Origin of the sequence: Luteimonas aquatica, from assembly GCF_022662575.1 — a bacterium.
Lineage (GTDB): Bacteria > Pseudomonadota > Gammaproteobacteria > Xanthomonadales > Xanthomonadaceae > Luteimonas > Luteimonas aquatica.
In genome coordinates this window covers 111,209-168,879 of sequence record NZ_JALBFU010000004.1, presented here as the reverse complement: position 1 = coordinate 168,879, position 57,671 = coordinate 111,209, and the positions used below count along the sequence as shown (strand labels likewise).

Annotated in this window: 45 protein-coding genes, 1 pseudogene and 2 riboswitches (2 of these 48 running past the window's edge); of the genes and pseudogenes, 24 read left to right on the top strand and 22 right to left on the bottom strand. The window is 70.2% G+C overall.

The genetic code is table 11. From position 1 onward, the window contains the following. A protein-coding gene (locus MD221_RS11240) for a TIM-barrel domain-containing protein (RefSeq protein ID WP_242111900.1) crosses the window boundary here: on the bottom strand, nt 1-2,465 show its 5' portion. Its footprint begins 859 nt before the window's first position; the window shows 2,465 of its 3,324 coding nt (coding positions 1-2,465); its start codon is at nt 2,463-2,465; the stop codon falls past the left edge of the window. Between the two features lie 364 nt (nt 2,466-2,829). On the opposite strand from MD221_RS11240, the gene MD221_RS11235 reads away from it, so the two are divergent. From MD221_RS11235 to MD221_RS11215, 5 genes are all read left to right on the top strand, one after another. Beyond that, complete coding sequence (locus MD221_RS11235) at nt 2,830-4,029, top strand: SIS domain-containing protein (protein ID WP_339328425.1); 1,200 nt, start codon at nt 2,830-2,832, stop codon at nt 4,027-4,029. A 9-nt stretch (nt 4,030-4,038) separates the two neighbouring features. Then, entirely contained in the window at nt 4,039-4,998 is a 960-nt protein-coding gene (locus MD221_RS11230) for an ROK family protein (protein ID WP_242111821.1), read from the top strand. A gap of 56 nt (nt 4,999-5,054) precedes the next feature. Further along, nucleotides 5,055-6,374 carry a D-tagatose-bisphosphate aldolase, class II, non-catalytic subunit gene (locus tag MD221_RS11225; RefSeq protein WP_242111820.1) on the top strand — a complete coding sequence of 440 codons (1,320 nt, stop codon included), beginning with the start codon at nt 5,055-5,057 and terminating at the stop codon, nt 6,372-6,374. 51 nt (nt 6,375-6,425) lie between these two features. Next, a complete protein-coding gene (locus MD221_RS11220; RefSeq protein ID WP_242111819.1) occupies nt 6,426-7,202 on the top strand; it encodes a DeoR family transcriptional regulator in 777 nt (258 codons plus the stop codon). A 371-nt stretch (nt 7,203-7,573) separates the two neighbouring features. Beyond that, the gene (locus tag MD221_RS11215; protein ID WP_242111818.1) at nt 7,574-8,026 is read left to right on the top strand and encodes a hypothetical protein; all 453 of its coding nucleotides are present in this window, start codon (nt 7,574-7,576) and stop codon (nt 8,024-8,026) included. Nucleotides 8,027-8,113: 87 nt separating this feature from the next. Here the strand turns inward: MD221_RS11215 and MD221_RS11210 are convergent, their stop codons facing one another. From MD221_RS11210 to MD221_RS11170, 9 genes are all read right to left on the bottom strand, one after another. Continuing rightward, nucleotides 8,114-9,502: a substrate-binding domain-containing protein gene (locus MD221_RS11210; RefSeq protein WP_242111817.1), complete on the bottom strand. Its 1,389-nt coding sequence runs from the start codon at nt 9,500-9,502 to the stop codon at nt 8,114-8,116. Between the two features lie 326 nt (nt 9,503-9,828). After that, nucleotides 9,829-21,807 (bottom strand): filamentous haemagglutinin family protein, encoded by an 11,979-nt coding sequence (locus MD221_RS11205; RefSeq protein WP_242111816.1) that lies wholly within the window; start codon nt 21,805-21,807, stop codon nt 9,829-9,831. 102 nt (nt 21,808-21,909) lie between these two features. Further along, nucleotides 21,910-22,290, bottom strand: coding sequence for a hypothetical protein (locus MD221_RS11200; protein WP_242111815.1), 381 nt, complete (start codon nt 22,288-22,290; stop codon nt 21,910-21,912). Beyond that, nucleotides 22,287-22,928, bottom strand: a complete 642-nt coding sequence (locus MD221_RS11195) for a hypothetical protein (protein WP_242111814.1) — start codon at nt 22,926-22,928, stop codon at nt 22,287-22,289. Before MD221_RS11195 ends, MD221_RS11200 begins: the two co-directional genes overlap by 4 nt. 1 nt (nt 22,929) lies before the next feature. Further along, nucleotides 22,930-24,645, bottom strand: coding sequence for a putative porin (locus MD221_RS11190; protein WP_242111813.1), 1,716 nt, complete (start codon nt 24,643-24,645; stop codon nt 22,930-22,932). A gap of 208 nt (nt 24,646-24,853) precedes the next feature. Then, on the bottom strand, nt 24,854-25,513 hold the full coding sequence (locus MD221_RS11185) for a TonB family protein (protein WP_242111812.1): 660 nt from the start codon (nt 25,511-25,513) through the stop codon (nt 24,854-24,856). A gap of 13 nt (nt 25,514-25,526) precedes the next feature. Further along, nucleotides 25,527-25,937: an ExbD/TolR family protein gene (locus tag MD221_RS11180; protein WP_242111811.1), complete on the bottom strand. Its 411-nt coding sequence runs from the start codon at nt 25,935-25,937 to the stop codon at nt 25,527-25,529. A 2-nt stretch (nt 25,938-25,939) separates the two neighbouring features. Then, nucleotides 25,940-27,748: a DUF2341 domain-containing protein gene (locus MD221_RS11175; protein ID WP_242111810.1), complete on the bottom strand. Its 1,809-nt coding sequence runs from the start codon at nt 27,746-27,748 to the stop codon at nt 25,940-25,942. A gap of 23 nt (nt 27,749-27,771) precedes the next feature. Continuing rightward, nucleotides 27,772-29,406, bottom strand: coding sequence for a ShlB/FhaC/HecB family hemolysin secretion/activation protein (locus MD221_RS11170; RefSeq protein ID WP_242111809.1), 1,635 nt, complete (start codon nt 29,404-29,406; stop codon nt 27,772-27,774). 384 nt (nt 29,407-29,790) lie between these two features. Between MD221_RS11170 and MD221_RS11165 the strand changes: the two genes are divergently transcribed. The 8 genes from MD221_RS11165 (at nt 29,791) to MD221_RS11130 (ending at nt 36,990) form a co-directional block, all read left to right on the top strand. Beyond that, a complete protein-coding gene (locus tag MD221_RS11165; protein WP_242111808.1) occupies nt 29,791-30,291 on the top strand; it encodes a MarR family winged helix-turn-helix transcriptional regulator in 501 nt (166 codons plus the stop codon). A gap of 8 nt (nt 30,292-30,299) precedes the next feature. Then, nucleotides 30,300-32,477, top strand: coding sequence for an FUSC family protein (locus MD221_RS11160; RefSeq protein ID WP_242111806.1), 2,178 nt, complete (start codon nt 30,300-30,302; stop codon nt 32,475-32,477). After that, a complete protein-coding gene (locus tag MD221_RS11155) occupies nt 32,467-32,664 on the top strand; it encodes a DUF1656 domain-containing protein (RefSeq protein ID WP_242111804.1) in 198 nt (65 codons plus the stop codon). Before MD221_RS11160 ends, MD221_RS11155 begins: the two co-directional genes overlap by 11 nt. A gap of 5 nt (nt 32,665-32,669) precedes the next feature. Further along, complete coding sequence (locus tag MD221_RS11150) at nt 32,670-33,671, top strand: HlyD family secretion protein (RefSeq protein ID WP_242111802.1); 1,002 nt, start codon at nt 32,670-32,672, stop codon at nt 33,669-33,671. A gap of 185 nt (nt 33,672-33,856) precedes the next feature. After that, complete coding sequence (locus tag MD221_RS11145) at nt 33,857-34,375, top strand: c-type cytochrome (RefSeq protein ID WP_242111801.1); 519 nt, start codon at nt 33,857-33,859, stop codon at nt 34,373-34,375. Nucleotides 34,376-34,504: 129 nt separating this feature from the next. Beyond that, nucleotides 34,505-35,173 (top strand): alpha/beta hydrolase, encoded by a 669-nt coding sequence (locus MD221_RS11140; protein WP_242111799.1) that lies wholly within the window; start codon nt 34,505-34,507, stop codon nt 35,171-35,173. Then, nucleotides 35,166-36,296: a cell division protein ZapE gene (gene zapE, locus MD221_RS11135; protein ID WP_242111797.1), complete on the top strand. Its 1,131-nt coding sequence runs from the start codon at nt 35,166-35,168 to the stop codon at nt 36,294-36,296. Before MD221_RS11140 ends, zapE begins: the two co-directional genes overlap by 8 nt. Before the next feature lie 136 nt (nt 36,297-36,432). Beyond that, nucleotides 36,433-36,990, top strand: a complete 558-nt coding sequence (locus MD221_RS11130) for a hypothetical protein (RefSeq protein WP_242111796.1) — start codon at nt 36,433-36,435, stop codon at nt 36,988-36,990. A gap of 13 nt (nt 36,991-37,003) precedes the next feature. Here the strand turns inward: MD221_RS11130 and MD221_RS11125 are convergent, their stop codons facing one another. Both MD221_RS11125 and MD221_RS11120 read right to left on the bottom strand, forming a co-directional pair. Beyond that, complete coding sequence (locus MD221_RS11125; RefSeq protein WP_242111795.1) at nt 37,004-38,446, bottom strand: RNB domain-containing ribonuclease; 1,443 nt, start codon at nt 38,444-38,446, stop codon at nt 37,004-37,006. A 96-nt stretch (nt 38,447-38,542) separates the two neighbouring features. Continuing rightward, complete coding sequence (locus MD221_RS11120) at nt 38,543-39,232, bottom strand: FMN-dependent NADH-azoreductase (RefSeq protein WP_242111794.1); 690 nt, start codon at nt 39,230-39,232, stop codon at nt 38,543-38,545. A gap of 98 nt (nt 39,233-39,330) precedes the next feature. Between MD221_RS11120 and gcvA the strand changes: the two genes are divergently transcribed. The 5 genes from gcvA to MD221_RS11095 all read left to right on the top strand — a co-directional run bounded on the left by gcvA (nt 39,331) and on the right by MD221_RS11095 (nt 44,940). Beyond that, a complete protein-coding gene (gcvA, locus tag MD221_RS11115; RefSeq protein WP_242111793.1) occupies nt 39,331-40,245 on the top strand; it encodes a transcriptional regulator GcvA in 915 nt (304 codons plus the stop codon). 16 nt (nt 40,246-40,261) lie between these two features. Continuing rightward, nucleotides 40,262-40,538: riboswitch (cobalamin riboswitch) on the top strand. A 250-nt stretch (nt 40,539-40,788) separates the two neighbouring features. After that, nucleotides 40,789-43,218, top strand: coding sequence for a ribonucleoside-diphosphate reductase subunit alpha (locus tag MD221_RS11110; RefSeq protein ID WP_242111792.1), 2,430 nt, complete (start codon nt 40,789-40,791; stop codon nt 43,216-43,218). 25 nt (nt 43,219-43,243) lie between these two features. Then, a complete protein-coding gene (locus MD221_RS11105) occupies nt 43,244-43,465 on the top strand; it encodes a hypothetical protein (RefSeq protein WP_242111899.1) in 222 nt (73 codons plus the stop codon). A gap of 31 nt (nt 43,466-43,496) precedes the next feature. Next, nucleotides 43,497-44,516 carry a ribonucleotide-diphosphate reductase subunit beta gene (locus MD221_RS11100; protein WP_242111791.1) on the top strand — a complete coding sequence of 340 codons (1,020 nt, stop codon included), beginning with the start codon at nt 43,497-43,499 and terminating at the stop codon, nt 44,514-44,516. 4 nt (nt 44,517-44,520) lie between these two features. Then, nucleotides 44,521-44,940: an acyl-CoA thioesterase gene (locus tag MD221_RS11095; RefSeq protein ID WP_242111790.1), complete on the top strand. Its 420-nt coding sequence runs from the start codon at nt 44,521-44,523 to the stop codon at nt 44,938-44,940. Nucleotides 44,941-45,149: 209 nt separating this feature from the next. Here the strand turns inward: MD221_RS11095 and metE are convergent, their stop codons facing one another. Together metE and MD221_RS11085 are read right to left on the bottom strand one after the other, a co-directional pair. Beyond that, nucleotides 45,150-47,426, bottom strand: coding sequence for a 5-methyltetrahydropteroyltriglutamate--homocysteine S-methyltransferase (metE, locus tag MD221_RS11090; protein ID WP_242111788.1), 2,277 nt, complete (start codon nt 47,424-47,426; stop codon nt 45,150-45,152). 203 nt (nt 47,427-47,629) lie between these two features. Further along, nucleotides 47,630-47,872: riboswitch (cobalamin riboswitch) on the bottom strand. A gap of 51 nt (nt 47,873-47,923) precedes the next feature. Further along, entirely contained in the window at nt 47,924-49,186 is a 1,263-nt protein-coding gene (locus MD221_RS11085; protein ID WP_242111787.1) for a serine hydrolase domain-containing protein, read from the bottom strand. Between the two features lie 79 nt (nt 49,187-49,265). On the opposite strand from MD221_RS11085, the gene MD221_RS11080 reads away from it, so the two are divergent. The 4 genes from MD221_RS11080 (at nt 49,266) to MD221_RS11070 (ending at nt 51,376) form a co-directional block, all read left to right on the top strand. After that, nucleotides 49,266-50,192, top strand: coding sequence for a LysR family transcriptional regulator (locus MD221_RS11080; protein WP_242111786.1), 927 nt, complete (start codon nt 49,266-49,268; stop codon nt 50,190-50,192). A 42-nt stretch (nt 50,193-50,234) separates the two neighbouring features. Beyond that, a complete protein-coding gene (locus MD221_RS17650) occupies nt 50,235-50,510 on the top strand; it encodes a VOC family protein (protein WP_425602256.1) in 276 nt (91 codons plus the stop codon). Further along, a complete protein-coding gene (locus MD221_RS11075) occupies nt 50,441-50,629 on the top strand; it encodes a VOC family protein (protein WP_242111785.1) in 189 nt (62 codons plus the stop codon). The genes MD221_RS17650 and MD221_RS11075 overlap by 70 nt, the downstream gene beginning before the upstream one ends. Before the next feature lie 90 nt (nt 50,630-50,719). Then, the gene (locus tag MD221_RS11070; protein ID WP_242111784.1) at nt 50,720-51,376 is read left to right on the top strand and encodes a PadR family transcriptional regulator; all 657 of its coding nucleotides are present in this window, start codon (nt 50,720-50,722) and stop codon (nt 51,374-51,376) included. A 56-nt stretch (nt 51,377-51,432) separates the two neighbouring features. Here the strand turns inward: MD221_RS11070 and MD221_RS11065 are convergent, their stop codons facing one another. From MD221_RS11065 to MD221_RS11050, 5 genes are all read right to left on the bottom strand, one after another. Next, nucleotides 51,433-52,398 carry a hypothetical protein gene (locus MD221_RS11065; RefSeq protein ID WP_242111783.1) on the bottom strand — a complete coding sequence of 322 codons (966 nt, stop codon included), beginning with the start codon at nt 52,396-52,398 and terminating at the stop codon, nt 51,433-51,435. Nucleotides 52,399-52,500: 102 nt separating this feature from the next. After that, entirely contained in the window at nt 52,501-52,839 is a 339-nt protein-coding gene (locus MD221_RS11060) for a DUF488 domain-containing protein (protein ID WP_339328427.1), read from the bottom strand. A gap of 525 nt (nt 52,840-53,364) precedes the next feature. Continuing rightward, complete coding sequence (locus MD221_RS17645; protein WP_425602255.1) at nt 53,365-53,718, bottom strand: DUF6228 family protein; 354 nt, start codon at nt 53,716-53,718, stop codon at nt 53,365-53,367. A gap of 107 nt (nt 53,719-53,825) precedes the next feature. Further along, the gene (locus tag MD221_RS11055) at nt 53,826-54,167 is read right to left on the bottom strand and encodes a hypothetical protein (RefSeq protein WP_242111781.1); all 342 of its coding nucleotides are present in this window, start codon (nt 54,165-54,167) and stop codon (nt 53,826-53,828) included. Between the two features lie 59 nt (nt 54,168-54,226). Then, nucleotides 54,227-54,718: a hypothetical protein gene (locus tag MD221_RS11050; protein ID WP_242111780.1), complete on the bottom strand. Its 492-nt coding sequence runs from the start codon at nt 54,716-54,718 to the stop codon at nt 54,227-54,229. Between the two features lie 111 nt (nt 54,719-54,829). Here MD221_RS11050 and MD221_RS11045 point away from each other — a divergent pair. After that, a pseudogene (locus MD221_RS11045) lies at nt 54,830-55,189 on the top strand (phage integrase N-terminal SAM-like domain-containing protein); the annotation flags it as partial. A 112-nt stretch (nt 55,190-55,301) separates the two neighbouring features. Here the strand turns inward: MD221_RS11045 and MD221_RS11040 are convergent. From MD221_RS11040 to MD221_RS11030, 3 genes are all read right to left on the bottom strand, one after another. After that, entirely contained in the window at nt 55,302-55,829 is a 528-nt protein-coding gene (locus MD221_RS11040; RefSeq protein WP_242111778.1) for a YybH family protein, read from the bottom strand. Between the two features lie 81 nt (nt 55,830-55,910). Further along, nucleotides 55,911-56,390, bottom strand: coding sequence for a GNAT family N-acetyltransferase (locus MD221_RS11035; RefSeq protein WP_242111777.1), 480 nt, complete (start codon nt 56,388-56,390; stop codon nt 55,911-55,913). 174 nt (nt 56,391-56,564) lie between these two features. After that, nucleotides 56,565-57,461, bottom strand: a complete 897-nt coding sequence (locus MD221_RS11030; protein WP_242111776.1) for a LysR family transcriptional regulator — start codon at nt 57,459-57,461, stop codon at nt 56,565-56,567. 110 nt (nt 57,462-57,571) lie between these two features. Here MD221_RS11030 and MD221_RS11025 point away from each other — a divergent pair, with 110 nt between their 5' ends. Next, nucleotides 57,572-57,671, top strand: the start of a protein-coding gene (locus MD221_RS11025; protein ID WP_242111775.1) for a RidA family protein. It continues 374 nt past the right edge of the window; 100 of the gene's 474 nt are visible here — the first part of the coding sequence; the start codon lies at nt 57,572-57,574; the stop codon falls past the right edge of the window.

Here is a 57,671-nt window from a genome sequence, read left to right as displayed (position 1 = left end):
CGCACGGCCTGGTTGCGCACGGTGCGGAACCAGGTGGCCGGATCGTCGTCGAAGGCGTTCTCCAGCGGACTGCCCGGCTCCTCGGCTGGACGGTTGACCACCAGCAGGCTGTCGGCCGGCAAGGCGCGGCCGAGTTCGGGCGCGGCCGGATAGGCATCGTCGGCCGCGGCAGCGGCGGCCGGGATCGCCAGGCGGAACCGCAGCGCGCGGCGGATGTCGAGCGGCGCGCTGCGCACGTGCAGCGTGCCGCGCCGTTCGCCGGCGTCGTAGTACCAGCCTTCGGGCGCGGCCTCGAAGGCGGCGCGGTCGGCCAGCGCCGGCAGGGCGCGGCCGTCGAGTTCCACCGCCTGCGGCCTGGCGCGCGCGAGCACGCGCAGCGCGTAGCGGCGCCGCGGCAACTGCCCGGCGTACTCGCCCCGCACCGCGTCCAGCTCCACGCGCGTCTCGCCCGCGCCCTCGGCCGGGGCCTCGACGCGGATCGCCTGCTCGGAGAATGCGCCCTGCGCGTAGCGGCGCGTGTTGCCGTCGTCCTCGTACAGCGTGTACTGCGACCGTCCCTGCGGATACAGGTCGAGCGTGAGTTCGTCGAGCGGCTTCTCGCCGTCGTAGAGCATCGCCGGGTACATCGGGAGGATCGCGCCGGCGTGCACGAACACCGGCAGCGTGGCCAGATCGACCTGACGGTCGAGATCGCGCCCCTGCGCACCGGCCAGCACCTGGCGTCCGTCCCAGTAGTCGATCCAGCGGCCGGGCGGCAGGTGGATGCCGCGCCGCCAGCCGCGGCTGGCGGCCTGGCTGCGGTACACCGGCGCCACCAGCAGGTCGCGGCCGAGCAGGAACTGGTTCTTGTATGCCTCGCCGGCGGCCTGCGGGTCCTGCGCATAGTCCCACATCAGCCCGCGCACGATCGGCGCGCCGCTGCGCTCGGCCTCGCGCGCCAGCCCGTACATGTAGGGCGTGAGCCGCATCTTGAGCTTGAGGTAGTCGCGGTTGATGCCGCGATAGGGCTCATCGAACCACCACGGATGCTTGCGCGCGCTCGACGACCAGCCGGACATGCCCATCAGCACCGGCGTGAAGCTTTTCCACTGCAGGTCGCGGGTGAAGGTCTCGGCGCTGCCGCCGAAGATCGCGTCGACATCGCCGCTGGCATAGGCCATGCCCGACAGGCCGGAACCGATCAGCGTCGAGACGTGCCAGCGGATGTAGTCCCAGCTGCTGCTCTGGTCGCCCGTCCAGGCCACCGCGTAGCGCTGGATGCCGGCCCAACCCATCACCGTCCACAGGAACGGGCGCGAATCCGAGTTGTGCAGGATGCCCTCGTAGGCCGAGCGGTTGGCGTCCATCGCGAACTGGTAGCCCTTGCCGGTCCAGGCGACATCGAGCTTCTGCACGCGGCTGCCGGCCTTGCCGACCTCCCAGGCGATCTTGTCGACGCCGTTCTCGGTCCACAGCCCGGTGCGGAAGCCGTAGCGCGCCAGTCCCTGCACCACGGCGGGCAGGTCCTGGTAGCCGCAGCCGTAGCCGTCGTTGGGCAGGATCCAGCCGCCCGGCATGTCGTGTTCGCGGTACCGGCGCGCCACGCTCTCGATCACGTCCGGCGTGGTGCCGGTCGGACCGTCATGCCAGCCTTCGGGCACGGTGCCCGGCTTCTTCTTGTTGTCGCCGTCGTTGTAGCAGTCGGCGTCGCCGTAGGAGAACGCCCAGCGCGGCAGCAATCCGGCGCGCCCGGTCAACGCGGTGTAGCGGTCGAGCAGCGCGGGCAGGCCGTCGCCGACGAAGTAGTACGCGTCGAAGCGATCCTCGCGATGCAGCAGCGTGGCCGCCTCGGCCTCGCGCAGGTCATAGCTGCCGTCGCTCCAGGTGTTGCGCAGCATGCCCCAGCCGCGCGAGCTGAGCAGCATCGGCGCCGGGCTCGGACGGTCGCCCTCCTCCCAGCCGCCGGAATAGGAGATCTCCAGCTCGCGGCCCTTGAACTCGAAGCGCCCGTTCTGCTGCCCGCCGCCGTAGAAGCGTTCGCCCGCGTCGCTGGAGAGCGTCTGCACGCTCTGCGCCGGCGCGAGGTCCAGCGGCTGCAGTTCGTGCCACAGCGGCACCGGCTTGCCGGCGTCGATGCGCTCGAGCGAAAGCCGCAACGGTTGCCGCTGCACGTGCAGGACCAGCGCGTCGGTGCGGATGCGCACTTCCTGCGCGTCCTCCTCGACGCTGTGGCGCACCGGCGCGGCCGCCTGCGGGAGCACGATCGGCGCGGCCTTGTCGCCGGGCGGTTGCAGCTTGCCGGCGCGCCCGGCCTGCACGCGCAGCAGGTCGGCGCGCAGCAGCTCGATGCGGAGGCGCGCACCGCTGTCGGTGGTCAATTCCCAGGCCGGGGAGGCGGACGCCGACGCGGACGCGGCCGGCACCAGCGTGCGCAGGGCCCCCACCGACTCGGCCGACGCCGGCGCCGAGACGGCCAGCAGGGCCATCGTCGCCAGGAGCAGACCGCGGTTGCGTCGTTCGGGGGTTCCCACCGTGCCCTCATGTTCCGCCTTGCGCGGAATCCGAAACCAATGCGGCCGACTCTAGAGCAGAGATTCGAAATATGTCAACGAATTGAAAGAGAAAAGAAGGATTTTTATGCTTAACGAAAGATTGTGCAAAGCACAACTTTCCAAAGAAGGCGTTTCATCCGGCGTTGACGGCCTCCGGTGCGAAACTTGAAAGGCTCGGAATTTTGAAGGTTTGGGTCTCCTGACGCTTGCCGCGCCCCTGGAATCTTTCCATAGGCTTTCGATATTTGACATTTCGAAAGAAACCGCCGATCTTGCACACGCTCAACCGGATCCAAGAATGGACGCCATGCTGCTCCCCGACTTGACCACCTGGCAGCGCCTGGGCGGGCGCCATACCGCCGAGGAAATCGCCCAGCAGCCCGCGCTGTGGGCCGCCCTGGCCGATGCGCTGGACGGCGAGCGCGCCCGCATCGACGCCTTCCTCGGCGACTGGCTGCGCCGGCCCGGGCATCGGGTGATCCTCACCGGCGCCGGCAGCTCCGGCTTCATCGCCGAGATGGCGGCCGACCAGATCGGCGCGCAGTGGCCGGCCGAGGTGCGCGCGCTGCACACCACCAGCCTGCTGACCCATCCGGCGCTGTACCTGCAGCCCGAGCGCCCCACCCTGCTGGTCTCCTTCGCGCGCAGCGGCTCCAGCCCGGAAAGCGTGGCGGCGGTGGACCTGGTGCGCGAGCGCGTGCCGCAGGCGCGCTTCCTCGACATCACCTGCAACGCCGAGGGCGAACTGGCGCGCCGCGGCCAGGGCCGCGAAGACACCTTCACCCTGCTGATGCCGCCGGCCAGCTGCGACCGCGCCTTCGCCATGACCAGCAGCCTGAGCTGCATGCTGCTGGCGGCGCTGGCCGCCTTCGACGGCGCGCCGTGGCCGCAGCGCCTGCAGCGTCTGCGCACACTGGCCACGCTCGGCGAGCGCGCGCTGGCCGACTGGGACGCGCCGGTCGCCGCGCTGGCCGCCACGCCCAGCACGCGCGTGATCTACCTCGGCAGCGGTCCGCTGGAAGCCCTGGCGCGCGAGTGCGCGCTGAAGCTGCTCGAACTCAGCGCCGGGCGCATCCTGGCGCTGGCCAACACGCCGCTGGGCTTCCGCCACGGCCCGAAATCCGCGCTCGACGCCGACACGCTGGTGGCGGTGCTGCGCAGCGCCGACCCGGTGGCGCGCCGTTACGAACAGGATCTGCTCGACGAGCTGCGCCGCGACGGCATCGCCGGACGCGTGGTCTCGATCGGCCCGGCTTCGATGGATGCGGCCTCGACGCACGCGGCTTCGACGCACGCGGCTTCGATGCAGGCGGCCGAGGACTTCGTCCTCGACGCTCCCGCGTTGCCCGATGCCTGGCTGGCGCCGCTGTGGCTGACGCTGGCGCAGCGCTATGCCCTGCTGCGCTCGGCCGCGCTGGGGCTCACGCCCGACAATCCCTTCCCCGACGGCACCGTCAACCGCGTCGTCCAGGGCGTGACCATCCATCGCCACGGCTGAGGTCCCGTGATGGCCGAATCCCGACCGCTTGTAACCGACCCCGCCGCGGCGATCCGCTACGGCGTGGACATCGGCGGCACCAAGATCGAACTGGTCGCCTGCGACGCCACGATGGCGGTGCGCTACCGGCGCCGCATCGACACGCCGCAGCACAGCTACGAGGCCTTCCTCGACGGCGTCGTCGCCCTGGTGCAGACCGCCGACGCCGAGCTCGGCGCGGCCTGCGACGCGGTCGGTATGGGCCTGCCGGGCATTCGCGACCGCGCCAGCGGCCGCCAGGTCAGCTCCAACGTGCCGGCCCTGACCGGCCGCCGGGTCGGCGAGGATCTGCGCGCGCGGCTACGCCGGCCGCTGTACCTCGGCAACGACTGCCAGTGCTTCGCCTTGTCGGAAGCCTACGGCGGCGCGGCCGCCGGCTACCCCAGCATGTTCGGCGCCACTATCGGTACCGGCGCGGGCGGCGGCTTCTGCGTCGACGGCCGCCTGATCGCCGGCGGCAACGGCATCGCCGGCGAATGGGGCCATTGGACCGTATCCGCCGCGCTGCTTGCGCAGCACCAGCTGCCGCTGCTCGATTGCGCCTGCGGCCTGCGCGGCTGCGTGGAGCGCTATGTCTCCGGCGGCGGGCTGGCGCGCATCCATCGCCAGCTCGGCGGCGAGGAGCTCGACGCCATCGCGCTGGACGCGCGCGCCGCGCAGGGCGATGCGCGCGCGATGCGCGCGCTGGAGATCCACCACGACCTGCTCGGCCACAGCCTGGCCGCCCTGGTGCTGGCGCTGGACCCGCACGTGATCGTGCTCGGCGGCGGCCTGTCCAAGTCCGAGGCGCTGTTCCGCGCGATGCCGGCGGCGGTGGCCCGGCACCTGTTCGAGGGCGTGCACGTGCCGCCGATCCTGCCGCCGGCGTTCGGCGATGCCGGCGGCGCGCGCGGCGCGGCGCTGCTGGCGCGCCAGCACGGCCCATCCTGATCCTCCCTTTCGCCGTTCGTCCCGATCCTCCCGCTTCCCGTTCCGGAGACCGTTCCATGTCCGTCCTCCAGTCCCTGGTCGCCGCCCATCGCCGCGGCGCGCCGGTCGGCCTGTACAGCGTGTGCTGCAGTCACGAGCAGGTGCTGCTGGCGGCGATGCAGGTCGCGCGGCGCCACGACACCGTGCTGCTGATCGAGGCCACCTCCAACCAGGTCGACCAGTTCGGCGGCTATACCGGCATGACGCCGGCGCAGTTCCGCGCCTTCGTGCTGGAGCTGGCGCGCGCGCAGGATTTCCCGGCCGAGCGCCTGGTGCTCGGCGGCGACCACCTCGGTCCGAACGCCTGGCAGAAACAGCCGGCGGCCGAGGCGATGGCGCATGCGCGCGAGCTGATCGCCGCGTACGCGTCCGCCGGTTTCCACAAAATCCACTTGGACTGCAGCATGTCCTGCGCCGACGATCCGACGCCGCTGCCCGACGAGATCGTCGCCGCGCGCTCGGCCGAGCTGGCGCGCATCGCCGAGCGCAGCGCCGCCGAGGCCGGCTGGCCGCCGCCGGTGTACGTGATCGGCACCGAAGTGCCGGTGCCGGGCGGCGAATCCTCGCTGGGCGGCGGCGTGCAGGTCACGCGCCCGGAAGCCGCCGCGCGCACGCTGGAGATCCATCGCCAGGCCTTCGCCGCGCCCGACCTGGCGCCGGCCTGGGAGCGGGTGATCGCGATGGTGGTGCAGCCGGGCGTGGATTTCGACCACAGCGACGTGCAGCACTACGATCCGGCCGCCGCGCGCGCGCTGTCGGCCTTCATCCTGACGCAGCCGCGCCTGGTGTACGAGGCCCACTCCACCGACTACCAGACCGAGGCCGGGCTGCGCGCGCTGGTGCGCGACCACTTCGCCATCCTCAAGGTAGGACCGGCGGCGACCTTCGCCCTGCGCGAGGCGCTGTTCGCGCTGGCGGCGATCGAGGACGAACTGGTGCCGCAGGCCGAACGCTCGCGGCTGCCGGACGTCCTGGACCGCTGCATGGTCGAGCGCCCGGCGTCGTGGCGCCAGCACTACCACGGCGACGAGGCGCGGCTGCGCCTGCTGCGCCGCTACGCACTCAGCGACCGCTGCCGCTACTACTGGGGCGAGCCGGCCGTGCGCGACGCCGTCGACCGCCTGGTCGACAACCTGCGCCGCTACGGCCTGCCCTCGATCCTGCTGCGCCAGTTCCTGCCCGAGCAGCAGCGCGCGCTGGAGGCCGGCGACGTCGCGGCCGAGCCGCTGGCCCTGGTCCGCCACAAGGTCGCCGCGTGCCTGGGCGAATACGCCCGCGCCTGCGCCGGCACGTTCGAAAACGAAACGTCTTCCGATACGATACTTTCGAAAGGCTAAGCTTCCGCTTCCGTCTCCCGTCGCAAAGTCCAGCAGGTCCAGGTCCGCCCCATGCGCAATACCCGCCAACGCCGCCAACGCATCCTCGAACTGCTGGTCGAGCACGGCGGCGTGCAGGTGGGCGAGCTGGCCGAGCGCTTCGAGGTCTCCACGGTCACCATCCGCGCCGACCTGCGCCAGATCGAATCGCAGGGCCTGGCCAACCGCACCCACGGCGGTGCGGCGCTGGTGCGCACGCCGCCGCAGGAACGCGACATCCACGAGAAGGACGCGCTGAACCTGCCGCTGAAGGAATCCATCGGCGCGCGCGCGGCGCAGCTGGTGCAGCCGGGCGAGAACATCATCATCGACTCCGGTTCCACCACCATGACCCTGGCGCGCCACCTGCGCCAGCACCGCGACGTCACGGTGATGACCAACGGCCTCAACGTGGCCTGGGAGCTGGCCCACGCGCCGGGCGTGGAACTGCTGCTCACCGGCGGCCAGCTGCGCAAGCAGTCGCTGTCGCTGCACGGCAGCCAGGCCGAGGCCAGCCTCAACACCTACAGCTTCGACACCGTGTTCCTCGGCGCCGACGGGCTGGACCTGCAGTTCGGCCTGACCACCCACCACGAGGCCGAGGCTAGCCTCAACCACCGCATGGTCGAGCGAGCGCGCAAGGTGGTGGTGCTCACCGACGCCTCCAAGTTCGGCCGCGTCAGCCTGCACCGCATCGCGCGCCTGGAACAGGTGCACGTGATCATCACCGACGCCGGCATCAGCCACGATTACCGCGAAGGCCTGCAGCGGCTCGGCATCGAGCTGATCGTGGCCGACCCCGCGGGCTGACCGCGCCAGCACTCCCGCCAGACGCTCCCACGAGCCAATCCCGCGAGCCGCGCCGCGGGGCGCGGATTATCCGCGCCCGCAAACAATATCCCGCGGCCGCATCCGGTCATGCGGGCGGATTTTCTCCGCGATTATCCGCCGGCGTTTTCCATGTCACGAAACTGAAAATGCCCGGACACGGCCCCGGCCTATAAACGTCGCGGGGATCAACACACACGGCACCGCCCGGTCCGCGCCTGGCCATCGTCCCGGCCGACGCCGCGCCCGGGACAAGCCTTGCCCCGACGACCCGCGACGCGCGGGCGTCCCTACTTCATCCACGGAGATCGGCAATGAAATTCATGGCTTTCACTGCAAGGAAACCCCTGACTATGGCGGCGGTCGCGCTGGTGAGCGTCATCGGGCTCGCGCCCGACGCCTATGCGGGAAGCTGCAAGACCGTGAACTACTTCCCCGGCGTCGTGCAGGTGTTCGGCACGGCCAAGGGCACCGCCACCGCCGACGACTCGGCCTACTGCACCGCGGTCAACGCCTGCCCGAGCGGCGCGCGCAAGGTCGAGGTGATCGGCCTGGGCGTCGCCTCGGCCGCCGGTTCCACCGTCGCGGTGTCGAGCACCGGCAAGCTGGCCAGCGGCGACGAGGTCTCGGCGAGCTGCGAGGCGGCGCTGAAGGCGGGCAAGACCGGCAAGGCGCTGGCCGGCGCCTGCAGCCAGCAGGCTTCCGCCACCGAGACCGTGACCGAGGCCGACTGCGCGCTGCTGGTGGCCGCGCCCGCCAACGGCAGCGCGGCCGCGAACGCCACCTGCTTCTGCGGCGCCGACTGATTCCTCCATCCTTCGCTTCAGACGGAAAAAGCAAATCCCCCCGGATCGCTCCGGGGGGATTTTTTACGCGCTGACTTTCTACGAAGATCAGTTGATGCAGGTGTTGATCTTGCCGGTGGAGCCGGCGACGGTCGAGTTGAAGATCGCGTTGCCGTTGACGTAGGCGAAACCGGCGGGCAGCGTCGGACGCGGATTGACGTTGTAGAAGATGCCCAGCAGATCCTTGAGCGCCTGGATCTTGGCAGCCGTGCCGTTGCCGCCGTAATAGGCGTTGAGGTAGGTGATGGCGGCGATCGGATACGTGCCGGAGATCGGCGCGGCCGGATCGACCACGAGCAGGCAGTTCTTCACGGTGGCCGTCTGCGAACCCGGAGCGGCGTTCAGCGTCGCGCCGTCCAGCACCTGGCCCTGCTTGAGATAGGTCGGGTTGATGCTGATCGGACCGGTGCTGCCGAACGTGGCCGGGCTGTAGTACGTGGCGCTGGTGGTGCCGACATGGGCGAACTTGGTGCCCGTCTGCGCCGCGACTTCGCCGAAATCGGCGTAGCCCAGGCCGTTGCTCACCGTGGTGCGCACGGCCGTCACCACGCCGTTGTTGCCGCTGGCGGCGGTGGAGGCGGCATAGATGGCCACGCCGCCGGGGATCGCGGCGGCGAAGCTCTGGTTCGGCGCGAACACGAAGCCGGCCGGGACGTCCGGATGCGGCTGGCCGGCCGGGTTGCACTTGGCGCGCAGGAAGCTGGTGAAGGCGAACGTGGTGCCGCTGCCGTCGGTGCGGTAGACGATGTTGATGTTGCCCGTGCCCACAGCCACGCCGGTGGTGGTGTTGTAGGTGCCGTCGCTGCGCACGTTGTTCCAGGTCTTCACCTTGGCCGAGTAGATCGCGCAGATCTGCGGCACGGTCAGCTGCAGCTGGGTGACGCCGTTGACCGAAGCGTTGTGCGGCAGGGCGATGGCGCCGGCCAGCGTCGGCACCTGCACGATGCCGGTACGGGCACCGAGCAGGGCGGTGTTGCTGTTGAAGGCGTTGTAGTCATTGGTGCTGATCGGCGAATCCGTGCCGGTGAAGTCGGGCTGCGCGGCGCCGGCGCTGAGCGCGACCGGGCTGGCGCTGAAGTCGCGGCAGCTCTGGTTGGCGGCGACGGCGCCGGTCAGCGTCTGCTTGCCCAGGCCGCTGCCGGTCTGGCAGTAGCCGATCTTGTTGGTGGTGTTGGTGGTGTAGGCGGCGAACACCGAGCCGGTGCCGATGCCGGCGACGGTGAAGCCCGGACCCGGGTTGTGGCCGGTGATGTTCGTCGACAGGCGGGCGTCCGGGTTGGGGGTGAGATACGCGCTACCGACGTAGGGAACGGCCGGGAAGGTGGCGCCACCGCCATACAGATTCTCGGCGGCCAGAGCGGAGCCCGCGAACAGCAGGGCCGTCGTGGCAAGAGCGAGCGCGCTGAGGCCGCGCGAAGTGAAGGCTGCGTGAGACACTGATAATCTCCAGAGATGGGACGCGTGGTCCGGGGGGATAATTTCCATGTGTGCGCCCTCATTGGGCTGAGCGCGCGGAGATTCTCGGCCGCCCCGATTATCGGCCAGTGTCGGAGAGGTGAATCTTTAGTGACGTGCGCCTGCAAGCGGTCATAATCCGACGCACCCCATTCATGCCGGCTGCCGGCATCTGCCGGACGCGCGCGTTTTTCGAAGCGGCGCCGGGATAAATACCCTGCCGGATCCGCTCCGGCATTTATTCGATGGAGCGGACGGATTTTCCGCGGCGCGAGCCTCGGCCGGCATCGCGAGGCCGCGCCGCTTCGCTACTGCCGCGCCTTGCAGCGCGGATCCTCGGGCGCGCAGTTGCCGAAGCCGATCACCTGCACCGAGATCACCGCCGGCACGTCGCGCGCCTGCGCCGGCCGCTGCTCGGCGAGATTGCCCGCGGCATCGGACACGGCCGAGGCCGCCGAGGAGGCCGCGGTCAGCGCGCCGCTGTCGGTGCCGCGCGCGCCCTGCACGCCGACGGTCTCGCCCTGCACCTGGATGTTGTCGGCATTGGCGACGAACTGGGCGGCGACGATCAGGTTGCCGCTGACGCGGATGCCGGCATCGCCCGCATCGACGGTGCCGCGCGGCGCCACCAGCACCGCGTCTCCGGGCTCGCCGTCCGGATCGGTCTGCGAGGCGGCGATGCCGGCGCCGCTGATCTGGCCGCTGGCGTCGACCTGGCAGAAATGGTCGGTGTCGCACAGATAGGCGTTGCGCGACTTCTCGGAGCTGGTCTTGGCGCCCTTGCCGGCGTTGATGTCGCCGTTGGAACTCCACATCGTCAGGTCGCCGCCGCGCTGGGTGAAGACGCGGCTTTGCGCGAGCAGCACGCTGTCGTCGGTGAACAGGCCGATGTCTCCGGCCTGCATCGCCAGGATGCCGAGGTCCTTCGGGCCGACGATCACGTTGCCGGACGGGTCGAAGATGATCGGCGCCGCCGCCGCGCTGCCCACCAGCACGCCGCCGCCGGGCCCGATGATGCGCACGTCGCCGCCGCGCTGCGTCTGCAAGGTCGAGCCGCGCATGTCGAGGCTGCCGGTGCGCACCCGCTGCGCCGCGCCGTTCTCGCCGCCTTCCAGGTTGTTCGCGGTGTAGCCGTACTGCGCCGGGAACAGCGTGTTGATGGCCTCGTATCCGCGCCGGTACTGCCGGTAGTCGGGACTGGCGGGATTCTGGTAGTCGATGCCGACCTGCTTGAGGATGTCGAGGAAGACGCGGTCCACCAGCGGCTGGCGCTGTTCGGCCGAGAGCTTGCCGAACGCCGTCCAGGCCTCCTCGGGACTCATCGAGGCCAGCGGCGGCCGGCCCTCGCGCCGCAGGCGGTCGTTCTCCAGGCGCAGCACGAACTCCGACAGCCAGGCGCGATAGGCGTCGGTGGCGTCCGCCGCGGCGGGATCGAGATAGCGCGCGGCGAACGCGCCGGTGGCGATGCCCGGCCCGACGCCGAAGCGCACGGCGATGTCGGCGCCGTCGGCGGGCAGGCCGGCGTTGTCGCGATCGCCGATGGTGCGGAAGCCGCCGGTGTTCGCGGTCAGGCTGGTGTTGACGTCGTAGGGATTGAGCGGCCCGATGTTGCGGCCGGCCTGCACTTCCAGCAGGCCGGGACCGCCGACTTCGACCAGCAGCTGGCTGGTGGAACTCGCGCCCCTGGCTGGCGTGTAGTAGAGGTCGCGGCCGGCGGCGATCTGCGTGATGTCGGAGGCGGCGTAGTTCTGGGCGCGCAGGTCGAGGTTGACGATGTCGCGGCCGGCGCGGATGCGCGCCGGCTTGGGCAGGTCCAGCGTCAAGGGACCGACGCTCATGCCCTCGCTGTCCAGGCCGTTGACGATGTCGCCCTGGGCGCTGTAGATCCGTACCGGCTCGGCATCGTCGCGATGCAGGTTCAGTTTCTGGTCGCGCAGGTTCGTGGAAATGTCGCCGCCGGAGGCGAGCGGGACGTCCAGCATCGTCAACGTCTCCCCGGGCAGGCCGGTCACGTTGTGGAGCGCGATGTCGCCCTCGGCCAGCAGTTGCAGCTGGCCGAGCGCCGACGGGTAGAGCCGGCCGCCGCGCTCCACCGTCAGCCCGCCGCCGAGCGCCGCCATGCGCAGGCTCGCCGGCAGGAGGTTGTCGAACATCGGCGATTTGGCGCGGCTGGCGTCGTCGCCCGGGAAGGTGCCGCGCGCGCCGTAGCCGAACAGCGCACCCGGCATCAGCAGGGTGCTCATGCGCAGGTCGCCGTCGATGGCGGTGATGTCGATGGCCGATCCGGCGCCCAGGCCGGTCTCGGCCGCCGCCGCGATGAGATTGTCGAACACGAAGCTGAAGCTGTTGGCGTCCAGGTCCATGGGATTGACGATCGCGCCGATCTCGGCGCCGCGCCCGGCCTGGATCGACCACGCGCTGTCGCCCTGCACGGCGAACACCGGGGCCACCGCCGAGGACAGCGTCTGCCCGTTCGGGCCCTGCTCGTCGAGGGTGAAGGCCGAGCCGAGGCTGCCGCCGGCCTTGAGCGTGCCCGCGCCCTTGGCGACGTAGTAGTCGCCGCCGAGCACGTCGCGCCCGGCGGCAACCTCGAGGTTGCCGCCGCCGTAGGTGCGGCGCCCGCCCGACGCGTCGGCGTCGACCACGTAGTTGCTGGGCAGCGAGACCGACAGCTCGCGGATGTCGCGGTCGGCGCGCACCCGGACGTTGCCGCCGACGCTCATCACGCCCTGGGCGAAGCCGCCGAAGTTGATCCATCCCGCCGCCAGGCCGTCCTGGTTGGCGTTGAGCGGATTGCCGACCTGCAGCCACGGCCACCAGTACTGCGCGATGTAGTTGCCCGCCAGGCCGGTGATGCTGCCGTCCACGTCGTAGAGCTGGCGATTGCCGAGGATGTCGCGGCCCGCCTCGAGCAGGATGTCGCCGGCCGCCTCGGCGTTGGCGTTGGCGCCGACGACCACGTCGGCGATGCGGCTGCTGGCGGGGTCGTTCTGCCCCTCGCCGTATTTCACCTCGACATCGACCCCGGGCTGGGTGCCGGCCACCGGGCGCCCGGCGGTGTAGATGCTCGCCGGGGACAGCACGTCGGCAAAGCGCAGGTCGTTCGCGGCGACCATGTCGATCTCGCCGGTGCCGGTGCGCACCGTGGTCGGCGTGAGCACGTCGCTCCTGCCCGCCTCCTGGAAGCGGCGATGGCCGTCGAGCACGACATCGCCCTCGCCGCCCTCGCGCACCGCGTCGGGGCGCACGCTGGACAGGTCGGCGCCGGCGACGATGCGGTAGCGGCTGCTGTCGCCGCCGATCAGGGTGGCGGTCGCCAGCGGCAGCGGATTGTCGATGCGCGCCTGCAGCGACGGCGCGTTGTAGCGCTTGCCCGGCGGCACCGGGCCGAGCACGGGCAGGGCGGGCGGCTGGAACTCGGGCACCGTGAACGTCGAGTTTCCGGCGTTGTAGGCGGCCAGGAGATAGCTCCTGTAGGCGGCGAGATAGTTTTCGTAGTCGGCCGGGCCGGTCGGCGGCGGCGGCGCGCCGGGCAGGCCCGGGTCCACCGGAATCCCGTAGTCGGTGAAGTACGGGAAGATGGTCATCCACTCCAGCCCGCCGCCGAGTTCCGGCGGCTTCTCGAGCAGCATGTCCAGCAGCATCTTGTACTGGGCGTAGTACTGCGCGACCTGCGCCGGATCGCCCGCGATGCCGTCCGTGGGCCGCGCCACCAGCGCGGAGAAATCGTAGCCGCTGTAGCCGGCGAAGACGTTCAGCGCATTGCCCCACAGCGGGTCGACGACGCCGAACGAGGACTGCGGACCGCCGCCGCCGTACTTGTTGGCGAGCTGGAAGAAGCCGTCGCTGAGGCTGGCCTTGATGACGACGTCCTTTTGCGCGCGCAGCGTCAGCACCGGCGCGTTGCCGTTGTAGCGGTAGTCCAGCGCGTCGGGCGTCTCGCCCGAGCCGAGGTTCCAGCCGGTCAGCACGCTGACCGCGCCGCCGTTGACGTCGGCGTCGGGGTTGCGCAGCTCGATGCCGGCGCGCGCGCGGAAGTTGGCCACGTGCGCAAAACGCTGCTCGAAGGCGAAGCCCGGCCGCTGCACGAAGCCCATCAGGGTGCCCGGCGTGCGCGCGTCCTCGTCGAGATAGCCGTAGAACCGGCTGTGGTCGGCGTTGGCCGCGTCCGGGGTGAAGAAATAGCGGGCCATGTCCTCCGCGCTGGGGGGAGCGGACAGCGGATTGCCGGCGGCATCGCGCCAGACCCCGCCGGCCCGCGCGTAGACGAGGTTGCCGCCGCGGTCGCGCAGCGCGCCGTCCACCAGCTCGCCCTTGGCGTCGTACCAGCCGGCGGGATCGATGATGCCGTCGAAGTGCTTGCCCGGATCGGTACTGGCGTCGGTGGTGCTCCACACCGCGTAGGCCTCCATGCCGACCTCGCGCGCGCCGGCGATGCGCGCGTCGCCGTCGATCGTCACGTTGACCTCGCCGCCGCGCAGCAGCGGCGCGCGGAATTCCACGGTGCCGCCGGAGACGTCGATGCGCGCGTGCTCGCCGAGCGCGATGATGCCGGCCGCGCCGGCGTCGACGTTCTGGTAGCCGTGCTCGGCATCGAGCGTGCCGTCGCCGTGGCCGCTGGTGCCGATCCGCACCGTGCCGCCGCGCTGGTCGGCGGCCGAGCCCTTCGCCAGCAGGCTGCCGTTCACCGCCACGCCGTGGCGGCCCCACAGGTCGATGCTGCCGCCGGCCGTGCCGGAGGCGTCGATGCTGCCGTCGACGATGACGTTGCCGTTGGCGGCATCGCGCTGCACGGTGTCCTCGCCGCCGTCGGCGACCAGGCTGACGCGCCGCGCGTGCAAGGCGTGGCCCTCGGACAGTACGAGGTTGCCGGCGCGGGTCTTCACCGCGATCGCCTCGTCGATGCCGCTGGCGGCCAGCCGCGCCGACAGCGCGTCCAGGTCGACGGCGCCGCCCACGTCCAGGCCGAAGCTGCCGCCATCGCCCTGGCCGGCGCCGCCCTTGAGCGTGCCCAGCAGTTCCGCGTTGCGCGTCGGCGCGCTGACTTCCAGGCTGCCGGCGTCGCCGCCGCGCGCGTGCGCGGAGAAGTCGAGCGTGGCGCCTTCGGCCAGGAAAACGCCGCCCTTGTCGGCGCGCAGACCGATCGCGCCGCCAGGCGCGTAGGCGGCGGTGTCGAAGAAGGTCTTCTCGGCGCCGGACACGTCGATCAGGCCGCCGGCCTTCAGCCGCAGGTCGCCGGACGTCGCCTGCAGGTCGACCGATCCGGCATTGGCGCGGATCAGCGCATCGCTCTCCAGGCTGCCGCCGACGAAGGTCCAGGCGCCGCCCAGCGGCGCCTGCGCGGAGGCCTCGCCGGCGCTGCGCGACAGGCGCAGCGCACCGGTGGTCTTGAGCGTGCTGTCGGCGCCGGCGTCGGCGCGGATCACCGGCGCGCGCACGTCGACGTCGAGCGCGCCGAAATCGTAGACGCCCTTGCCGCGGCCGACGACGGCCTCCTTGGCGCTCACCGCGACGCCGCCGAAGCCGGCGAAGGCGGCGTCGCCCTGACCGAAGGCGACCTCGCGGCCACCCAGCGTCAGCGTCCCGGTCCCGGCGGCGCCGCTGCCCTTGGCGCCGAGCTCGTTGGCGATGGTCAGCCGGTCGGCGGACAGGTTCACCTTGCCGCCGTCGCTGGCGAAGGTGCCGGCGCTGAGCGTGAGCGCCTTGTCGACGCGCAGGTCGATGTCGCCGACGAAGTCCATGCTGCCGTAGCTGCGCAGGCTGACGCGGTCGGCGGCGGCGAACTGCTTCAGGCTGTTCTCGCCGATCACCAGGCCGCCGGCGTCCGCCGAGCCGCCGCTTTCAAGGCTGCCGTTGTCGAAACGAATGCGACCGGCATTGGCGGCGATCGACTTGCCCTGCAGCAGGGCGTCGGCGGAGACGCGCGTGTCGCCGGTGGAATCCAGCGTCAGTGACGCGCCACCGTGCAACTGCGCGTCCGCGCCGACTTCCAGGCGCCCCTGGGCCTGGTCGGCAACCGGCACGTTCGCGCGCACGATCGGCGCCTCGCCCGCGTTGGACAGGCGCAGCAGCGCGCCGTCGCCGCTGACGGCGGCGATGCCCTTGGCCGCATCGGCCTCGCGGCCGATCAGGATCGGGCGCAGGTTGCCGGCGGAAAGATCGCCGCGCGCCTCGATCGCGCTGCCGCCCTCGATGCGCAGGCCGGCGCCCTGCCCGTCCGACGGCGCGGCCGCGAGCAGGATTTCCGGTGCGTGCAGAGGATCGGCCGCGTCGTTGGACACCACCACGCTGTCGGCTTTCACGTCGATGCGGGTGCCTTCGGCGGTCTGCTCGCGGATGCCGCCGATCAGCAGGCTGCCCGCACCGAGGGCGTTGAGCGCGTTCACGTCGAGCTGCACGTAGCCCGCGAGCGCATCGTGGTCGGTATCGCGCACCTGCAGCGCGCGCGAGGCGATGTCGATCTGGGCGGCTGCGCCTCCCTTGTCGGCGCCGGTCTTGAGCGTCGCGCCCAGGTCCAGCGTGCGCGTGGCCGAGAGGATGAGCTGCCCAGCATCGCGCGCCAGCTGCGGCGCGGCCTTGCCGCCGCGCGCCGCCAGGTCGGCGAAGAAGCGGTTGGCACCGGTGACGGTATATTCGGAATATTGCCCCCACACCTGCCGCGACTGCACCTCGAACTGCGTGCTGCGCGCATCGCGCGCGCCGGTCAGGCCGTCGACGAAGTAGCCGGACACGCGCACGCTGCCGTCGGGGAGCACCAGGTTCTGCGTCGAGGTGGCGTCCTGCGTGCCCGGGCGCTGCACCACGCGCAGGGCGCCCGGCAGCGTGGCGTACTTGGCCGGCAGCAGGGTGTAGACCCCGTCGGGCAGCCCCGGCACGCCGCTCAGATACACCGCACGGCCGAGCGCCGCGGGCGAGGCGCCCTTGTCGAAGATGGGATCGGTCGCGGCGACCGGCGACTGCAGGCCGGGCACGATCGCGTAGACGCCGCGCGCGTCCGGATACAGTGGCACCTGATCGCTGCCGCCGTTGGCATAGCTGGTGTTGTAGGGCGAGAGCAGGTCGCGGCTGCCGCCGGTGCCGGGCACCCACTCGATCGCCTGCAGGTCGCCGCCGCCGGACAGATCGATGGTGGCGCCGGTGTCCAGCGCGATGTCCGCGCCGCCGAACTCGATGCGCTTTTGCGGTGGCGCGTTCAGGCCGAGGTTGCCGCCGTTGCCGCCGGTGTCGTAGCGCCACTGCAGGCCGTCGACGGTGGTGCCGTAGGGCAGGATCGCGCCTTCCAGCGAGACCGAGGTCAGGCTGCCGTCGGCCAGATGCACGCGCTGCGTGGCGGCCAGCTCGCGATTGCCGAACAGCGCGCGCGCGGCCGCGTCGGTCGGATCGGTGATGCCGAGCACGATGCGCCCGCTGGGCGCGCGGATGGTGCCTTGCTGCTCGATCGTGGTGGCGTCGAAGAACAGCGCGCCGTCGGCCGACAGCGGCACGCCGCGCTGGCCGTTGGGCAGCACGGTGATGCGGGTGTCCGCGCGCGTGCCGGTGAGCGGATCGGTCGCGCCGACCGCGCGCACCAGGAAGCCCTCGCCGCTGCCCGGATAGAGCTGCGCGGCCTTGAAGGTCAGGTCGCCGGCGCTGAGCAGCTCGCCCAGGCGCGCGCTGCCGTCCTGGTTGACGGCGTACGGCGAAGGCGTGTGGAAGCGGATGTCGCCGCGGCTCTCGAAGCTGGCCTGGCCGACATTGGACAGCGCGAACTGGCCGCCGAGGTCGATGTGGTCGGCCACGACGGTCAGCGACGTGGCGCCCGGCTGCGCCAGCGTCGGCAGTTCCGGCGTCGTGCCGCCGCGCGGACGGAAGCCGTTAAGGCCGACGTAGGCCGCGCGCAGGCGCACCTGGTTGCCGCTGCCGACCGCGGCGAGGTCGCTGCTGCCGGCCGGAAGCATCGTGTACAGCGGCGCGTTGAACTGGATGGCGCGCGCCACGGAGAGATCGACATTGCCGCTGAAGGCGATCGGCACCAGCGAGGCCTCCTCGGCCGCGCCGTCCGGCGTCTGGTTGCCGGCGACCAGGGTGTCGATGCCCGAACCCTGCAGGCGATCGGCCGCGAAATACAGCAGGCCCGAGGGCTTGTCCTGGCCCGGCTCGACGACATCGCCCGGACGCAGTTCGGCGGGCAGGCGGCTGCCGCTCTGCTCGAAGACGATGCCTTCGGCGCGCAGCGCATCCGGGTTGAGGCTGGCGTCCTGCGCCAGCGGCACGAGGTGCAGTTCGCCCCCGCGCGCGGCCGCGTCGCCGCCGGCCGCCGCGATGCGGCCGTCGAAGAACAGGCCGGCGCTGCTGGCCAGCGTCAATATGCCGCCGTCGCTCCACACCGCGCGTGGCTGCAGCGTGTCGGTGCCCGGCCTGGACGGATTGGGGCCGCCGGGCAGGTCGAAGACCGCGCGCGCGCCGGACAGGTCCAGCTGCGCACCGTCCTCGACGACCACGTAGCCGCCCTCGTTGCTGAGCGTGATGCTGCCGCCGTCGAGCACCTTGCCGGTGCGCGGGCGCAGCTGGCCGTCGCTGCCGGGCCGCGGCGGCGCCAGCGGATCGGTCAGGGCGAGGCCGGACACGTCCAGGCGGCTGTCGGCGCCCACCCAGACCGAATTCGTGCGGCTACCGCTGTTGAAGGCCGCCGCGGGCATGCTGCCCGACAGGGAGATGCTGCCGCCGTGCGCGGTGATGTCGCCAAGCACGCTGACCTGGCCGCGTCCGCCCAGCGCCACCTTGCCGCCCGGATCGAGCGTCAGCTGCGCGCCCCGATCGAGCAGCAGCGTGCCGGTGACCGGATTCGTTCCGGTCGGATCGCCCGCGACCAGGCCGAGGTAGTCGCCGGCGCGCATCGCGAAGTCCGTCGCCGGACGATAGAAGGGATCGAGTTGGCCGAGCGTGGCATAAGCGCTGCCGCCGTTGCCGGGCAGGGCGGCGCGGATGTCGGTGCCGGTCGCGGCGCGGCGCAGCGCGTTCACGTCGGGGACGAGATTGCGCTGACTCACCCGCACCTGCGTGCCGGCGACGATGGTCGCGTCGGTTTCCGCGGACAGGTCGTAGCCGCCGAAGGCCTTGCCGTCGAAGAAGCCGCCGTCCAGGTGCAGCACCCGCGCATCGGCCGGCGCATCGCCGCCGATGCGGATGCCGAACGCGCGCAGCGCGAGCGTGCCGCCGCGGGCGAAGCCGTCGGCGCGCAGGGTGGCGTCCTGGAACTGCAGCCGGCCGACGCTGTCGTCGAGCTTGGGATTGTCGATCAGGTAGGTCGGATCGCCGCCGTCGCCCGGCGGGCGCACGTAGGTCTGCAGCGCGATGTCGCCGCCGGCGCCCAGCGGACGGCCGTCCCGCATCGCCAGCTTGCCCGAGGCGTCGACGTAGCCGCCGCTGGAGGCGTCGAGCACGGCGCCTTTTTCCAGCAGGATCGAACCGCTGGCGTCGTGTTCGACGCCGTCCGCGGATGTGTAGCCTTTCTGCCGCGCGGTCAGCGTGATGCTGCCGCCGTCGATGAAGGCCTTACCGACCTGGCGATCGAGCTGCAGGCCGTTGTCGTTGACCCAGTTGCCGCTGACATCGAGCTTCGCGCCGGCGCCGACCACGACGTCGCCGCGCCCGAAATACTCGCCGGCGCTGCCGCCGACCGGATACACCTCGCCGCCGGCGCTGGTCAGGGCGATCTCGCCCGCATGCGCGGTCAGGCCGCCCTGCACCTCCACGCGCCCGGCGCTGAGCGCGATCCTGCCGCCGTCGGCCACCTGCAGCTCGGTCTTGGCCTCGACCGCGATCACGCCCCGGCTACCGATGCTCACGCTGCCCAGGCCCGCCTCGCGCACCATGTCGGCCGAGAGCACCGACCAGGACGCGGGATTGTCCGGGTCCTGCGGCGGCAGCGCGCCGCCGGGCAGCGAGGCCACCGGCGTGTCCATGCCGATGCCCTCGGACAGGCCGGTGCGGTCCTCGCGGATCTGCCAGCTGCGGGTATCGGCCGGTGGACCGAATGCGAAGGCCTTCTCCAGCAACGCGGAATTGCCGCCGATATTGAGCGCGCCATTCTTCGGCGCTTGTCCGAACTTGACTTGGTAACGTCCGGCGATTGCGCGTGCCGACAGATCGCCGTCCAGGATCAGCGCGCCCGGCTGGTCCGCCCGGGCGTTGTCGCGCGCCAGCTCGATGTTCAGCGTGCCGGCGTTGCCGCCCTGCACGTAATCCGATTCGTAGTAGCGCCGGCTGCCGACCAGCGGGCTGGTGTAGGTCTCGCTCACGCCCCAGCGGCTGTGGTCCAGGCGCTGCTCGCCGGCGAAGCCGACGTAGTTGAGCATCGGGTCGGCGGTGGACAGGTCGTAGACGCGGCCGTCGGCGCCGAGCAGGCGCTGGGTTTCGACCATGCCGCCGAGGAAATGCACGAAGCCGCCGTCCAGGTCGATCTTCGATCCCTTCTGCATGACGAAGTCGCGGCCGATCACGTTCACGGTGCCGCCGTGGATCAGCATCTCGTCGATCTTGCGCGGTACCTGGTCGGTGTAGCCCAGCGCGTTGAGCAGCGGGCTGCCGACCCATTTCACGCCGTCGCCGCGCGTGCCCTGCTCGCGCCGGTCGAACACCACCTGCTGGCGGTAGAAGGCGCCATTGCGCTGGTTCGGCGAGTCGGCCAGCTCGTTCTGGCCCACGCGCGGGATCTCGACCAGGTTCGAGGACATGTCGAGCTGGACGTCGGCCAGTCCCGCGACGTTGATGGTGGAACCGGTCTCCATCAGGATGCGGCTGTTGAGCGGCGGACGCCGCGCGCTGGCGTCGAGGTTGGAGCCCAGCCCGACCACGTCGACCTTGGCGCCGGGCGCCAGCACCAGCGAGTTCTCGCGGAAGCCGACCTGCGCGCCCGCCAGCGTCATCGACGGCGGCACGAAGGCCTTGTCGGCGCTGCCGCCGGAAGTGGTGGTCTCGCCGTCGAGCTCGGGCACGATGCTGGTGACCGAGTCCTTGCCCAGTTCGAGCACGCCGCCGTAGTTGTTGCCCAGGCCGCTGCCGTTGCGCGCGCCGATCTGGTCCAGCGCCAGCAGCGAGATGCTGCCCGGGCGGCTGATGCTGGTGCTCGCGCTCACCAGTCCGCGCTGCTCGACCCGGTAGCCGACCAGGGTGGCGTCGCCGCGCTTGGAGGAGACGATGCCGGTGTTGACCAGCCTGCCGGTGCCGCTCAGGTCGGTCTCGCTGCCGACGAAGAAACCCTCGAAGGTCAGCGGCAGGCGGTTGTCGCGCGTGTTCGCGCCGCTGGTGTCGCGGCGCACACCCAGCGCGGTGGCGACCAGCATGGCCTGCCCGTCCTGCGCGGACACGCTACCGGCGTTCTCGACGTTGGCGCCGACGATCAGCGAATAGCCGCCGGCGCCGGTGCCGATGCGCGCGCCGGCCTCGATGCGGATGTCGCCGGGCGTGTGTCCCTGCTGCAACTGCTCGATGCCGGTGAGCACGTCCGACAGGCCGGTGCCGCCGCGCAGCCCCTGGCCGAGGAACTTCTGGTTGCTCTGCGCGATGTCGGCGGAGAACAGGTCGAGCGAGGAGGCCAGCAGCGAGTGCGTGTTGACCTGGCTGGCGCCGCCGAACACGACGCCATTGCGGTTGAGCAGGTAGACCTGCCCCTCGGCCTCGATGCGGCCGAGGATGCGGCTGGGCGCGGCGTTGGGATCGTTGACGCGGTTGAGCGCGATCCACTGCGAGGCCTCCTTGCCGCCGGCGGACTGGTCGAACTTCACCGTGGTGCGGGTGCCGACGTTGAAGGTCTCCCAGTTCAGGATCGCCTTCTTCTGGGTCTGCTCGATGGTGACCTGGGTCTGGCCGTCGGCGACGGTCTGCTTCGGATCCTTGGCGCCGAACCAGATGTTGTTCCAGCTCAGGCGCGGATCGCCGGCCTGGATGGGGCCGGTGTCGACGATCACGTTGTCGACGACCTTCAGCCCGCCCTTGACCAGGCCGTCGGGAATGCCGCCGCCCGACTGCGCCGCGGCCGCGCGCGCGGCCGCCTGCACCGCGTCGAGCGAGGCGCGCAGCTGCGCGGCGCGCTGGAAGGCCTGCAGCGACTTCTGCGCCATCTGCTGCGCCTGCACTGATTGCAGTCCCTGGCGCTGCGCCGCGCGCGCCGCCTCCTCGCCGGGATTGCCGCCGCGTCGCAGGAACGGATTGGACTGGGCCTGCGCCTGGTCGAACAGCGCCGCGGAAATCGCCGCGCTGAGCAGCAGCACGCGCACGGGACGGGAGACGGAACGGTTGCGGGTCATGGCCAAATCCTTGGGGAGCCCTTGCCTGGAGGCAGCCTGTCGGGAAGCAGCCTGCGGCTGCAGTCGAGCATGGTTTCGTGACAGCGCGGCGAAGGGCGGATGTCAGCGCCCGGGCGCGATCGCGCCTGGCGGACGGAGCGTGTTCGACGGGAACATGCGTTGCGGGCGCTGCGGCGTCAGCGAGCGGCCGTAGGCATCGCCGTAGCGCTGCCTGAGCGCGGCCGGCGTCGGCTGTCCCAGCGCGATCGGCACGCGCTGCGCATCCGGGCCGTCGACGTTCGCCAGCGGCGCCGTCCGCTGCACCGCGTCCTGCAGCATCCGGTTCAGGCAGTCGAGCCGGCCGGCTTCCTCCTCGCCAATGCGCACCTGCACGCAAGGCGCCGACGGCGCGGCGGCACGCGCCTGCAGCCGCTGCGCCTGGGCCTGGCCGGCGGCCGCGAGGCCGCACAGCAACAGCGCGACGGCCGGCGCCCGCGCGTTCATGGCTGGCTGCCCTGTGCCACGGCCGCGCCGCGGCAAGCCTGCGCCTGGGCGTAGGTGGCGGCCAGGCGATCCTCCAGCGCGCGCACGCGATTCTCGTTTCTGACCCGGTCGCGTCCGATCAGCTCGCGGCCATGGCCGCGCACGAACTCGACGAACGCGGGATCGCGGTAGAGCGCGGCGATCTCGCGGCCGGTCTCGTACATCGCCTGCGTGTTCGCCGCGCACTGCGCCGATTGCGCGCGCGCCTTGGCGAGCTGGTCGTCGAGGACGGCGCGCTCGCTCTGTTGGCGCCGCGCGAGCTCGCTGGCGCGCTGCTCGGCCTCGCGCCATTTCTGCTCCTCGGCCCGCGCCTGCGCCAGCGCGCCGCCGAGCTGCGCCACCTGACCGCGCAATGCCGCTTCGCGGCCGTTCTCCGCGGCGGGCGCGGGGCGCGCCTTCAGCGCGTCGCGTTCGCGCTGCGCGGCGGCCGTGGCCAGCTGCTGCTCCGCCAGCGCGGCCTCGGCCGTGCGCAGCCGGGCGGCGGTCTCGCGCAGCGCATCGCGCAGCCGCGCCTCGTTGTTCGACTGCGCCTGCGCCGGCGCGAGGAAAGGCGCCGCGAGCAGGGCGACGACGACGGGCCAACCGAACAGGCTGCGCATCTCAGAACTCCGCGTTGAGGTCGATCTGCAGCACGTCGGTGGCGTACGGCGGGCCGGAGATCTCCTTGGCGCTCAGCCAGCGCAGGCCGAGCCAGGTATTGCGCGCCAGGCCATAGGCGCCGCCGAGGATGAAGCCCTGGGCATTGGTGCCGCCGAGGTGGAAATCCGAGTCGGTGAAGGCATCCGGGACCGCGTCCGATTCCAGGTAGCGATAGCCCACGCTGGCGTTCCAGTCGCCGGCCTTGGCGATCCTGCCCTGGCCGACGGTGAGGTTGAGGAAGTAGCCCATGTCGCCGCCGTCGTAGCGGTTGTCGGTGCCGAGGTTGTTCACCGCGCCCAATGCGCGGATGCGGTTGGCGTCGTAGCGCGTGTTCTTCACCACGTCGCCCTCGATGAGGATGCGCACCGGGTCGAAGGCGTCGATGGCCAGCGCGGCGTGCAGATTGGCGACGCCGAACTTGCTGGCGTAGCCGTAGTACTGCAGCTGCGGGCTGTTGGGCAGGTCCGGGTTGACGATGATGTTGCGGATCGGGAACAGGGTGTTGCCGAACTGCTGGAACTGCGGCCTGGAGAGGTCCGTGTCGCAGGTGTAGTTCGAGCTGAGCACCACGCAGGGCGTGGACAGCTTGCCCTCGAACTTGTCGTACTCGAAATAGCCCAGCGCCAGCTTCAGCGACAGGTCGTCGTTGAACTTCCAGCTGGCTCCGACCTGGCCGCCGTACAGCCACTTGTCGCGGCTGCTGGTCTTGTTGACGTCGGTGGAGCCGAAGTCGAAGTCGGTGTTGAACACCGGGAAGAAGCCGACAGTGGCCCAGGGCGAGAAATCCGCGCCGGGCATGTATTCGTACTTGGCGGCGATGCCGTCGAAGTTGAGGTCGTTGTCGAACTGCAGCTCGCTGGTCCAGAACGGGTTGCCGAAGCGGCCGGCGTCCACGCTCAGGTGCTCGATCGGGGTCAGGCGCAGGTAGGCCCGGTCCAGCCACAGCGCATACTTGGACAGGTTGCCGCCGCCGCCCAGCGTCTGGTTGGTCGACACCGGGCTGCGGTCGCTGCCGGTGGCCAGGCGCACGTCGGCCTGGATCCAGTCGGCGATCTGCGCCTTCACGCCCAGGCGCGCGCGCACGCGCATGCGGCCGCGGTTCTTGGTGGTGTTGATGAAGCCCGGATTGTTGAATCCGACCACGTCGAAGCCGGAGCCGGCGTTGATGCCGCCGAAATCCGGGAACTGGTTGAAATTGCCGTTGTCGTTGAACACGCTCTCGGCGCGCACGCGCACGTCGCCGTAGAGCTGCACGCGCTGGGTCCATTCCGGCAGCTGGTTGGGCGCGGCCCAGCCCTCCTCCTTGGCCTGCTGCGTCACTTCCGCGCGCAACTCGTCCTTGATCTGCTCGCGCACCACCTCCGGGATGTAGGGCACCACCACCGCGCCCGGCTGGGTCTGGTAGGCCGGCGCCGGCGCCGGCGCGGCCGCGACCGCGGGCGTCGCGGCGGCGGCCTCGCGGATCATGTCGTCGGCCTCGGCGCGGGTGAGCACGCCCTTCTTCACCAGCAGGTCGATCAGCTTCAGCGTCGCCTGCGGACTGATGCGCGAGGCGTCGACGCCGGCGGGGACGCTCTGGGCGTGGGCGAGGTGGGCGGCGAGGAGCAGGGCGAGTGCCAGGGGCGCCAGACGCGAGGATGTCGGCGTGCGGAGGGAGAAGTGCGGCATGGAAGGCATGGGTCCGAGTCCGGTGTGAGGCGGTGGTGCGATGGCAGGCTGCTGTTGTTGGTGCGGTTTGTTGTTCGCTGCTTTTACTTGCTTCGTGTTGCCATCCTTGGCGGCACATCGCTGGCTTCGGCCCGTCCGGCCCGGCCATCCTTGGCCGGGCGTTCGGAACCGCTGCGAACGCCTTGTGGGCGTTCGCAAAGCGCGCGGTTCCTCACCCTCACCCCGCCGCGCTTGCGCCGATGCGCAGGTTGATCGGTTGCGGCAGATCGGCCGGCGGCGCCTGCGGGATCGTCTGGTCCTGCAGCGCGCGCACGATCGCCGCGTCGAGCTCCGGCTTGCCGGCCGAGGTGACGATCTGCGAGCGCTCGATGCTGCCGTCCGCGCGCAGCCACACCGCCACCACGGCGCTGTAGCGCCCCTTGCGCGTGTCCTTGTCGCGCTGCAGGAACTGCTGCACCGCGCGCTGCACGGTGGCGGCGTAGCCGGCGAACGGACTGCCGCCACCGCCCTTGCCGCCGATGCGGGTGCCGCCGCCCTCCCCGCCCGGCAAACCGAAGGCGTCGTTGCCCGGGCCGGCGTCGGCGGTGAGCGGATCGCCGGGCGGCGCCGGTGTCTCGGGCGTGGGCGCGATCTCCTGCAAGGGCGTGGTGTCGACCAGCTCCGGTTCCTTCGGCTCCGGCGGCTCCTTGGGTGGCGGCGGCGGTGGGGGCGGCGGCGGCGGCAGGATCACCTGGGTAATGCGCGGCGGTTCGCGCTTCTGCACCGACGGACCGCCCTGCATCAGCTTCGCCACCCACCACACCAGCAGCGCGAACGCGCCCAGCACCACCAGGGCGACGAGCCAGGAAAGCCGGCGCGGGCGCGCGGGGACGTTCATGCGCGCGCCGTCGTCACGATCCGCCCGCCGGCGGGCGCTGCGAGGCCAGGCCGATCGAGGCGATGCCGAGCTTGCTGCACAGGTCCAGCACCGCCATCACCTTCTCGTACTGCACGGTGCGGTCGCCGCGCAGCACCACCGGCAGGTCGGCGTCGTTGGCCAGCGCGTTGCGCAACTGCTGCTCCAGCTCGCTCATGCTCACCGGGATCGCGTCGATGCTGACCTGGCCGTTGTTGTCGATGGCGATGACCTTGGTCTTGGGCTGCGACAGCGGCTGCGCCGCGCTGGCCTTGGGCAGCTCGACCTTGATGCCCTGCACCGCGGCCGTGGTCATGATGATGAAGATCACCAGCAGCACGTACGCCAGGTCCAGCATCGGCGTGATGTTGATGTCGTCGTAGGGTTTCTTGCCCTGCACTTTCATGCTCAGGCTCCCGCGGGCTCGCGCGCCAGGTGCGGCGCGAGCGCATCGCCGGCGTAGTCCTCGGCGATGCGCTTCTCCAGCTCGTCGACGAACACCTGCATGTCCGCCGAGATCGCCTCGGTGCGGCTGAGCAGGTAGTTGTAGCCGAACAGCGCCGGGATCGCGACGCCGAGGCCGGCGACCGTGGCCAGCAGCGCGGCGGCGATGCCGGGCGCGATGGCGTTGATGTTGACGTCGCCCGCCGCCGCCACCGCGGCGAAGGTGATCATCACGCCGACCACGGTGCCGAGCAGGCCGAGGAAGGGGCCGCCGGAAATGGCGATGGTCAGCAGCACCATCAGGCGGTTGAGCCGCTGCGCCTCGCGCACCGCGGCGGCGTCGAGCGCGGAGCGGATCGCGGCGATCGACTGCGGCCGCACCACCGAGCGTCCGCCGCCGGCGGCCACGCGGTCGCGCAGCTCCTCCAGTCCCACGGCCAGCAGCCGCGCCAGGTTGGAGCGCTCGCCGCTGAGCGGGCCGGCGCCCTCGGCATCGCGCACCCACACCGGGTCGTGCAGCGGATGCTGGCCGGCGCGCTTGCGGAACGCGGCCAGGAACCGTTCGTTGGCCTTGGCGGTGGCGCTGACGAACAGGCCCTTGCCGATCATCACCCACCAGCTGATCAGCGCCATCACGCCCAGGATCGCGATCACCACCCAGGCGTCCACGGTCAGCGCGCCGAACAGGATGCCGAAGTAGCTGTGGCCGCCGTCGCCGGAACGCTGTTCCACCGGATCGAAGGCGATCAGCCGCGCATCGGTGCCCTGGCTGCGCGCGGCGGCTTCGATCGCGGCCGGCGGACGCGCGGCCTTGGACAGTTCGACCTCGTCGATCTGGCCGATGAAATTGGCGCGCTGCGCGCCCGGCTCGCCGCCGATCAGCAGGCCGCCGTTGGCGGCGGGCAATGCCGCCGCGACCTCGCCGGCCGCCTGCCCGTTGACGTACACCGTCAGCGACTTGCCGTCGGCGCGCACGGCGATGTGCGTCCAGGCATCGGGTTTGATCGGGCTGCCGGCCGGCGTGCGCAGCGGCGCGCCGCCGGCCGCGGCCTCGGCGACGACCGCGCCGTTCTCCAGCAGCAGCGTCAGCGCGCCGGGCAGCGCGGCGATCACGCCGCTGGCATCGCTCGCCGCCGGCTTGGCCCACAACGACAGCGTCAACGGCTGCGCCGCCGCCAGATTCAAGGAGGAAGAAGCCGGCACCGCCACCGGCGCCTGTCCGTCCAGGCGCAGCCCGGCGCCGATCAGACCCGCCTCGGCCAGCGTCAGCGGCGCGCCGGCGTTGTTGCCGTAGGCGGTGGCGTCCTGCCCGGCCGCCGCCTGGCTGGCGAAATGCAGCACGGCCACGGTATCGGCGTCGTAGCTGCCCTTGGCGTCGCCGCCGCCGGCCGCCTCCGGGTTGCCGAAGTACACGTACAGCGGCGCCTGCGCATTGGCGTCCAGCGCCGGCACGTCCACCCAGGCCAGGGCCACCTGGTCGACCAGGCCGTCGTACTTCTCGAAGTGGTACTTCAGCGGCGTGCGGTCGTCGCCGGCGACGAAGCGCACGTCGCTGCCGTCCTCCTTGGCGTCGGCGAAATTGAAATTGCCCGAGTGCAGGCGCACCAGCACCGCCGTGCGCCCGGCCGGCTGCTGCAGCGCCGCGCCGGTCGAGGTCGTGTTGAGGTCGATCTTGGCGCGATAGGCCCATTTGCCGTCCCACCAGGAGGCCGCCTGCGCGGGCAGCGCCGACAACAGCAGCAGCAGGGACAGCAAGACTCGCAATCTGGACACGATCCTTCTCCGGAAACTGGTGGTTAGAACTCGCCCCACAAACGGAACAGCATGTTGAAATCGTCCTGCTTGGGCGCCTTGTCGCCGCCCGGCCGCGACAGCGGCGCGGCCAGGTCGAGCGAGCCGTTGAAGTGGTCGAAGACCTTCACGCTCGCGCCGATGCCGACGCTGACCAGCGTCTCGCTCGGCAGCTGCTCGGGCAGCGGCTTGTGGATGCGCACGTAGCCGCCGTCGACGAAAGCGCGCGCCCGCGCCTCCTGCATGAACGCGCCGAACCAGCCGGCGAACGAGGGACTGCGCAGCTCCAGCTGCGCGGTCGCGCCGTAGTCGCCCAGCGCCTCGCTTTCCTTGTAGCCGCGCACGGTGTCCAGGCCGCCGATGCTGGTCTGCTCGTTGCTGATCAGCGGCTCGGTGGACAGCTGGGTCTGCACGCGTCCGAACAGCTGGAAATCCTCGCCCAGCGTGCGCGTGTGCGATCCCTCCAGGCGCAGGTGGAAGAAATTCGGGCGGGCGTTGTAGCGCTTGTAGTCGAAGCTGCCCGGCTGCGGCGGATTGCACCCGGTCTTGCCGCAGCGGCCGTCGCCGATGCCGATCCCGCCCGGGTTGGCCGCCAGCGTGGCGCCGAAGCTGCTGCGCGAGCGCTCGCGCACCCAGTCGGCGTTGTAGGCCAGGTTGAGCGGGTAGTACTCGATCGGCGAGGAATCCGAACTCGCGCCGAAGTCCGACTCCTCCTCGAAGTGCTTGTAGTCCACGCCCAGGCTCAGCGAATGGAAGAAGCCCTCGCGCGCGGGAAGCGCGCGGATCGCGCGCACGCCGGCCAGGGTGCCATTGCCGATCACGCTGAAGTCGCTGATCACCGCGATGTCGCTGTCGCTGCGCACCGCATAGGCCAGCAGCGACCAGGGCGAATCGGTCAGCCGCGCCAGGTAGGAGGCCGAGAACACCTTCGCGTCGGAAGGCCGCTCCGGAGCGGTCTGCGCCGAGAGGCTGAGGCTATGGCCGCGCTGCCAGAGGTTGTCGTAGCGCAGCGTCGCGTTCAGGCGCAGGTCGGTGGTGTTGGCGCTGTTGCGGTTGTTGAGCTCCAGCGAGCCGTGCAGGGGCAGGCTGTCGTCCACGGTCAGGTCCACGTCCACCGTGTTCGGGCCGATGCCGGGCTTGATCTCCGGCGTCACCCGCCGGTCGGGCAGCTGGTTGAGCGCGACGATGTCGCGCTGCACGTCCTTGAAGTTGGGTACCCCGCCTTCCTTGAGCGACGGCGCGCCGCGCGCGACCGCGTCGGGCGAGAAGTAGTCGGCGCCGACCACGCGCAGGCGGCCGATCCGCTGCTCGCTCACCTGCAGCGTCACCAGGCCGCTGGCCGCGTCCTGTTCCGGCACCGAGACGCTGACGGTGGGAAAGCCCTTGTCGTCGTAAAGCTTCTGCAGCGCGGCGCGCGCGCCGTCGACGTCGGCCTCGGTGCGCTGCGGCCCCAGGTAGGGATAGACCGCGCGCTCGATCTCCACCGGCTGCAGCTGGGTGTTGCCCAGCACCTGGTAGGCCATGACGTCGAAACGCCTGGGCGCGGCCTGCCCGTCCGGCGCCGGCGTGCCGGCGTCCTGGGCACAGGCGGGAGCGGCAGCGAAGGTCAGCGCGAACATCGCCGCGATGCGGAAATCCATGTGCAACACCACCCCGAAAAGCGTGCCGCGCCATCGATCGCGCCGGCCAAAACGCAAGCCTAGAAAGCGGCGATGACCGTCATCGAACAAAAATGTGACATGCCCCGATCCGCTGTCACCGGGCAGTCACCGCGCGGACATGAGACGGCGCCGGTGGCGTGCTCCGGAGGTGAATGCGCCTTGTCGCGGCACGGGGCGGATCAGCGACCGTCCTGATACCGGGCACCAGGCGCTGCCCCGACCGGATTCGCGATGTCCGCTCGCGCCCTCCCCTCGAATCGGCGGCCGCTCCCTGGCGATGACGGCCCGGCGGGGCGAAGCCGTTCACCCTGCATATATTTCATAAATGTAATATATGCTTATGTTGATTCCCGATCCCCCGCGATGAACCCCTTCGCCGCCACCGAGCAGCGCATCGACGTCACCCGCCGCAAGCATCCGGCTTTCCCGCGCGCGCCGGCGGTGGTGGTGCGGCTGATCAAGCGCCTGCACAAGCACGTGCAGGACGACGCCAACGCGCTGCTCAAGCCCTTCGGCATCAACCATCCGGAATACAACCTGCTGATGATGCTCTACGGCAGCGCCGACAACGCGGTGACGCCCTCGGAGCTGGCCGAGGCCGCCGGCGAAAAATTCGCCAACATCACCCGCCTCACCGACCGCCTCTGCGACAAGGGGCTGCTGGCGCGCTCGGGCAACGCCGAGGACCGGCGCAAGGTGACGCTGTCGCTGACCGCCAGGGGCGACGCGCTGATCGGGCGCATGCTGCCGGGCATCTCGCGCCTGCTCGACCGCGAGACCGCGGCGCTGAGCGCGCGCGAGCTGGAGCACCTCGAGCGCCTGCTCAAGAAAATGCTCTCCGGCTTCTCCAGCTACGCCGGCTGAGCCACGCCATGTCCGCCGCGCCCGCCCCCGCCGCCCAGGACCGAGGCCTGCTCGCGCAGGCGGCTTTCAAAAGCGATTTCCTGCGCGAGGAGGGCGGCACCTGGCTGTTCGTGCTGCGCTCGTTGCTGATCTACTGCCTGACCGGCTGGCTGGCGATGCGCCTGGAGCTGGAGCAGCCGTCCACGGCGATGATGACCACGGTCATCGTCATGCACCGGCAGAGCGGCATGGTGCTGGCCAAGAGCTTCTACCGCACGCTGGGCACCTTCGCCGGCGCGGGCGCCGCGCTGCTGATCATGGGCCTGTTCCCGCAGCAGCGCGAACTGTTCCTGCCGGCGCTGGCGCTGTGGCTGGGCCTGTGCGCCGGCGGCGCCACGCTGTACCGCAACTTCAAGTCCTACGCCTTCGTGCTGGCCGGCTACACCGCGGCGATCGTGGCGCTGCCGGTGGTCTCGCATCCCACCGCGGTGTTCGATTCGGCGATGGCGCGCATCGCCGAGGTGCTGCTCGGCCTGCTGGTCAGCGGCGTGATCAGCGACGTGGTGTTCCCCAGCCGCATGCGCGATGCGCTGCGCGCGGCCGCGCGTACGCAGTTCTGGGGCTTCGTCGGCTTCGTGCGCGACAGCATCGGCGGAGCGGAGAATCGGTGGACGCCTACGCGCGAGGCGATGGAGAAGGCGCACCTGCGCTTCGTGCGCGAGGCCACCACGCTGGAGGACCTGCGCAGCTCGGTGATCTTCGAGGACCCGGACACGCGCGCGCGCAGCGGCCGCCTGCGCCTGTTCAACCAGCGCTTCATGGCGGTGTCCACCAGCTTCCAGTCGCTGCACCATCTGATCAACCGCCTGATCCGCGGCGGCAACGCGGACGTCGCCCAGGCCCTGATCGCGCTGTACCGGCCGCTGGCTGAGGCGCTGGCCGTGCCGGAAGGCGGCGAGCCGGATTCGCAGGCGCTGCTGCCCGGGCTCTCGGCCTGCGTGGCGGCGCTGCCGGCGCGCGGCCGCGCGCTGCGCGCGGCGTTCGCGCGGTCCGCGCACGCCGACGACTTCGACACCGGCGCCGAGCTGGTGCGGCGCTTCGCCGGCGAGCTGCACGCCTACGTCGAGGTCGCCGCCAGCCTGCGCCGTCCGCGCCCGCCGGCCGGCGCGGTGGAGACGGTGCGCTTCGCGCGCGGCAACGACCTGGCCGGCGCCGGACTGGCGACGCTGCGCACCGTGCTGGTGATGCTGGCGCTGAGCGCCTTCTGGATCGTGACCGGCTGGCCCTCCGGGGCCACCGCGATGCTGCTGGCCAGCATCCTGTGCGCGCTGTTCGCCACCGCGCCGGCGCCGGCCAGGCTCAGCCTGCACCTGCTGGGCGGATTCGTGCTCGGCACGGCGGTGGCCTACGCCGCGGTGTTCTGGCTGCTGCCGCGCGTGGACGGATTCGCGCTGCTGGCGGCCTGCATCGCCCCGCTGTTCCTGTTCGGCGCCTACATGACCACGCGCCCGGCGCTGGCGGCGGTCGGCCTGGGCTACCTGATGTGCCTGACCACGACGATGGGCCTGACCAACGCGATGCACTACGACCCGGCCGGCTTCCTCAACAACGCCATCGCCCAGATCGCCAGCGTCGGTGCCACGGTCCTGGCGTTCCAGCTGCTGCCGCCGGCCGCGGGCAGCGCCTGGATGCGCCGCCGCCAGCTCGCCAGCCTGCGCGGACAGGTGGCGCTGGCCGCGCAGGCGCCGCTGCCGGGACTGCGCCATCGCTTCGAGAGCGTGAACCGCGACCTGCTGCAGCAGGTGGTCGCGCACACCGCGCCGGGCAGCGAGGCCTCGCGGGCGCTGCTGGCCTGGGCGCTGGCCGTGCACGAGACCGGGCGCGCGCTGATCGAACTGCGCCGCGACGCGGCCGCGCTGGCCTTGCCGCCAGCCGCCGCGGACGCCGTCGCCGAAGCGCTGGCGGCGGTGGCGCGGCTGTACGAAGCGCCCGACGCGGCGCGCTACCTGGCCGCGCGCGAGCGCGTGCTGGCGGCCATCGCCGCCGCGCATCGCCTGCTGCCGGAACTGCCGCAGGCGCGCGGCCTGCTGCACCACCTGCACCTGATCCGCATCAGCCTGGTCGATGCCGAGTCGGTGCTCGCCGACTACATGCCCGCCGCGGTACCGCCTGCGCCGCCTGCCGAGGAGTCCCCCCGTGCCGTATGAATTTTCCCTGGGCGGCGCGCTGATGCCCGGCGTGCTGCTGTGGTTCGCGCTGATGCTCGGCGTGCTGTGGGGCCTGGACGCGGTGGCCGGCCGCTACGGCCTGTACCGCTTCGTCTGGCATCCGCCGCTGTTCCGCATCGCCCTCTTCGTCTGCCTCTTCTGCGGCTTCGGCCTGCTGCTCTTCTGACCGCCATGAACACTCGATCGATTGCCCGTTTCTCGCTCACCGCCGTTGTCGTCCTGATCGCCGCCCTGCTCGCGCACGCGATGTGGCGGCACTACATGTATTCGCCGTGGACGCGCGACGGCCGCGTGCGCGCCGAGGTGGTGCGCATCGCCCCGGACGTGTCCGGGCTGGTGACGCGCGTGGCGGTGCGCGACAACCAGGCGGTGAAGCAGGGCGACCTGCTGTTCGAGATCGACGCCATGCGCTACCGCAATGCGGTGGCCCAGGCCCAGGCCAACCTCGCCGCCGCCGAGGCCGCCGCGCGCGCGGCCGGCGCCGGCATCAACGCCGCCGCCGCCGGCGCCGCCGAGCGCAAGGCCAACTTCGAGATGTACCAGGCGCAGTCGGCGCGCCGGCAGAGGATCCAGGGCCAGATCATCTCCGCCGAGGAGCAGGCCAACGCCGCCGCGGCCGCCAACGCCGCCCTGGCCGGCTGGAACCAGGCCCGCGCCAGCGGCAAGGAGGCCGGCGCCAGCCGCGAGAAGGCGCTCGCCGCCGTGGAACAGGCGCGCGCGGCGCTGGAGGCGGCGCGGCTCGACCTGGCCCGCACCCAGGTGCGCGCGCCGGTGGACGGCTACGTCACCAACCTGGACGTGCGCCGCGGCGACTACGCCGGGGCCGGCGCGGCCCGACTGGCGCTGATCGACCGCCACGCGTTCTGGATCGCCGGCTATTTCGAGGAGACCAAGCTGGCGGCACTGCGGGTCGGCGATCCGGTCGAGATCCGCCTGATGAGCGGCGGCCCGGCGCTGCCGGGACGGGTGGAGAGCATCGCCCGCGGCATCAGCGACCGCGACAACCCCACCGGCGCCGACCTGCTGGCCGACGTCAACCCGACCTACAACTGGGTGCGCCTGGCGCAGCGCGTGCCGGTGCGCATCGGCATCGACGAGGCGCGGATGCCGGCCGGCACGCTGCTCGCCGCCGGCATGACCGCCACCGTGGTGGTGCACCCGCGCCGCGACTGAGCCGGGCCCGGCCACCGGACGGCGCGAGCCGCGCACCGGCGCGCCCGGACCGGCGCGCTGCCCGGCGGATCCGGCGGCCGAGGCCGGCCGGGCCGCCGCGCGAGGGCGGGGCTCGGGACTTTTCCGAGGCTTCCCTTATACTTGCGTGCTAGCTGCGGCCGGGGGCCGCGCGCCAAAGGTGACTCGTGCGCAATTACGACCTCGACTTCCTCAAGCATTTCTCGATGGTGATCGGCTTCCTGGTACTGGTCACGATCGGCTTGATCCTGTTCTCCCTGCACCTGCATGACACCATCCCGCCGGAGGTGTCCGCGACCACGACCAAGACCACCGAAGCGCGCATCGCCCCGGCCGGCGCCGTCTTCGCCGGCGCCACCGGTGCCGCCCAGCAGGCCGCCGCCGCCAAGGCGGCCGCCGCCAAGGCCGCCTCGCAGGTGGCCTACGGCGGCACCACCGACGGCTCGGTGATCTTCGGCAACCTCTGCACCGCCTGCCACACCTCCGGCGTCGGCAACGCCCCGACCCTGGACAAGTCGCATTGGACCGCGCGCATCGCCCAGGGCAAGGACACCCTCTACAAGCACGCCATCGAGGGCTACACCGGCCCGGACGGCGGCATCATGCCGCCCAAGGGCGGCAATCCGGCGCTGACCGAGGAGCAGATGAAGGCGACGGTCGACTGGATGCTGACGCAGATCAAATAAGCTGCGCCCCGCCTCGATTCCCGCAACGCCGCCGCCAGGCGGCGTTGTCGTTTCCGGCATGCGGCGGCGTGCGCCGGACGTCCAGCACGTATCGTCCAGCACGCATCGTCCAGCACGTATCATGGCGCCATGGCTTCCCCCGCCTTCCCCAGCGAATCCGCCACCTTGACCCTGCCCGGCCCTGCCGGCGTGCTCGAGGTCGCGGTCGACTGGCCGGAGGCCGACGCCACGCGCCAGCCCTTGGTGGCCATCGTCTGCCACCCGCTGCCCACCGAGGGCGGCACCATGCACAACAAGGTGGTGACCATGGTGGCGCGCGCCCTGCGCGAGCTCGGCCTGGTCACGGTGCGCTTCAACTTCCGCGGCACCGGCCACTCCGAGGGCGCCTTCGACCAGGGCGCCGGCGAGGCCGAGGACCTGCGCGCGGTCGCCGCCTGGGTGCGCGAACAGCGCCCGGACGACGCGCTGTGGCTGGCCGGGTTCAGCTTCGGCGCCTACGTCGCCCTGCGCATGGCCAACGCCCTGCAGCCGGGCGTGCTGATCACCGTCGCGCCGCCGGCCGGGCGCTGGGATTTCGCCGAGATCGTGCTGCCGACCATGCCCTGGCTGGTGGTGCAGGGCGAGGAGGACGAGATCGTCGACCCGCAGGCGGTCTACGACTGGCTGGAGCGCAGCAAGGCCGGCGCCGAACTGGTGCGCATGCCCGACACCGGCCATTTCTTCCACCGCAAGCTGATCGACCTGCGCGGCGTGATCAAGAACAGCCTGCGGCCGCACCTGCCGGCCGCGCATGGCTGAGGCGGTCGAAGGGGCGGACGCGGCACGGCCATCCGGGCGCTACCGCGCCGGGGTCGCGCGCGGCGACTGGAGCGACGATCCGGCGCAGCATCCTGCGCTGGCCGAGCTGGATCGCATCCACGACGCGCTGCTGCGCCCGGCCAAGGCGCCCGGCGTGCTGCAGCGCCTGTTCGGCGACGGCCCGCCGCCGGCCGAACCCGGCCTTTACCTGTGGGGCGGCGTCGGCCGCGGCAAGACCTTCCTGATCGACCTGTTCTACGACGGCCTGCCGATCGCCGAGAAGCGCCGCACGCATTTCCACCGCTTCATGCGCGAGGTGCATGCGCGCCTGCGCGACCACGCCGGCGAGCGCGACCCGCTGGCGCTGATCGCCCGCGAATGGCGCGCGCGCCTGCGCGTGCTGGTGCTGGACGAGTTCTTCGTCAACGACATCGGCGATGCGATGCTGCTCGGACGCCTGCTCGAGCGCCTGTTCGCCGAGGGCGTGGTGCTGGTCACCACCTCCAACAGCGCGCCGCGCGAGCTGTACAAGGACGGCCTGCAGCGCGCGCGCTTCGAGCCGGCCATCGCCCTGATCGAGCAGTCCTGCCACGTGCTGGAGCTGGTCAGCGATACCGACTACCGCCTGCGCGCGCTGACCCGCTCGCCGGTCTACCGCGCGCCGCTGGACGCGCAATCGGATGCATGGCTGGAAACGCGCTGGGACGAGCTGGGCGGCGACAGCGCGCTCAGCGGAGGCCGCCACCGCGATGCCGGCATCGAGGTCGAGGGCCGCAGGATCGCGGTGCGCGCGCGCTGCAAGGGCATGGCCTGGTTCGATTTCGCCGAACTGTGCGAAGGCCCGCGCGGCGCCGCCGACTACATCGAGATCGCGCGCGAATTCCATACCGTGCTGCTGGGGGGGGTGCCGCGCATGGACGCGCGCATGGACAATCCGGCGCGGCGCTTCATCACCCTGATCGACGAGCTCTACGACCGCCACGTCAACCTGGTGTGCACCGCCGACGCCGCGCCGATGCAGCTGTATGCCGGCGAACGGCTGGCCGGCGCGTTCGAGCGCACCGCCTCGCGCCTGATCGAGATGCAGTCGACCGAGTACCTGACCCGCGAACACCGGCAGTAGCGAGGCGGAACGCCACGCCGCTCACTCCCGCGTTCGTGCCGATGTGGTACTGATGGATGGCCGGCCATCGCCGGCCTGCCGATGGGGGGCGTGTCCGACGATGCGCGACAGCCCCTTCCCGCCAGGAGACCTCGACATGTCATCCGCTTCCGTGCTTCGCGTGGCCGGCAGGCTCGCCGCGCCGCTGCTGTTCGCCCTTGCGTTTTCCGCCGGCGCCCGCGAGCCGTTCGTCGTCCTCGACGCGAACGGCAGGACCGTCGGTCCGATCATGCATACGACCACCCTCCAATTGCCGAGCGCCTGGGTCGTGCCCGTGGTGCGCATTCCGTTTCGCGTCGGCGACCAGAGAATCCAGCTCTATGCGTACCGGCTCGGCTTTATTCCCTACGGCGAACTCTATTTCGAATCGTCCGATTGCACCGGCCAGGCGTATCTGCCCACCCGGAACGGAGACCTGCTCACGCCCTCGGTCGTCGCCGGACCGCGCCATACGCTTTACGTTCCCGACGGGCCGTTCCTGGCCGTGGCGACGCACTCCATCTCCGACGCCGCCCAGATGCAGTGCCGCCAGCAAAACCAGCACGCCTCCTTCCGCACCGCCCGCAGCGTCATCGATCTCGACGATCTATACCTGCCGCCGTTCCGGGTCTCGGCCTCGCCCGAGGTGATCGACCTGGGCGCGCCGGCGCCGTAGCACGGGCGGTCGATCAGGCGGACATGGCGAAGCGGATCGTGCGCGTGCGCGGATCCGCTTCGACCAGGCGCGCGCGGATGCGCTCGCCCAGCGGCAGCGGCGCATCGCCGGCCACGCGCGCCAGGATCGCCGGATCGCGCAGCATCAGGTCGCCCTGCCTCGGATCGTCGCGGTCGACCTCGATCACCGCCGCCTCGAACGTCTCGCCCACGCGCGGCGCCAGCGTCACCGCCTCGGCCAGGTCGAGCACCGCGCGCTCGTAGCGCCCGGCGCGCTGCGCCGAGGCGCGCATGGCCGCCGGCAGCGTCGGCAGCGCCGCGCGCGCCCACGGCGGCACCGGCGTGCCCGCGCACAGCGCCAGGCACACCTCGCCGGTGTAGCGGTCGGCCAGGCGCCGCAGCGGCGCGGTGACGTGCGCGTATTGCGCGGCGAGCGCGTAATGGTCGGCCTGCGCCGGCGCCGCGCCGTCGAAGGCGACGTAGGCGGCGCCGCGCAGCAGCGTGGTGCAGGCGGTCATCATGGCGACATGCAGCGGATCGGCGGGATCGAGCGAGCGCACGAATTCCGGATAGGCGCGCTGCTTCGGCCAATCGATGCCGAGCGCGCGCGCGGTGCGCTGCAGGCGCGCGATCACCTGCGGCTCGGGCGCCGGCAGCGTGCGCAGCAGGCCGACGCCGCCGCGCACCATCAGGTGCGCGGCGGCCATGCCGGTGAGCAGCGAGATCTGCTCGTTCCAGTCCTCCACCGGATGGCGGGCGCGGAATTCCAGGGTCCAGCGGCCGGCGTCGTCGATCCTGATCTCCTGTTCCGGCAACGGCAGGCTGACGCCGCCGCGGCGGCGCTCGCGCGCCTGGCGAAGTTCGCCGATCTCGCGCAGCACCGCCCACATCGGATCGGCGGCGCCGGCGTCGATCTCGCGCTGCACGCCGGCGTAGTCGTAGCGGGCGCGGCTCCTGACGCGCGCGCGGCGCACGTCCACCGCGGTGCCCTCGCCGTCGGCGTCCAGGACGATGGTCCACAGCAGCGCCGGACGCATCTGGCCGGGCAGCAGCGAAGCGGCATCCTCGGACAGCGCCCTGGGGTGCAGCGGGATCTTGCGATCGGCGCCATACAGGGTCTCGCCGCGCAGGTTCGCCTCGATATCGACCGCATCGCCCGGCGCCACGAACGCCGCGACGTCGGCGATGGCGTAATGCACGCGGTAGCCCTTGCCGTCGCGTTCCACGTGCAGGGCCTGGTCGAGGTCCATCGCCCCGGGCGGATCGATGGTGACCAGCGCCAGGTCGGTGCGGTCCTCCTCCGGCAGGCGCGGATGCGCGGCCGCCTCGGCCGCCGCGCGCTCCACTTCCGGCGCGAATGCCGCCGGCAACTTCAGCGAACGCTGGATGTCGGCGATGCCGCTCTCCAGCAGCGGCTGTTCCTGCGTCTCGAGCTTGAGGCGGCGCGTGGTCGGCACGGAGGCTCCGGCATCGGCGTGCGCGATTGCACGCCGGCGATTGTAGACACCGCCGCCCAACGCGCTCGAAACGTCGCGCCCACGGGCGCCTTGCGGCTAGGCGCAGGCGCGCGTCGGCGGCGACAGCGCCAGGCGGTCGACCAGCGCATCCACCTGCGCCTCGGCGGCGGCCAGCGAGGCCTGCAGGCGCGCGTCGGCGAATTCGTCGTACTCCACGGCGATGGCCGCCTCCAGCTCGATGCCGATGTAACGCAGCGGCGTCGCCACACCCGCCTCCACGTGGTTGCGCGCGGCCAGCCGCCCGCCGGCGTCGTAGCCGTAGTCGCCACGCGCACCCAGCAGCACCAGCCGCTTGCCCTGCCCGGCCAGCAGCGGCCAGTACGGCTCGCCCGGACGCGCGCGGTCGAAGCCGAAGGTGCGGCCGACGCGCACCACGTTGTCGATCCAGGCCTTGAGCTGCGCCGGCATGCCGAAGTTGTACATCGGCGCGCCGATCACGATCAGGTCGGCGGCGATCAGCTCGTCCACCAGCAGGTCGCTCAGCGCCAGCGCCTCGCCCATCCACGGCGCGCGCCGCGCCGGTGGGGTGAAGGCGGCATGGATCCAGCGCGCATCGACCGGGGGCGGCGGCTGCGCGCCGAGGTCGCGGTGCACGATCGCGTCCTGCGGCCGCGATGCGCGCCAGCGCCGTACGAAGCGCTGGCCGAGGCGGCGCGTGTGCGAGCCGTACGGGGCCTGGTCGGAGCCGCCGCTGCGGGCGCTGCTGTCGAGATGCAGAATTTTCATGCGCTTGGTCCGTTTCCGTCGAAGAAGTCCAGCATCCTCTGGCCTTGCAGCGCCGACAAACGGAGATTTCTCAGCGGATAGATGATTCAATCTCACCCATGCGCAAGCTCCCGCCCCTGACCGCCCTGCGCGCCTTCGAGGCCGCGGCCCGGCACGCCAGCTTCAAGCAGGCCGCCGAGGAGCTGGCGCTAAGTCCGACCGCGATCAGCCACCAGGTGCGCCAGCTCGAGGAGCGGCTCGGCCTGGCGCTGTTCGAGCGCCGCACCCGGCAGGTGGCGCTGACCGAGGCGGGGGAACGCCTGTATCCGGTGCTGCGCGAGGGCTTCGACGCCATCGCCACGACCTGGGCGGCGCTGCGCACGCCGGCGGCGCGCCCGGCGGTCACCCTCACCACCACCCGCGCCTTCGCCGCGCGCTGGCTGGTGCCCCGGCTCGGCGCCTTCGCCCAGGCGCTGCCGGAGATCGCGCTGCGCGTGCACGCGGCCGACGAGCCCGTCGACCTGCGCCGCGAAGGCGTGGACCTGGCGGTGCGCTACGGCGGCGGGCGCTACCCGGGCCTGCATGCGCAGCCGCTGCTGCCCGGCCGTTTCGCGCCGGTGTGCAGCCCGCTGCTGGCATTGCACGACACCGCGCAGCTGCACCGGCATCCGCTGCTGCGCTACGCCTGGCACCTGCGCGAGGCCGACACGCCGGACTGGCCGCGCTGGCTGCGCGAGGCCGGGCTCGACCCCACCGCCATGACCGAGGGGCCGCTGTTCTCCGACGAGACCCATGCCGTGCAGGCCGCGATCGCCGGCCAGGGCGTGGTCCTGGCCAGCCTGCCATTGGTCGCCGACGAGCTGGCGGCCGGGCGGCTGCGGGTGCCGTTCGGGCCGGTCCTGGCCGGGCACAGCTTCCATCTGGTCTGGACGCCGGAGGCCGACGCCGCGCCCGCCCTGGCCCGCGTGCGCGACTGGCTGCACGCTGCGGCGCAGGCCAGTCTTGACAACGGACTCACCGACATATCGTGTTGACGGTTTTATTAAACCCCTATATGTTGTGGCTGTCGGTTCCTCTGGCGCGAGCCAGCGGATGAAAAGGGAAGCCGGTCCAGGTCCGTCCCGCATCGCAGCGGACGCACCGATTCCGGCACTGCCCCGCAGCGGTAGGTGGAAACGAACGTCGTTCGGAACGCATCGCGCACCCGCGCGGACGGTCCGGAAAGGCACTGGGGCGGTGGCCCTGGGAAGCAGCGACCAGTAGGAGGCCCGGGAGATCCCGCGCCGCGTCCACGAGTCCGAAGACCTGCCGACAGCCGCGCGATCTGCACGCCGCGCGGTGCCGGCCGCGGAATCTCCGGGGGGAGATGGCTGGTGACGTGACCGGCCGACGCTTCCGTCGCGGCCGTTGCGACGCCGCTTTCCGACCCTGTCTGTTCCGCCCGCCGTCGCGATGCCTTGGCATCGCGACGGCACCGGCTGGCGGTCGCGTCGTGGGCATTCGTCCCGGTGCGCGCCGCCGCCTCCGCCGTCCCGCGTGGGAGCGACGGCCCGGTGCGCCACCACGGAGCCAGCGCCATGACACAACAAGACACCGACACCGCCCTCAAGAGTCCCACCGCGGAAACGGCTGCGACCCAAGAATCCTCCTTCCTGCTCACCGCCCCGCCCACGGCCACGGCCATGCAGGTGCGCAAGCGCAACGGCGGCAGCGAGCCGGTCGACCTGAACAAGATCGTGCGCGCCATCCAGCGCTGCTGCGAGGACCTGCACGCGGTCGACCCGATGCGCGTGGCCACCCGCACCATCTCCGGCCTCTACGACGGCGCCTCCACGCGCGAGCTCGACGAGCTGTCGATCCGCACCGCCGCCCTGCTCACCGCCGAGGAACCCGAATACAGCCGCCTGGCCGCGCGCCTGCTGGCGGGGGTGATCGCCAAGGAGGTCGCCGGCCAGGAGATCCACGCCTTCTCGCAGTCGATCGCGCGCGGCCACGAGCTCGGCCTGATCAACGACCGCCTGCTCGGCTTCGTGCAGCTGCACGCGCGCAAGCTCAACGACGCCATCGACGCCTCGCTGGACCTCGGCTTCGACTACTTCGGCCTGCGCACGCTCTACGACCGCTACCTGTTGCGCCATCCGCAAACGCGCAAGGTGGTCGAGACGCCGCAGCAGTTCTTCCTGCGCATCGCCTGCGCGCTGTCGGCCGACGTGCCCGAGGCGCTGGCGCTGTACCGGCGCATGGGCAGCCTGGACTACCTGCCCAGCTCGCCGACCCTGTTCAACAGCGGCACCACCCACGAGCAGTTGTCCTCCTGCTTCCTGCTCGACTCGCCGCAGGACTCGCTGGAGTCGATCTACGCCCGCTACGGCGACATCGCCCAGCTGTCCAAGTTCAGCGGCGGGATCGGCGTGAGCTACACCCGCGTGCGCGCGCGCGGCTCGCTAATCAAGTCCACCAACGGCCATTCCAACGGCATCGTGCCGTGGCTGAAGACGCTCGACTCCTCGGTGGCGGCGGTCAACCAGGGCGGCAAGCGCAAGGGCGCAGCCTGCGTGTACCTGGAGCCGTGGCACGCGGACGTGGAGGAATTCCTGGAACTGCGCGACAACACCGGCGACGAGGCGCGGCGCACCCACAACCTCAACCTGGCCAACTGGGTGCCGGACCTGTTCATGCGCCGCGTGGAGGGGGACGCCGACTGGTCGCTGTTCGATCCGCGCGTGGTGCCCGAGTTCACCGACCTGTACGGCGAGGCCTTCGAGCGCGCCTACGAGCAGGCCGAGGCGCAGGGCAAGGCGATGAAGACGATCAAGGCGCGCGAACTCTATGCGCGCATGATGCGCACCCTGGCACAGACCGGCAACGGCTGGATGACCTTCAAGGACAAGTGCAACCGCGCCAGCAACCAGACCGCCAAGGCCGGCAACGTCATCCACCTGTCGAACCTGTGCACCGAGATCCTGGAAGTGACTTCGGCCGAGGAGACCGCGGTCTGCAACCTCGGCTCGATCAACCTCGCGCACCATTTCGACGAGGACGGTCCGGCTGGGGCCTGCACGTTCGACTTCGACAAGCTCGGCGAGACCGTGCGCCTGGCCGTGCGCCAGCTCGACCGCGTGATCGACCTGAACTACTACCCGATCGAATCCGCGCGCCGCGGCAACCTGCGCTGGCGCCCGGTGGGCCTGGGCTGCATGGGCCTGCAGGACGTGTTCTTCCGCCTGCGCCTGCCCTTCGACGGCGACGCGGCGCGCGCGCTGTCGGCGAAGATCGCCGAGACCATCTACTACCACGCGCTGGAGACCTCCTGCGAGCTGGCCGAGGAATGCGGCCGCCACCCGTCCTTCGCCGAGACCCGCGCGGCTGCCGGAGAGCTGCAGTTCGACGCCTGGAGCATCGTGCCCGAGAACCGCGAACGCTGGGACGCGCTGCGCGAACGCATCCGGACCCATGGCCTGCGCAACTCGCTGCTGGTGGCGATCGCGCCCACCGCCACCATCGCCTCGATCGCCGGCTGCTACGAATGCGTGGAGCCGCAGGTGAGCAACCTGTTCAAGCGCGAGACGCTCTCGGGCGACTTCCTGCAGGTCAACCGCCATCTGGTCGAGGAACTGAAGAAGCTCGGCCTGTGGACGCCGGAGACGCGCGATGCGATCAAGCAGGCGGAAGGCTCGATCCAGGGCCTGGCGCAGATCCCCGAGACGCTGCGCGCGATCTACCGCACCGCCTGGGAGCTGCCGATGCGCGCGCTCATCGACATGGCCGCCGAGCGCGGCGCCTGGATCGACCAGTCGGCCTCGCTCAACCTGTTCATGGAGAGCCCGAACATCGGCGCGCTCTCGTCCATGTACATGTACGCCTGGAAGAGGGGCATCAAGACCACCTACTACCTGCGCTCGCGCCCGGCGACCAAGATCGCCAAGACCACGGTGGCCAGCGTTGCGCCGGTCGCCGCGGTGGCCTGTTCGCTGGAGAATCCGGAGGCGTGCGAAGCCTGCCAATAGGCACGAAAGGAGGTCGGAGATGAAGCTGCGGCGCTACGCGAACCTGAGCGGCAACTCCGGCGTGGCGGCCTACGCCTTCACCCCGACCTCCATCCTCGTGCATTTCCGCGACGCCGACCGCCTCTACGAGTACAGCCACGCCAGCGCCGGCCGCGCCAAGGTGGAGCGCATGAAGCGGCTGGCCGAAGCCGGCCGCGGCCTGTCCACCTACATCAGCCAACACGCCTCCGACGACTACGTGCGCTGACCGCGCACGCCCGCACCTCCAAGGAATCCCCATGTCCACGCACTCCCGTCAGCTCCTGCTCGATCCCGGCTTCGAGCTGACTCTGCGCCCGATGCGCTATCCGCAGTTCTACGAGATGTACCGCAACGCCATCCGCAACACCTGGACGGTGGAGGAGGTGGACTTCTCGCTGGACGTCAACGACCTCAAGCACAAGTTCGGCCCGGCCGAGCGGCACCTGATCGAGCGCCTGGTGGCCTTCTTCGCCACCGGCGACTCGATCGTCTCCAACAACCTGGTGCTGAACCTGTACCAGCACATCAACGCGCCCGAGGCGCGCATGTACCTGTCGCGGCAGCTGTACGAGGAAGCGCTGCACGTGCAGTTCTACCTCACCCTGCTCGACACCTACCTGCCCGACCCGAACGAGCGCGCCAAGGCCTTCGCGGCGGTGGAGAACATCCCCTCGATCCGCAAGAAGGCCGAGTTCTGCTTCAAGTGGATCGACTCGATCCAGGGCCTGCAGCGCATCGAGACGCGCGAGCAGCGGCGCCAGTTCCTGCTCAACATGGTCTGCTTCGCCGGCTGCATCGAGGGCCTGTTCTTCTTCGGCGCCTTCGCCTACGTCTACTACCTGCGCTCGCGCGGCCTGCTGCACGGCCTGGCGTCCGGCACCAACTGGGTGTTCCGCGACGAGAGCTGCCACATGGCCTTCGCCTTCGAGGTGATCCGCACCGCGCGCGAGGAGGAGCCCGACCTGATCGACGACGGCTTCCGCGCCCAGGTGGTGGAGATGATGCGCGAGGCGGTGGAGTGCGAGTTCGCCTTCGCCCAGGACACGCTGTCCGGCGGCGTCGCCGGCCTCTCGCCCAAGGACATGCGCGAGTACCTGGAATACTGCGCCGACCAGCGCATGGCCCAGCTCGGCATGCCGAAGCATTTCGGCTCGCGCAATCCCTTCCCCTTCATGGACCTGCAGGACGTGCAGGAGCTGACCAACTTCTTCGAGCGGCGCGTGTCGGCCTACCAGGTCGGCGTGCAGGGCGAAGTCGGCTTCGACCACGCCTTCTGACGCCATGACGCCGCTTCCCTCGACCCGGCCGTGCGAAGCGCGGCTGCTGGAGATGGTCTTCCCCGACCACACCAACCACCTCGGCACCCTGTTCGGCGGCCAGGCCCTGGCCTGGATGGACAAGGCCGCCTTCATCGCCGCCTCGCGCTACGCACGCCGCACCGTGGTCACGGCACGCTCGGAGCAGGTGGACTTCAAGCTGCCGATCCGCCAGGGCCAGCTGGTGGAAACGGTGGCGCGCGTGGTCGCCACCGGCAACAGCTCGATGCAGGTGGAAGTGGAGCTGGTCGCCGAGGACCTGCTCAGCGGCGAGCGCGAGCTGTGCACGCGCGGCCGCTTCGTGATGATCGCGCTGGACGCGCGCGGCCGGCCGGCGGCGGTGCCGGCGTTGCCTCCCGCGGCGGCGCAGGGCGGCGGCGCCTGATTCGATCCAGACGCAGTCGGTTGAATTCCACGATTGAATCCCACGACATCGTCATTCCTGCGAAAGCAGAAATCCGGTGCCTTTGTTTCTGAGGCCTAAAGTCGCTGGATTCCTGCTTTCGCAGGAATGACGGAAGACTTTTTCGAGGCACACAAAAGCACGATCATCGGCGCGAACATGGTCGCGCCGATGATCGCCGCCAGGCAGGACTAAGTCGCGCGCAGGGCCTGCGCCGCCGACACCATGGCGGTGAGCGCCCGTCGCGTCTCCGGCCAGCCGCGCGTCTTCAGCCCGCAGTCAGGATTCACCCACAGTTGCTCGGGCGCCAGCACCGCGCCGGCCTTCTCCAGCAGCGCGGACATCTCCGCCTGCTCGGGCACGCGCGGGGAATGGATGTCGTACACGCCCGGGCCGATGCCGTTGGGATAGCGGAAGCGCACGAAGGCCTCCAGCAGTTCCATGCGCGAGCGCGAGGTCTCGATCGAGATCACGTCCGCGTCCATCGCCGCCACCGCCTCGATGATGTCGTTGAACTCCGAGTAGCACATGTGCGTATGCACCTGGGTGTGGTCGGCGACGCCGGCGGCGGCGATGCGGAAGCATTCCACGGCCCACTCGAGGTAGGCGCGCCAGTGCGCGCGGCGCAGCGGCAGGCCCTCGCGCAGCGCCGGCTCGTCGATCTGGATCACGCCGATGCCGGCCGCCTCCAGGTCCAGCACCTCGTCGCGCAGCGCCAGCGCCACCTGCCGGCAGGTGGTCTCGCGCGGCTGGTCGTCGCGCACGAACGACCACTGCAGCACCGTCACCGGCCCGGTGAGCATGCCCTTCATCGGCCGCTCGGTGAGCGATTGCGCGTAGCGCGACCAGCGCACCGTCATCGGCGCGGGCCGCTGCACGTCGCCGTACAGGATCGGCGGCTTCACGCAGCGCGAGCCGTAGCTCTGCACCCAGCCGTTGCGAGTGAAGGCGAAGCCGTCGAGCTGCTCGCCGAAGTATTCGACCATGTCGTTGCGCTCGAACTCGCCGTGCACCAGCACGTCCAGGCCGATCTCCTCCTGGAAGCGCACGCAGCGCGCGGTCTCGGCTTCGAGGAAGGCCTCGTAGTCGGCGTCCGACAACTTGCCGGCGCGATGGCCCGCGCGCGCCTCGCGCACCTGCTGGGTCTGCGGGAACGAGCCGATGGTGGTGGTGGGAAAGGGCGGCAGGCCGAAGCGCCGCGCCTGCGCCAGGCGGCGCTGCGGATACGGCGAACCGCGCCGCGTGGGCACGTCGGCCAGCGCGGCCAGGCGCGCGGCCACCTCGGCGCGGTGCACCTTCGGCGAGGACGCGCGGGTGGCGTAGCGTTCGCGCGCCTGCTCCAGCGTGGAACGCGCCGAGCCCAGGCCGTTCAAGGCATCGGCCAGGGTGCGCAGTTCCTCGAGCTTCTGCCGGGCGAAGCCGAGCCAGCCGCGCAGGTCGGCCGGCAGCGCGGTTTCCAGCGTCGCGTCGATGGGCACGTGCAGCAGCGAGCACGAAGGGGCGAGCTGCAGGCGCTCGCCGCCGATGCGCGCGTGCGCGCGCTGTGCCAGGGCCAGCGCGCGATCGAGATCGGTGCGCCAGACGTTGCGGCCGTCGACCAAGCCGAGCGAGAGCACATGGCGCGGCGGCAGCGCGTCGAGCACGGCATCGAGCTGTGCGGGCGCGCGCACCAGGTCGACGTGCAGGCCGTCGGCCGGCAAGGCTGCGGCGAAGGCGAGATTGTCCTCGAGCGCGCCGAAATAGGTGGCCAGCAGCAGCTTCGGCCGCGCCGCCGCGGCGAGCGCGTCGTAGGCGGTGCGGTACGCGGCGCGATCGTCCTCGTCCAGGTCCTGCACCAGGCAGGGCTCGTCGATCTGCACCCAGTCCGCGCCCGCCTCGCGCAGCCGTCCGAGCCATTCGGCATAGACGGGCAGCAGGCGCGCGAGCAGGGCGAGGCGGTCGCTGCCGTCCACGGTCTTGGACAGCAGCAGGAAGCTCACCGGCCCCAGCAGCACCGGCCTGGCCTTCACGCCGAGCGCCTTGGCCTCCAGGAATTCGCCTACCGCCTTGTCGCCGCGCAGGCGGAAGGTCTGCTGCGCATGCAGCTCCGGCACCAGGTAGTGATAGTTGGTGTCGAACCACTTGGTCATCTCCAGCGCGTGCACGTCGATGCCCTCGCGCTGCAGTCCGCGCGCCAGCGCGAAGTAGCCCGCCAGCGGATCGGCGTCGGCCAGCGCGCGATAGCGTTCGGGGATGGCGTCGAGCGCGAAGGCGGTGTCGAGCACCTGGTCGTACAGGGAGAAGTCGTTGCACGGCACGAGGTCGGCGCCGGCCGCGTATTGCAGGCGCCAATGCCGCTCGCGCAGGGCGCGGGCGGTGTCGTGCAGTTGCTGCGGCGTGGTCTCGCCGCGCCAGTGGGCCTCCAGCGCGCGCTTGAGTTCGCGTTTGGCGCCGATGCGCGGAAAGCCCAGGTTGCTGACGGTGGTCATGTTGCGTGTCCTCGATTCGTGGCGAATGAGGAACGAAGGCGGCACGCGCCGGCGCGCGCGCCTTCGCGCACGTTCCGCCACGCCGTCGACCTTCGCCCCCTCGGGCGAACCGGAACCGGCGAAGCGGGCGCAGGGACGGACCCGGCCCGTAAGGCCGAGGCAAGTCCCGGCGCCTCCCCTCGGAGATTCCAGGTCGGGACAGGGATCGCTCCCTGGCCGAGGCAGGTCTTCGGGCTCGTGGACGTGGGGCGCGGGGCCCCGCCTACTGTTCGCCGCTTCCCGGGCCCGGGGCCCAGTGCATCTGGCGAAGCTCGTTTCCACACACCGCTGCGGGGCAGCGCCGGAATTGGCCGTGGCACGGATCGCGCCCAGGCCGCACCGGCTTCCCTCAATTCAATCGCTCAATCTTGATAGAGCGATGAAAACCTTCGGCGCCGGCAACGTACGCCGCCCGGCCCGGAGCGTCAAGCGCGGCCCGCCGCACATGAGAAATCGTTCTATGGCGCGCCGTAGACCGCATCGCGGATCTGCCCGGGAAACGCCCCGGACATGCCCTCGAAGGCGGTATTGGTCAGCGCCACCACGCTCAGGCCGCGGGCGCGGTCGACGAACCAGCTGTGCCCGTAGGCGCCGCCCCACTGCAGCGTGCCCGGGGCCTGCGGCGTGCCGGCCAGCGCCGGATCGACCAGCACCGCGGCGCCGTAGCCGAAGCCCCAGCCCGGGCCCTGCGTCTGCGCGGCGATGCCGACCTGATCGGTGCCCATGCGCGCGACGGTCTCGGCCCGCAGCAGCGGCGCGCCGCCGCCGCGCAGCATCTCCAGCAGCCGCAGCACGTCGCCAGCGGTGCCGACCATGCCGCCGCCGCCGGAGGGAAACGCGCCCGCGTCGAAGGCCCGGCTCGGCGCGAACCGCACGCGGTGGCCCAGCGCCGGCGGCAGCGGCACCTCGATGCCGTCGTACATCCGCCGGGGCCGCGCACGCCCGTCCGCGTAGGGCACCGCCACGCGCGCGGACGGCGCGACGGAGAAGGCGCTGTCGCGCATCTGCAGCGGCCCGGTGACCAGTTGCGCAACCGCCTCGGGCAGCGTGCTGCCGTTGGCGCGCGCGACCACCGCGCCGAGCACGTCGATGGCCAGCGAGTAGCGCCAGGCATGGCCGGGCGGATACGACAGGCCGGCGGCGGCGATGCGGCGCAGGTTTTCCTCCAGCGTGATGCCGGACGCGTCCAGGCCGTCGGAAACGCGCAACCGGTGATAGGGCGCACCGTCCGCCTCCTCGAAGCCGTAGCTCAGCCCGGCCGTGTGCGTGAGCAGCTGGTGCACGGTGATCGGCGGCGCATCGCCGTCGGGCAGCCGCGGCCGGAAGTCGGGCAGCCAGCGCGTCACCGGATCGTCCAGGCGCAGCTTGCCCTGCTCGACCAGGCGCATCGCCGCCACGCTGACGATCGGCTTGGTCACCGAGGCCAGGCGGAAGATCGCGTCCTCGCGCATCGGCACGCCGGCCTCGCGGTCGGCCTGGCCGGCGGCGCGGCGGTAGACCACGCGGCCGTCCCGCGCCACCAGCACCACGGTGCCGACCAGGCGCCGCTCGCGCAGGGCGCGGTCGATCACCGCGTCCAGGCGACGGCCCATCGCGGCATCCGGGGCGGCGTCCATCGACGCGACATCCGGCGCGACGCCCGGCACCGCCGGCGCGGGCGATGCGGACGGCGTCGGCTGCGCGGCGACGGCCAGGGCAAGCAGCGGGGCGAACAGGGACATGGCGGCGTCTCGGAGGCGGGAATGCCTTCACTGTGGCGGCCCGATCCCCCGGGAAGAAGGGTGCTAGCCTGCATCCATCATGAAGAAAAACTTGACGATCCAGCCCGACGGACTCGCCGGCCTGACCGTGTTCCGCACCGTGGCGCAGGCCGGCAGCTTCACCCGCGCCGCCGACCGGCTGGGCGTCAGCGCCTCGGCGGTCTCGCAGAGCGTGCGCGGCCTGGAGGCGCGGCTGGGCGTGCGGCTGTTCAACCGCACCAGCCGCCGCGTGGCCCTGAGCGAGGCCGGGCGCGACCTGCTCGCGCAGATCGATCCCTCGCTGGACCGCATCGACATCGCCCTGCAGCGCCTGCGCGCCGGGCGCGACCAGCCTTCCGGCCTGCTGCGCATCAACCTCTCGCGCCTGGTGGCGGGCCTGTACGTGGTGCCGCGGCTGCCGGAATTCCTCGCGCGCCATCCGCGCCTGCAGGTCGAGCTGTTCACCGACGACACCCTGGCCGACGTCGTCGCCGGCGGCTTCGACGCCGGCATCCGACTGGGACACCACCTGGCCAGGGACATGGTGGCGCGCCCGATCGACGGCGGCCGCCAGCGCCGCGCCATCGTCGCCACCCCCGACTACCTGCGCCGCCACGGCACGCCGCGCACCCCGGCCGACCTGGTCGGCTTCGACTGCCTGCGTTTCCGCATGCCCGGCAGCGGTCGCCTCGAGCCCTGGCATTTCGTCGACGCCGGCCGCGAGCTGCAGGTCGAGGTGCAGGGCCGGCTGATCTACACCGACGACCGCATGGTGCGCGAGGCCGCGCGCGACGGGCTGGGCATGGCGCAGCTGTTCGAGAAGACGGTCGAGGCCGACATCGCCACCGGCCGCCTCGTGCAGGTGCTGGCCGACTACGCACCCTCGCATCCCGGTTTCTACATCTATTACCCGGCGCGCGAGCACATGCCGCCGAAGCTGCGCGCCTTCGTCGACTTCCTGTGCGAGCCTGCGCGCACGCACGCCTGACGCGTCCCGGCTCCGAAGCAATCCGGCCGCTCGCCCACCAAGATGGTTTCCCGGGAGATCCCCATGCGCATCCGCGCCCTGATCCCGCAACTGCGCACCACCGACCTGGAGGCCTCGATCGCGTTCTACACGCAGGTGCTCGGGCTCGAACTCGCGTTCCGTTACGAGGACTTCTATGCCGGCATTCGCGCCGGCGCGCAGGTCTTCCATCTCAAGCGCGTCGATGCGCCGACCCATCCATCGGCGACGTGCGCGAGGGCGAACACTTCCACCTCTACCTGGAAACCGACGACCTGCCCGCGGCCGCGGCCACGCTGAAGGCGCGCGGCGTGGTGCCGGTGCGGGACGCCCACCGGACTGCCTGGGGCACCCGGGAGCTGGTGCTGCGCGACGACCAGGGGCACACCCTCTATCTGGGCGCCCCGGCCGGCGACTGACCGCCGGGCGGCAGCCGGGACGGCCGCCTCTTGATTTCGATATATCTAAGATATATCTTATCGGCTCCCATTCCGATATATCGAATTCCTATGCGCTTCCATTCCTGGTTCCACCACCGCCACGCCTGCCACCCCGGCCATGGCCGCCACGACCACGATGTCGCCGGCGACCCCGGCTTCCACGCCGCCCGCCGCGGCGTCTTCGACCGCTTCGGCGACGACGAGGGCTTCTCCCCCGAACACGGCCGCGGCGGCCGCCATGGCCACGGCCGCGGCGGCGCCCGCATGCTCGGCCACGGCGACCTGAAACTGCTCCTGCTCAGCCTGATCGAACAGCAGCCGCGCCACGGCTACGAACTGATCCGCATCATCGAGGAGATGTTCCAGGGCCGTTATTCCCCCAGCCCCGGCGCCGTCTATCCCACCCTGACCATGCTCGAGGAGATGGGCCACGCCCAGGCCCAGGCCGAAGGCGGCGGCCGCAAGCTCTACGCCATCACCGACGAGGGCCGTGCCTACCTCGAGGAGAACCGCGCCGTCGTCGACGCCGTGGTCGCCCGCGCCGAGCACAGCGCCCGCGAAGCCGCGCGCGAGGCCGCCCCGATGGCCGTGCGCCAGGCCATGCACGCCCTGCGCCACGCCATGCTCTCGCGCCGCAGCGACTGGGACGAGCACGAGGCGCGCCGCATCGTCGCCATCCTCGAACGCGCGGCCGCAGAGATCCTCGCCGGCGCGCGCCGGGATTGAGGCTGAAGGTTCACTGCAGCGGTTGCGAGCTCACGCCTGAGGTGTCTCGAAATGGGTCATGCCTCCCTGCGGCGAACATACAAATGCTCGAATTGAGAAGGAATCGGACCCAGCTCCGATTCCAAGATGGGAACTCGAGCGATCGACTCAATCCATGCCTGAAAGACATCGTCGCTGAAATAAGCGTGCGTCGCTTCGAGCACGCATTCCCGCGAAATCCTTGGCAGGAAAGAAACGACGGCAGGCAGACCCGAATCCGTCGAGGCGGTCAACTCGGGCCGTAAGCAGTGGGACCACTCCCAGCCGACGGATGGGCGGGCTTCGATCAAAAATTCAGACGGCCACTTTGTAGCGCCCGTCAACATGTCGTAAGACCCCACGAGCCACACCAAAACCTGAGAACGCCAATGGGGCGATTTGATCGCAAGAACCGAGGAGAACCAATCTCGAACAAGCGAAGAGGGAAGATACTTCAGGCAGAAAAACAACGAAGCGCTAAAGTCACCGCTCGCGTCCCACCAACACCAGACCTTGTTAGGATTGCTGTCGGATCTATGCAAGAACTGTCCGACCGCGATTTCGTCCGCATCCCAGCAGTGCGGCTCCATCATGCAACGCCCCAATGTCAGGAGCGCGTCATCTCGAAACGCGAGATAGGGGGTTTTGCCAACGCCATTGGGATACAGGGCCATGAATGCCGTGAGCAAGGATTCCAGCAATGAGCTGACAAAATTCTCGTGACTTCTCGGGAGCAATTGCCCCAAAAGATAGTGATACCAATCGCACCACTCGGCACGAGGCCCGAATGCGCTGGTTCCGGATGCAATTTCCTGAAGCGGCTCCTGCAGCTGCCATGCTGTAAGACCACTCAAGTCACCCATGAGCTCGGGAAACAACCTTCTTTCCTCGCTCATAAACCAGGCTTCGCCCATGGCTTCCTGCGGCCGCGCCAAATTGGAACGGAGTCGCGTTAATGCACCAACATCAATCCCCGCGCCTGGGACCCACAAGAACTTTTTCATCGAGACATCTGCCTGTATCCATTCAAGCCGTGAGTTGAGCTCAAACGGGATGAACTCATATCCATTTAGGCGTTACGAAACAGCTTCGACTTCAAAGACCATTTAAGTTTTTGGATCGAGCATCTGCTTGAGCGCCACCGCTTGGTTGTGTTCCTCGTCCCTAGACGCATACAGCAGCGTGATATCGCCTCGGCGCGAAAGCGCTCTGAGCTCCGATAGCGCAGCACTGCCCTTCAATTCCGCGCGATACCGCTTCTTGAATCCCGCCCACTTCTCCGGATCGTGTCCGAACCATCGGCGCAGCTCGGTGGAGGGCGCGACGTCCTTGAGCCACAGGTCGATCTTCGCCTCGGCCTTGGCCAGGCCGCGCGGCCAGAGCCTGTCGACCAGGATGCGTTCGCCGTCGGTCCCGGCCGCCGGCTCGTAGACCCGTTTCAGCATCACGTTCACGGCGCACCTCATTCTCGCCTGTCTGGGGTTGGACTCGCATGGCGCCCAGCCTCCAAGGCTACGCGCCTTTCAGGCGATTGGTGCAGAACTTCGCGATTTGCCAAAAGAGCGGGGGATTTCCCATTGCTCGAGCGGAAAGAAAGTTAGTTTGGCGCTACGCCTGTGCAGGAGTTTCTGACGCGGGACTGGCCCGCTATCTGCCAGAAACGGACCCTGAGCCTAGCACATGAAAACTCGACTCTGACCCGTGTTTTCCCGGCTAATCCTCTGGAACGAGGTATGGTTAGCATAGACATAGCCTTGTACAAGCACCGCGAGGCCGACTAGTAGGCTTCCGAATCGCGGGGGCCAACAGTAGTCACCGACGTATCGAGTGAGAAGAGCTGCAAGGGAGAATGTCCCGAGCACCATGACGGTCGAGATCACCAGACTTTGAACAACTCGCTGAGTTCTAGTCATGCGGCCTAACGCCTGAATTAAGCCGGCCCGCGAAGCGGGTTCGGCTTGAATGAATTGTTAGGCGCCACCGAAGAACCGTTTGGCACCTGCTGCGATACTTGGCAATTGACCAAGCTCGGTTGTGATTGAGGCAGAAACATGCCACTCCTCAGGGGCTCCGGGTGATCCATAGATTGCGGCCAAGAAGGTAACGATGCCAAGTGGAGAGCAACTGGCGGAAAGTAAAAACTCTCCCTCTAACGACTCCCAGCTCTCTTCGGCGGTCCAGGGGCGCTCGTACTCAGCTAGCCTGGCGAAGAGACGGTTAAGCCCAGCCGCATCTGTGTATGCATATACCCTTCGAGTAGCTTGGAGATCCTCGCCCCGAAGCTCTACTGTGAAATAGTCCTCCTCGGGCGAAAGAAAAACCAACTCCCGGCCTGAAGAGTTTGAGTGGATCGAAAACAGAGAAAACCTCCAGTGGCACCTAACACCAGAATTATGCCGACCCGCGAAGCGGATTCGGCTTGAATGAATTGTTAGACGGCACCCGGAGCTCGCAAGTGGACGAACTCCGGCGCAGCCTTGCCACTGAGCGCATCTGCAACTGCCTCCATGCCCGCACCCTCAAGGCGGAGGCCGACACCCCAGCCGCGAGGCACCACCGCAACGGATTTGCGGTAGATGATTGCCTCTGCTAGACGAAGGTTAATAGGGATGGACCACAGCTCAGTAGCTGTAGTGGCTCCAGGATTGCCCTCAAGGCGGATCTTTACGAGCTGGGTAAAGAGCGTGCCGACCGGAACGTCGTCGGCATTGTTGATGCCAACAACGATCCCGTTAGCCTCAATTCTGTCAAGGAGGATGTCCGGAAACGTCATGTGCCGCCTAACGCCTGAGTTAAGCCGATCCGCAAAGCGGCTTCGGCTTGAATGAATTGTTAGGGCGCGTGCCCGGATGCTTTTATACCGACGTCAGCAAGCGTTTGAATATCCGCATCTGAAACACTCATTAGGTTTTGCAGCTTTTTGGTCTCGTCCGCCAATCGTCCAGTATGACCAGCCAAATCTTGTGCTGTAAAGGTGAAGTGTTTGGCAGAGTATCCGTCTACGGCGCTCGATTTTACGAATGTAAGTTGCCCAGGGACACCGACAACTATATGGCCATGCACAATGGCATTTCGTTTGGCGATCTTCTCAATCTTGCGAAGTAATCGAAGCGCTTCGCTCGGCTGAGGATCTCGCAGCTTAAGCAAGCTCGATAGGACAGATACTCTCTGACGAAACTGCATAGAACTTGTAACGATGAGCGATCGTTCAGGGCCTATCAAAAGCTCTTTCATAATTGCTGCCTCAACTACAGTTTCGAGGACTGACCACGCAACCATGAAAAGCCCGTAGGCTTGCAGTACAAAACTACGATCTTCTGCCATACGCGCCCTAACTACGATTAGACCCCAAAATGGGGCGTAGCAAGGATTCTTCTGCCTGCGGTACAGGCTCGTCAATCGGAATTTTCCCACAGGGGACAACGGTTTGCGGCAATGGGCCCGTGGTCGGGGGCACGAAACATTATTGATGGCGTTATCTGGCAAGGGGGCGTCCATATGCAATATGACCGCGGGCCTGCGGCCCTAGCCGAGAGTCCAGGCCCTGCGCGGGCCCCCAGGCTACTGGACGAAGTTCGCCGTCGTTTGCGCCTCAAACGCTACAGCTTGCGTACCGAGCAGGCCTATCTGTACTGGATTCGCTGCTATATCCGGACTAACGGCTTGCGCCATCCGCGGGAAATAGGCGGTGCCGAAGTGGAGCTCTTCCTAAGCAACCTCGTCCGGCACGATCGGGTTGCGCCCACCACCCGGAACCAAGCGCTATCGGCCCTGCTGTTCCTCTATCGCGAGGTCTTGGCGATCGATTTCGCCAGACTACACCACGCAAACCACCCGCTCGCCGTTCGGCACGGCCATCGCCACACGGGGGGTAAGGAGATCCGGATGGACGTGCAGGGATGCGACTTCAGTGTTCTGCCGCCGGACGCTCGGCCGGCGAGGGTGTGCCCGGCACGGAGGGCTGGCGCGGGCGCGCGTTCGAATTGTCCATGTCCGAAAAGATCAGCCACGGCCCACCGGGCGCACGACGCAACGTGAGGGTGAACTTGCCCATGTCGTCGAGCGTATCGCCGTAACGGTAGCCGCCGACGATGTAGCCGGCTGTCTCTTCCGTGGCGAACGCCAGGGCACGCAGCCGCAACGGGCCGCCTTCTCCCTGACTCTCATAAGCCGCCTGGATCGCCGGGCGTCCGCGGATCGGCGGACGATTGCTTTGCAGGACGAACCCGTCTTCGGCGAACAGCGAGGCGAGCGCCGCCGCGTCGCCCGCGCGCCATGCGCGCTCATAGTCGCGAAGCACCCGGTCCAGCTGCGGCGGCAGCGCGACGTCCGGAAGCTTCGAGCTCGCGACTGGCTTTGCGGCGTCCTGCGCAAGAAGCGGTCCCGCCACCGTCATGAGGCCGATGGCGACGCAAGCGAGGATGGATTGGCGCATGCTTCAGCTCCATTGAAATTTGTAGATGGCCATACGCCAGGTTGATCCAATCCGCGAAGCGGCTTCGGTTTGAATGCATCATCAGGTTGAGACCGGGTACGTCCAATGCACGACCCGCTCACCGTCCGGGTCGACGACTATGCCCATGCGCGTAAAGCCGAGCCGGGAGACCACGGCGCTCGAGGCGATGTTGTCGGGAAGAATATGCGCGTCCAGATGCCGCACCATGCCGCTGGATGCCGCGAGCCTGAGCAATTGCGTCACCGCCGCGGTGGCGATGCCGCGGCGCCTGGCGGCCTTGGCCACGCCATAGCCGATCTCGACGCGGCCATCGACCGGTGTTCCCTTGAATCTGCAACCGCCCAGGATTTGCCCGGACTCGTTGGCGACGACGAGGAAAGGCACGCACCACTCGGCCGGAACGCCGGCCTCGAGTTGCGACAAGGCACGGGCGGCGACATGCGCGGGCGGCAATGCTCCCTCTGCGGCAGGAAGCTCCGTCGGCTCGGAGGCCGCGAGCCTGCGCAAGTTCGGGAGATCCATGGGAATGAGCGCGATCATTGCTGTTTCCACGGCCCGCCGCGGCCCGGTTCCTGCAACCGCGATAGAACCTGAAAGAACTGCAGCGCGGATTCTGGGCCTGCCCGCGCAAAACCGTCAATCATGCTCCTCTGGTCGGGGAATCCCAGGCTCGAAGCGGTTCCGCCCGGCAGCAGCGAATGCAATGCCGGCGCACTAGCCCGCCACCTGCTCGCGCAGGAAATCCACGAACACGCGCAGCTTCGGCGCCATGTGTTCGCGCGCCGGGTAGTAGATGAAGAACCCGGGGAAGGGGGCCAGGTCGTCGTCGAGCACGCGCTGCAGGCTGCCGGCGGCGAGGTCGGCGGCGACCTCCGATTCGAACTGCTGGGTCAGGCCCAGGCCCGCGCGCGCGGCATCGCGGGCGAGGCTGCTGTCGTTGACGATCAGGCGGCCGCCGACCTCGACCTCGAAGTCGCGGCCCGCGCGCGTGAACTCGTAGGCCATCAGCCGTCCGCTGCTCAGGCGATGGCGGATGCAGTCGTGATGGACGAGATCGCCCGGCGCGCGCGGCGGCGGATGGCGGCGGAAGTAGGCGGGCGATCCCACCACGACCTGGCGCTGCATCGGTCCGATGGGCAGGGCGATCATGTCCTTGGCCAGGCTTTCGCCCAGGCGAATGCCGGCATCGAAGCCGCCGGCCACCAGGTCGGCCAGGCTCGGGTCGACGAACAGCTCCACCTCGACCTCGGGATAGCGCGCGGCGAAGGCCGGCAGGCGCGGCATCACCAGTTGCTGGGCGGCGATGCGGGAGAGGTTGATGCGCAGGCGGCCGGCGGGGCGGTCGCGGACCCGGTCGAGGTCGTCGAAGGCGGCTTCGATCAGGCGCAGGCCCGGGGCCACCTGCTGCAGGAAGCGCGCGCCGTGTTCGGTCAGGCCGACGCGGCGGGTGGTGCGGCTGAGCAGGCGCACGCCCAGCTGCGCCTCCAGCCCGCGCACGGTCTGCGACAGGGCCGAGGGCGAGACCGCCAGCTCGGCGGCGGCGCGGGTGAAGCTGGCGTGGTGGGCGACGTGGGCGAAGGCGACCACGGCGGACAGCGGGCTGACGGCCATTGTGAAGCCAGGATTCAAAGAGGATGTCGATATTGCCGGTTTATCGATGTAGTGGCCAGCGCGATACTGGCCGCGTCCCCTCACCGCCGCCTTCCCCGAAGGACGCCACCATGTCCCTGCGCCAGACGCTCCCCGTCGCCCTCGCCGGCCTGCTGGCAGGCACCGCCGCCGCGGCCGAGCCGCCGGCCACGCCCTCCGCGCCCGAACGGC

What these genes read in the sequence shown, in the direction of transcription:
- MD221_RS11215 (WP_242111818.1), top strand. Translation starts at nt 7,574, where the DNA reads ATGGCGGCGGTCGCGCTGGTGAGCGTCATCGGGCTCGCGCCCGACGCC.
- MD221_RS11065 (WP_242111783.1), bottom strand. Translation starts at nt 52,398, where the DNA reads ATGAAAAAGTTCTTGTGGGTCCCAGGCGCGGGGATTGATGTTGGTGCA.
- MD221_RS11200 (WP_242111815.1), bottom strand. Translation starts at nt 22,290, where the DNA reads ATGAACGCGCGGGCGCCGGCCGTCGCGCTGTTGCTGTGCGGCCTCGCG.
- MD221_RS11220 (WP_242111819.1), top strand. Translation starts at nt 6,426, where the DNA reads ATGCGCAATACCCGCCAACGCCGCCAACGCATCCTCGAACTGCTGGTC.
- MD221_RS11050 (WP_242111780.1), bottom strand. Translation starts at nt 54,718, where the DNA reads ATGGCAGAAGATCGTAGTTTTGTACTGCAAGCCTACGGGCTTTTCATG.
- MD221_RS11060 (WP_339328427.1), bottom strand. Translation starts at nt 52,839, where the DNA reads ATGCTGAAACGGGTCTACGAGCCGGCGGCCGGGACCGACGGCGAACGC.
- MD221_RS11095 (WP_242111790.1), top strand. Translation starts at nt 44,521, where the DNA reads ATGACGCCGCTTCCCTCGACCCGGCCGTGCGAAGCGCGGCTGCTGGAG.
- gcvA (WP_242111793.1), top strand. Translation starts at nt 39,331, where the DNA reads ATGCGCAAGCTCCCGCCCCTGACCGCCCTGCGCGCCTTCGAGGCCGCG.
- MD221_RS11080 (WP_242111786.1), top strand. Translation starts at nt 49,266, where the DNA reads ATGAAGAAAAACTTGACGATCCAGCCCGACGGACTCGCCGGCCTGACC.
- MD221_RS11190 (WP_242111813.1), bottom strand. Translation starts at nt 24,645, where the DNA reads ATGCCTTCCATGCCGCACTTCTCCCTCCGCACGCCGACATCCTCGCGT.
- MD221_RS11185 (WP_242111812.1), bottom strand. Translation starts at nt 25,513, where the DNA reads ATGAACGTCCCCGCGCGCCCGCGCCGGCTTTCCTGGCTCGTCGCCCTG.
- MD221_RS11085 (WP_242111787.1), bottom strand. Translation starts at nt 49,186, where the DNA reads ATGTCCCTGTTCGCCCCGCTGCTTGCCCTGGCCGTCGCCGCGCAGCCG.
- MD221_RS11170 (WP_242111809.1), bottom strand. Translation starts at nt 29,406, where the DNA reads ATGGATTTCCGCATCGCGGCGATGTTCGCGCTGACCTTCGCTGCCGCT.
- MD221_RS11040 (WP_242111778.1), bottom strand. Translation starts at nt 55,829, where the DNA reads ATGCGCCAATCCATCCTCGCTTGCGTCGCCATCGGCCTCATGACGGTG.
- zapE (WP_242111797.1), top strand. Translation starts at nt 35,166, where the DNA reads ATGGCTGAGGCGGTCGAAGGGGCGGACGCGGCACGGCCATCCGGGCGC.
- MD221_RS11140 (WP_242111799.1), top strand. Translation starts at nt 34,505, where the DNA reads ATGGCTTCCCCCGCCTTCCCCAGCGAATCCGCCACCTTGACCCTGCCC.
- MD221_RS11120 (WP_242111794.1), bottom strand. Translation starts at nt 39,232, where the DNA reads ATGAAAATTCTGCATCTCGACAGCAGCGCCCGCAGCGGCGGCTCCGAC.
- MD221_RS11130 (WP_242111796.1), top strand. Translation starts at nt 36,433, where the DNA reads ATGTCATCCGCTTCCGTGCTTCGCGTGGCCGGCAGGCTCGCCGCGCCG.
- MD221_RS11150 (WP_242111802.1), top strand. Translation starts at nt 32,670, where the DNA reads ATGAACACTCGATCGATTGCCCGTTTCTCGCTCACCGCCGTTGTCGTC.
- MD221_RS11195 (WP_242111814.1), bottom strand. Translation starts at nt 22,928, where the DNA reads ATGCGCAGCCTGTTCGGTTGGCCCGTCGTCGTCGCCCTGCTCGCGGCG.
- MD221_RS11070 (WP_242111784.1), top strand. Translation starts at nt 50,720, where the DNA reads ATGCGCTTCCATTCCTGGTTCCACCACCGCCACGCCTGCCACCCCGGC.
- MD221_RS11165 (WP_242111808.1), top strand. Translation starts at nt 29,791, where the DNA reads ATGAACCCCTTCGCCGCCACCGAGCAGCGCATCGACGTCACCCGCCGC.
- MD221_RS11160 (WP_242111806.1), top strand. Translation starts at nt 30,300, where the DNA reads ATGTCCGCCGCGCCCGCCCCCGCCGCCCAGGACCGAGGCCTGCTCGCG.
- MD221_RS11230 (WP_242111821.1), top strand. Translation starts at nt 4,039, where the DNA reads ATGGCCGAATCCCGACCGCTTGTAACCGACCCCGCCGCGGCGATCCGC.
- MD221_RS11225 (WP_242111820.1), top strand. Translation starts at nt 5,055, where the DNA reads ATGTCCGTCCTCCAGTCCCTGGTCGCCGCCCATCGCCGCGGCGCGCCG.
- MD221_RS11035 (WP_242111777.1), bottom strand. Translation starts at nt 56,390, where the DNA reads ATGATCGCGCTCATTCCCATGGATCTCCCGAACTTGCGCAGGCTCGCG.
- MD221_RS11100 (WP_242111791.1), top strand. Translation starts at nt 43,497, where the DNA reads ATGTCCACGCACTCCCGTCAGCTCCTGCTCGATCCCGGCTTCGAGCTG.
- MD221_RS17650 (WP_425602256.1), top strand. Translation starts at nt 50,235, where the DNA reads ATGGTTTCCCGGGAGATCCCCATGCGCATCCGCGCCCTGATCCCGCAA.
- MD221_RS11055 (WP_242111781.1), bottom strand. Translation starts at nt 54,167, where the DNA reads ATGACGTTTCCGGACATCCTCCTTGACAGAATTGAGGCTAACGGGATC.
- MD221_RS11030 (WP_242111776.1), bottom strand. Translation starts at nt 57,461, where the DNA reads ATGGCCGTCAGCCCGCTGTCCGCCGTGGTCGCCTTCGCCCACGTCGCC.
- MD221_RS11235 (WP_339328425.1), top strand. Translation starts at nt 2,830, where the DNA reads ATGGACGCCATGCTGCTCCCCGACTTGACCACCTGGCAGCGCCTGGGC.
- MD221_RS11180 (WP_242111811.1), bottom strand. Translation starts at nt 25,937, where the DNA reads ATGAAAGTGCAGGGCAAGAAACCCTACGACGACATCAACATCACGCCG.
- MD221_RS11110 (WP_242111792.1), top strand. Translation starts at nt 40,789, where the DNA reads ATGACACAACAAGACACCGACACCGCCCTCAAGAGTCCCACCGCGGAA.
- metE (WP_242111788.1), bottom strand. Translation starts at nt 47,426, where the DNA reads ATGACCACCGTCAGCAACCTGGGCTTTCCGCGCATCGGCGCCAAACGC.
- MD221_RS11205 (WP_242111816.1), bottom strand. Translation starts at nt 21,807, where the DNA reads ATGACCCGCAACCGTTCCGTCTCCCGTCCCGTGCGCGTGCTGCTGCTC.